This window comes from Halomonas sp. 113 (assembly GCF_904067645.1).
Lineage (GTDB): Bacteria > Pseudomonadota > Gammaproteobacteria > Pseudomonadales > Halomonadaceae > Vreelandella > Vreelandella titanicae.
In genome coordinates this window covers 3,646,750-3,703,391 of record NZ_LR881453.1, presented here as the reverse complement: position 1 = coordinate 3,703,391, position 56,642 = coordinate 3,646,750, and the positions used below count along the sequence as shown (strand labels likewise).

The window sequence follows — 56,642 nt, the reverse complement described above, 5'->3', positions numbered from 1 at the left end:
GAACTGCACCCCAAAAGTTGGACGCTCATCCAACGATTGGGGTGTTTTTCATGACGAAACATAATGAAGCGTTCAAGTTACTAGTAGTGCAACGCTACGCAGAAGGACAGCAGGGTTACAAGAGTCACTATATCCATTACTACAATCACGAGCGGATTAAGACCAAATTAAAAGGCCTGAGTCCGGTGCAGTACCGAAATCAGGCCTTGGCTGCTTAGTTTTTCACTGTCCAAGTTTATGGGGTCAGTTCATTGGGTTGCCCGTTTACTAGCTAAATTTGAACAGTACCAGCAAGCTTTAAACTTATGATTGGTTTAAAACCATGGTCGGTTCAAAGCATCGCTAGACGGCTTTAGGTTCGCTCATCAACCCCTTGATAATGGCATAGCAGGCCACTAGCAGAATGATGGTGAACGGGAAGCCGGTAGAAACAGCCATGGTTTGCAGCGCTGTCAGGCCACCGCCTAGCAGTAGCGCAATGGCAATCGCGCCTTCGATGATCGCCCAGAAAACGCGCTGTGGCGTCGGTGCATCGACCTTACCGCCAGCGGTGATGGAGTCAATCACCAACGAGCCAGAGTCAGACGACGTCACGAAGAACACGATGACTAGCACAATGGCTACGAATGAGGTGATTTGTGATAACGGCAGCTGCTCGAGCATTATGAATAGCTGCAGATCAACGCCTGCATCGCGAACGGCCTCAATGCCTTGGCTGACGTACTGATCAATGGCTGTGCCACCAAACGTGGTCATCCATAGTACTGATACAGTGGACGGCACCAGCATCACCGAGACCAGAAATTCACGCACTGTACGACCGCGGGATACCCGCGCAATAAACATACCGACATACGGAGACCAGGAGATCCACCAGGCCCAGTAGAAGGCTGTCCAGCCCTGGCTGAAGTTGGCATCTTCACGACCAAAAGGATTCGATAACGCAGGTAGATGAACCGCATAGTTCCAAAGGTTTTCAAAGAAGCCCGTGGCAATCATCAGGGTAGGGCCAACAGCAATCACAAAGAAAAGTAGCATTGCCGCAAGAATAATATTGATTTTGGAGAGCAGCTGTACGCCCTTATCAACGCCTGCCACGATTGAGCCGATGGCGATCATCGTAATACCGATGATCAACAGGATCATGGTGATATCACTTTCCGGCGCACCAAACAGGTAAGTGAGGCCTGCTGCTGCTTGGGTTGCCCCTAAACCAAGGGACGTAGCCAAACCAAATAAAGTGGCAAACACTGCCAAAATATCAATCACGTGGCCTGGCCAGCCCCATACGCGCTCACCCAAAAGGGGGTAGAACACTGAACGCATGGATAGCGGTAGGCCCTTATTGAAAGAGAACAGCGCCAGGGAAAGCGCGACCACCGCGTAAATCGCCCAGGGGTGCAGGCCCCAGTGGAAGATGGTTGCGGCCATAGCTAACGCTTCAGCACCGGCAGCATTGCCTTCCGCACCCGCAAGCGGCGCCCAACTGCCACCGTCAAATGAAGTGCCAAAGTGTGTCAGCGGTTCGTTAACACCGAAGAACATTAGGCCAATGCCCATGCCCGCGGCGAACAGCATTGAAAACCAACCCATATAGGTAAAATCAGGCTTGGCATCGGCGCCACCAATGCGGATTTTACCTAGAGGAGAGAAGATCAGACCAATACACAAGATGACGAATATATTCGCCGCTAAAATAAAGAACCACGCAAGGTTGCCGGTCAAAAAACCAAAAATAGCATCATAAATAGGCGCAATCGTATCTTGCAGCGCCAGGGTTAGCACCACAAACAGCAGCACGATGATTGCCGAAATGCTAAACACCTTGCCGTGCAGGTCAAGATTGAGACCCATGGTGTTAGTAGTGATGTTGTCTTGGCCGATGACATAATCGGTATCGATCAGGTTAGCCGGACCGTCTGGGGCGGGTATGCCCTCAGAGGCGGGCTCTTTAGGGGGGCGTTTATCGTCGTGGTTATCCACAGGAACCTCTCTATTTCGATCAAGAAGTGTCGATCAAAAGGGTGAACAGAAACCAAAATGTGGTCATCAACCCACATTGCATGGTGCGCGCTTAGGTGCTCACAGTAGCAAATCTATTATGAGAGTATTCAACGTAATGTGAACCTTGGCGCTTAAACAGTACTTAATAGCAGGGCTTAAAACAGTTCTTAAAACGACAACAGAGGGCCACCCGCCCCCTGCTACCGTAACTGCTTGGCTCGTTTAGCTATCGAGCCACTCTGTGACTACGTCTTGGTTATCTTCAACCCACTGCTTCGCGTTCTCATAGGGATCGCTGCCATCTTCCTGGTTCATCAGCATGACTTCGCCCATCTGCTCTGGCGTCCACTCGAAAGCATCGAGAATGGCATAAGCTTCTGGCATGTCATCTTCCAGGCCTTGGCGAACTGCGGTGTGAATCTGCTCTGCACCGCCATAGACGTTTTCAGGGTCTTCTAGATATTTGAGATCAAAGCGGGCAAACATCCAGTGGGGCGTCCAGCCAGTAACAACGACATCTTCCTCGTTATTAATTGCACTCGACAGTGCCGCTGTCATGGTGGCACCGCTGCCACTACGCAGATTCAGCTCAAGGTCATAGGTATCCACAACCTCTTCGGTGAGGCTCATTAAGCCTGCACCGGGGTCAATACCGATGATCTCGCCGTTAAAGCTGTCGGCGTTATCGTTAAGATCTGCAATCGAGTCGACGTCGGTATACTCTGGAACCACAAGGCCCAGCTTGGTGCCATCCAGGTTGGGGCCAAGGTCTTCAATACTATCGCCCAGGCGTTCCATGTAATCGGCGTGAGTGGTTGGCAGCCAAGCAGCGACAATGGCATCCGCATCGCCAGTGGAGAGCGCCTGGAACATAGCCGCCGCTGAGAGTGAGGTTAGCTCGACGTCATAGCCCGCTTGCTCAAGTACTGCAGCGACCACGTTAGTTGAAGCGACTTCGGAAGACCACTCTACGTAGGCCAGGTTAACCATGCCTTTCTCTTCTTCAGCCTGCGCCGCGCTGCTGACGGTCACACCAGCACCTGCTAGCAGTGCCAGCGAAGCAAGACGGATACGGAGGTTCAATGTGCGATGTTTCATTCACTTTCTCCCTTGTGTATTAAAATATAAATTTACTGGTTATTAACGTGCATGATGCTTAACGAGCACGGTTGCTGCAAAACACAGCATGGTAAGCAAAGAGCGACTTAGCAAGCTAATGGCTCAACGCAGACGCTTCTGCTGTTTTACTCTATCGCGCGTTTTCGCTATTGCCGGGTTTTTCTAAGCGATTGCGTCAGGCGGTCAAGCAGCATGGCCAGGATGACCACCGCGATGCCTGCTTCAAAGCCGTCGCCAGGGCGCAAGCGTTGAATTGCGCGCCATACTTCGCTGCCCAAACCATCTGCACCAATCATGGCGGCGATGACTACCATGGAGAGAGCGAGCATTATCGTTTGGTTGATACCTGCCATTACTGTGGGCAGTGACAGCGGTAGCTGCACTTTGAATAGCTTTTGACCACGGGTAGCGCCGTAGGCATCGGCGGCCTCAATCAGCTCCACCGGTACTTGACGAATACCCAGGGTGGTAAAGCGAATGGCCGGAGGCATCGAGAAGATCACCGTAGCAAAAATCGCCGACACCGAGCCAATACCGAAAAATGGAATAGCCGGGATCAAATAGACGAATGCTGGCATGGTCTGCATAAAGTCGAGAATTGGCATAATGACCCGGTAAAGCCGGTTAGACAGCGCCGCGGCAATACCCACAGGTAACGCGATGACGACTGCCACCATGGTAGCGAACACTACCAGCGTGAGCGTTTCAATCATCGGGTTCCAAAGCCCCAGGTTCCAGATCAGTGCCAAGCCCGCAGCAGCGCCTATGGCTAGGCGAGTGCCCGCCAGCTTCCAGCAGAGCAGGGCGATCAAGCCAAGCAGCGCCCACTCGGGTAACCACATCAAGCCGTCATTTAAAACATCGATACCGGTTTGAGTGAAACGAGAGATGCCGCGGGTAACCAAAGAGTATTCGCTGGTCAACCAAGTCAGGCCGCCTTCAATCCAATCACCTAGCGGGATGCGTGGGATATCCATTATTGCTCTCCTGCTCGTGCCAGTTCGTCGAGTACTGCGCCTTTAACCACCACGCCTAGCAGTTGCTCTTGCTTATCAATAACGGCGATAGGGAAACTCTTTTCACTAAACATGGCAAACAGGTTATGCAGTGGCTCATCCATAGGGACTTTGCGGAAATCCTGGGTTAAGTAGGGAATAATCGAATCGGCACTCTCTTCAATGGCCCGGCTGGCGGCATCGGCCTCGAGTAGCCCGATAAGGCGGCGGTTGCGATCAACCACATAAATGGAGTCGATAGCATGGTCGCGCATGCGGTGTAGCGCCGTGCGTGGGCCATCGCTTTCCCGAGCGGTGGAGCGCAGTGGCCGCATGGCGCTCTCGGCGGTCAAGATACGTGCCCGGTCAACGCCTTCGATAAAGCGACGCACGTAGTCATCCGCAGGCTTGGTCAGAATCTCTTCCGGCGTGCCGATCTGCACCACTTCGCCATCTTTCAGCAACACGATACGGTCGCCAATGTTGAGCGCCTCATCCAGATCGTGGGTGATGAAGACCGTGGTTTTTTGCATTTTGGATTGCAGCTGCAAAAGCTCTTGCTGCATGTCTTTGCGAATTAGCGGGTCAAGTGCTGAGAAAGCTTCATCCATTAACAGTACGGTGGCATCGTTTGCCAGAGCACGGGCGAGGCCAACGCGCTGCTGCATACCGCCGGAAAGTTGATTCGGGTAGGCGTCTTCCCAGCCCTCCAGGCCCACTTGCTTAAGCGCATCATGGGCAATTTTATGGCGCTCTGTTTTCTCTACGCCGCGAATTTCCAAACCGAACTCGGCATTTTGCTGCACAGTGCGGTGGGGAAATAGCGCGAAATTTTGAAATACCATAGAGAAGTGACGGCGGCGGCACTCCAGTAACGCTTTCTCTTTTAGCGTCGGGATGTTTTCGCCGTCGATAATGATCTCACCTTCGGTGGTCTCAATTAGACGGTTAAGACAACGGATCAAGGTCGATTTGCCTGACCCCGAGAGTCCCATGATGACCAGCAGTTCGCCTTCATAGACATCAAACGAAATATTGGATAGCCCCAGCGTCTGGCCGGATTTCTCCAGAATTTCGGGGCGCTTCATTCCTTGATCACGTAGCTCAATGGCTTTTTGTGGGTGCTTACCAAAGACTTTGCTTAATCCGCGCACTTTAATTTTGACGGGTCGTGTCTCGTCCATCGGCGATGCCTTTTTGTTGAGCTGAATGGGCGTGTGTCGTTATTGCGCCATTCATAAAGAAATAAGAGCTTGAGTCGGATAATTTATTAAAAATTATTATACATAGGTGGGGCCTGTGTGTCACAACGGCTCGCTCAACGGGGCAATTAACGCTACATGTGTCATTTTTTACCCACTCGCGCGGGCTGCCTATAAGTACATAATGGCATTGCTAATGTTTTATAAGATATTGATTATTAATTGTTTATATTGGTTTTTTATGTTTTTGGCACGTAAAGTGATTGTAATCTAAGTAGAGTGTTGTGAATAACTTGTATACGTGTACGGAAAGCTGACTGTCGATTTTTCCAGTGAAATGTTTAGAAACAAGCAGCGTAAGTAATGGAGGTGGGTATTATGGATAAGCAACACGACCACATTGAGAGCAAGCAAATTTCCAATCGCCCACGCTGGTTAACGCTGTGCATGATGGCGACAGCGGCAAGTGTAATTGTGTTAGCTGGTTGCGGTGATAACGAAGAAACAGCGCCACCTGCTGAAGAGTCTTCACCATTAGAGCAGGATGCCACCACTCAGCCGGAACCGGGTATGAGTGAAGAGTCAGCGATGGAGCAGGATCCAGGCTTAAGTGAAGAGCCAGCAGCAGAAAACAGCATGACGCAATCTGAAGAAACGATGGCAGAAGATCCTATGCCAGAAGAGTCCATGCCGGATGACACCATGGACGAGCCCGCAGAGGGCACTATGAACCCTGACGACGAGCCTGGCTTTGGTGAAGGAACCGAACCTATGCCTGGCGCTGAGGAAGAGGATGAAAATTCGACCAGTAACTAGTCTTTAGCAAGTGTACCGCTCCCTACGATGGTAAATCGCCTCAGCTGTTTGTTCCCTGCGGCTGCTCCACACGATTTGCCATCCTTTCCGCCCCCGCGCCCGCGGGGGTTTTTTTGTTTGCTTTCTAGCTAGCGCATCCCGCCTTATCAGTATCCTGGTAGTTACTCTTCACTATCTTCCAGGCGGCGATAGAGCGTCCGACGAGCAATGCCCAGCACTTCTGCGGTGCGTCGTTTGTTGCCACCCGTTGCTTCTAATACCTTGTTAATATAGCGCTTTTCAACTTCTTCTAGGCTAGGCCAGCGGATTGGCGTTGCCGAGGGCACCTGGCTCCCTGCCAGCACTTCGCCACTGACGGTAGGCACCAGTGGGGTACCGCTTTCGACCGTTGATTGTTCGCGCAGCCGTTCGGGCAGATCTTTATGGCTGAGCGAGCCATCTTCGCTCAGGGTAACTGCCCGCATGATGGCGTTTTCCAGTTCGCGAACGTTACCGGGATAGGCATAGTTGAGCAGGTTGTTGAGCGCTTCTGGCTCGATTTGTTCGATCTGCTTGCCCTGGGCCTCGGAGTGCTTGTCGATAAGGGCAAAAACAAGGTGCTCAATATCGGTACCGCGCTCGCGTAGCGGGGGAATGCGCAGCGAGAACGTTTCCAAACGGTAGAACAAGTCGCTGCGGAAATTCTCCTGCTCGATTTCCTTCTCCAGGTTGCGGTGAGTCGCAGCGATGATGCGGACATCTACTGGCTCTTCGCGCTCGCCGCCCACTGGGCGCACGGTTTTCTCCTGCAAGGCCCGCAGTAGTTTAGCCTGCAGATTGATGGGCATTTCACCAATCTCATCTAAAAACAGGCTGCCGCCCTGAGCGCTTTGAAAGAGCCCTTTGCGCGCCTCATTAGCCCCGGTAAAGGCGCCTTTTACATGACCAAAGAACTCACTCTCCATCAAATCTGCGGGAATGCTCGCACAGTTAACCGGCACAAAGGGTTGGTCATTGCGAGGGCTTTCCTGGTGAATGGCGCGGGCGAGTAACTCTTTGCCGGTACCGCTTTCCCCTAAGATCAAAATGGGGGCATCGCTTTTGGCAAGGCGGGAGGCATCATGAAACAGTGTCTGCATGACCTGGCTTTTACCCACAATGCCGTGGAAATGGCTGATATCCGTGTCGTGGAAAACCGCCAGGCGTTGGCGTTCCAGCACGCGAAATACGGCATCGCGGATGGCATCAAGGTCTAACGGCTTGGTTAAAAAGTCGTCAGCCCCTAGCTTAAGTGCCTCAACCGCCTGATCGATGGTACCGAAAGCGGTAATCACAATAATACCCAGCTCACTGCCTGCTTGGCGGAGCTGCTGGAGTAGCTGAATGCCGGTCATACCCGGCAGTCGCACGTCGGTAATTACCAGTGAGACGGTGGTGTGGCTTAGTAAGGCAATCGCCTCTTCAGCGCTAGGTACGCCGAGTGTCGTGTAGCCTGCATCCTGCAGTTCTTCTTCTAATAACTCACGTATAGCGGCGTCATCTTCAACCACCAACAAAGGTAAAAGGGGATCCTGTTGGGTCACAAACGTTGTCCTCACGCGGATGCGGTTTCACTAATAGGTAGTGTGATTTCAAATCCAGCGCCGCCAAGGGCGCTGTCAAACACGCCGATCGTACCGCCGTGGTCGTTAATAATGCGATGTACCATAGAGAGTCCCAAACCGCTGCCTTGACCGACCGGTTTGGTGGTGAAAAATGGGTCGAACACTTTGTGATGATGGGCACTGGGTATCCCTGGGCCATCATCTTCCACCCACAGTATTAATTCGTGCTCTTGCTGCTGGGCGCGCACTCGAATTCTGTTCACTTCGGGGGCTTGCGCTGCATTGCGCAGCAAATTGGTCAGCACCTGCACAATTTGTTGGCCGTTGGCGAGTAAGTTGGGTGTCGGCGACGGTAATTCAATGTCTAAACGAATATTGCGTGGTTCCAGCTCGTCTTCAACCAAATCGCTGGCATTCATAATAAGCTGATCAAGCGCCAGTTCGCCTTTCTCTACGTTATGTTGGCGGCCTAATTCCATCAACTGGCGCACAATTTCAACGATGCGCTCGACTTCGCCACGAATACGCCCTAGCCGTGCGCGTTCGTCATCTCCAATCACATCGCGGCGAGCCAAACGCTGGGCCTGGCCATTGATCACCGTTAACGGCGCACCTATCTCATGGGCAACGCCGGCTGCCAATACGCCCAGTTCAGCCAGCTTTTTCGATTTGCGCAGGCGCTTTTCAAGCTCAATTTCGCGCCGTTGGCGATTTTCGATCTCTTGGTCTTTTTCGGCCATCGCATCCAGCATGCCATTCAAACCGGAGGCAAGGTGGCGATATTCGATAGGGCCGTCTTCGGTGGCGCGCTGGCTGCGGTCACCTTTTTCTACCAACTGCATTACGTGCAGCAGCCGGTTAAGCGGGCGCTCGATATGGCGGCGAAACCCCCACCAAATACTAAACACGATTCCGGCGGCGCCAATCACAAACACCAACACGGCCACAATACTGATAAAACCCGTGTAGTTCTCAATACCGGTATTTAGCCGATTAACCTGCAGTACCCCATATACAGTGCCATCTTGTGAGCGCAAGGGTGTCAATGCAGAGTAGTAATTCCACCCATCGTGTTGGCGATAGTTGCTATATAAGTCATCGCGCTCAATGATTTGTTGAATCTCTTCACGGCTGAAAATATCTTTGCCTAGGCCCAGCCCGTAAATATCGCGACCCTGGGTATCGAATACATAGGCACCGTAAATTCGATGGAAGGAGAACGCCGACTGTAGCGCTTCTTCAAGCGGCGTGTTGCTATCTGGCGTAACCGCGTAGCTGAGCGACGAACTCAGCGTACGGGTAATAATCTCAACTTCCGTTTGTAACTTTGAGCGTACGTTATCTTCGAGCGACTTGATTGCCACTAAGCTAAAAACCACCAGGATGACAAATAGCGGCACAATCACGGTCAAAATAATCAAATTGCGTAGTCGCATGGGGCATCCATGGTGGTTTTAATACGTTTTAATATCAGCCAGTGAATGAAGCGCTACTGGTTCGTTGGCGCTAGGCGGTACAAGCCGCCCTGGGGGGCGTCAGTGAGTAAGTAAATGGCATCATCAGGGCCTTGGCGAACATCGCGAATGCGACCCACTTCGCCTTGTAAAATCAGCTCTTCCTCGGTGACACGGCCCTCTTCCAAGCGCAGGCGCAACAGCTTCTCGCTACCTAGCCCACCGGCTAATAAGTTGCCTTGCCACTCACTAAAGGCGTCGCTAGTCACTTCGGCAAGCCCAGCGGGGGCGAAGCGGCCTTCAAATACATACACTGGATCAACCATGCCGGGGAGCGAATCTTCGCCAATCGGCTCGTTGGTTGCATAGTCATTGCCCTGGCTGACCTTTGGCCAGCCGTAATTATTGCCCGCTTCGATATGATTCAGCTCGTCGCCGGTGCGGGGGCCATGCTCTGACGCCCAGGCTTCGCCGTTACTGAGCACGACCATGCCTTGAATATTGCGATTACCCATGGAGTAAATTTCATCCAGGGTGGTGTCATCACCAACGAAAGGGTTGTCATCGGGAACGCCGCCAGTAGCGGTAAGACGCAGGGTAGAGCCCGCGTGGTCATCGCTTGCCTGGGCGCGGGGCGGTTCACTGCCGCGATCCCCAATACTCATTAGCAGGGTACCGTCGGGCAGCCACGCCAACCGCGAGCCGTAATGGCGGCCCGGCCCAGAGGCGCGATCTTGTTCAAACAAGTGTTCGACCTCTCCTAGCTGGCCATTGTGCCATTTTATTCGCGATAATGCTGAACGGCTGTTATTGCCCTCGGGCTTGCTCCAGGTGAAATAGATCCAGTCGTTATCACCCTCGCCATTTCCGCCTTCAAAATCAGGATGTAACGCTACGTCTAGCAAACCGCCCTGGCCCTGAGTACTCACTTCGGGCATGCCTTCCAACGTACTGGCTTCACCGCTCTCGGGGTCGACAAGTTTCAGTTGCCCGCTGCGTTCGCTCACCAAGTAGCGGCCATCGGGTAAAAACGCCACCGCCCAAGGGTGCTCAAAACCATCGGCGATACGCTCAATGGAAAGGTTTAAATGGTCGGTTTCCAGCGATTCCTGGACGATTTCCGCATTTGCCGTGTTAATAGCGCCCGCCAGCACTAGTCCACTGATCCTTGCCCAAGCCCCAGGGGGCAGTGGGCGTTGGGTATGGTTGTTCATGTGAAGCATAGCGTGCCCTCTGGTGACGTTAATCATTGGCATCCTTGCCAGTAGTCTAGCAGTGACCTTTTAGTCACGTGTGGGTTCCACTATTACATGAGCAGGGCGAGTAGCACGGGCAGGTAAAACAGCGCTAACAACGTCGAGCAGAAGACCAAACTGGCTACATAGACGGGTTCGCGCTGGGCGCGCTGAGCAAAGAGATAGTTGAAGACCGCCACTGGCATGCACATCTGCACCACTAAAATGCTTTGGGCCAGTGGCGGAAGGCCCACCCAGCCAGCGATCAACCAGGCGACCACGGCAGCGAGGGGCACGCGCACCAGACTAAATCCGAGCCCTGAACGCAGGTTCTTCACCTGAATGCTGGCTAGCGATACGCCCAGAGTAATGAGCATGAGCGGTACCGTGAACCCCGACATTAAGTCCACCGTATTCGCCAGCCAGGGGGGCAGGGAGGTGCCCGTTAGCAGTAGCGCCATGGAAATCGCAATGGCATACACCGTAGGCGTTTTGGCAAGGGTTTTAAGCGGGTTGCCTTGGCTATTAAGCACAGCGCCTAGGGTGAACTGAAAAAGCGAGACGGTCACCATCACGGTGATGCCGTAGGCAAACCCGGCACTACCAAAGGCGTAAAGCACCACGGGTAAGCCCATGTTGCCGGTGTTGGGGTACATCATGGGCGCAAGCAGTACCCGCCAACTGCGGCGCAGCAGTTTTGCCACGCCAAAGGTCGCCGCCCCCATAGTGAGAATGACAAGCGCGGCGGCTAGCATCGTCTGGCCAAAGGTGGTGGCATCAATATCAGCACCCGCCAGGGAGGCCAATACCAGCGAAGGCGTGCCAATGTTAAACACCAGCCGGGTAATAAAGTCGACCGGGTAGGGATGGCCTAGGCGTACCCACAAGTAGCCGAGCCCTGCACCCGCCAGCACGGGCGCCATGACAGCAAAGAGTTCGGCGAGCATTTACAGTCCTTGGCTAATCGGTAGCCGCCTATTGTCGTTAATAAGCGGGCTAACTGGCAAGGTAAACACTCGAATTAACTTACACCGTTGCGGCTGACGTGCGCCACGGTGCGGGCACTTGGCTACGTAAAAACTCTAACAGCGCGTGGGTACGGCGGGTCTGGTGACCGTAAGCATAAAGCAGTGTGATAGGCAGTGGCACCGGCTCCCAGCCGGACAGGCAGTTAATCAGCTCGCCTGGATGATGCTGTTCGCGTTTTGCGGTTAACCAGTGTGAGAGCAAGCCGATACCCTGGCTGCGCGCAATGGCATCTATATGCAGGGTAGTGAGATCTACCCGCAGCCGTGAACGGGGCGGGTTAAAGGTGTATTCGCCATGCTCTGGATGAGTGAGCAGTAGCCCGTCAGAAGCCGTGCCCAGCAGGTCTATCCAGGCGTGTTGGTTTAGCTCATCGGGATGGTGCGGCGTGCCAGCGGCTGCTAAATAGCGTGGGCTAGCATAAAGCCCGCGGGATAGGTGGCCCAGGCGCTCCTGGTTTAGCCCGCACTCATGAGTCGGCCCAAGCCAGACATGCACGCTATTGCTGTGCATTTTAGTGGGCGGCGTTTCCCGAGTGTGTAGCGTTAGCTCTACCTTAGGGTGGCGATTTAAGAACGCATCAATGGCACTGGCTAACCAGCTGCGGGCCAGGGCACCGTGCACTTCAAGGGTAATTTCGCCGCTAATCTCCTCACGCAGCTCTGCCAGCGCCTCCTGGCTATGAGCCGCCATTGCCAAAAGCTCGGTGCAGTAGTTGTGAAACAGTAACCCCGCCTCGGTAGGAATCAAGCGGTTGGCCTGACGGCGCAGCAGTGGCTGGTTAAGCCGGGTTTCGAGCTGGCTGATACGGCGGCTAAGGGTCGATTTGGCTAATCCGAGCTTTTGAGCGCTGCGAGTCAAACTGCCCGTGGTCATCACATCGGCAAAGGCGGTAAGTTCGTCAAAGTCATACATGGTCAGGCCCACGGAAAAGGGTGAGCGCTAATTGTGCCATTTTTCGGTGCGAATGAAAATAATAGGCATTTGTGTTCCGGTATGCTGAACGTACCGTCTCACCCTAGTGTGCAAAGAGTGTGTAAAAATATTAATGCTAATAATTCGCATTTAATAGAGCGAATGCTTACCCACATTGCTCACACACTATAAAGGACGAAGTTATGTCTCCCTGTTTGCGCCGTACGCTGCTGGCCAGCGCTATCTCTTCGCTTGCCAGTAGTGCTCTTTGGGCACAAGACGCGCCCCGCTTAGACGATATGGTGGTAACTGCGTCAGGTTTTGAACAGCAGATTACCAATGCCCCCGCGTCTATCAGCGTGGTTTCCCGCGAAGAGTTGGAACAAGGCCACTATCAGAGTGTTACCGATGCGCTGCGCGATGTGCCCGGTGTGATTGTCACCGGCGGTGGGAGAGGGGATAACGGCCAGGATATCTCTATTCGCGGCATGCCCTCCCAGTACACCCTGATATTGGTCGATGGGCGCCCGCAGAATTCCCGCGAGTCTCGCCCTAATGGCGATGCAGGTTTTGAGCAAGACTGGCTGCCGCCGTTACAGGCTATTGAGCGTATTGAAGTAGTGCGTGGGCCAATGTCGACGCTCTACGGCTCCGATGCCATCGGCGGGGTCATTAACGTGATTACCCGCAAGGTTGCGCAGGAGTGGCACGGTAATGTGCAACTCGACACCGTGCTTCAGGAAGACAGCGACTCCGGCGATAGCCGCCAAGCCAATTTTTATCTGAGTGGCCCGCTGGTAGGGGAGCGTTTAGGGCTCCAGCTCTATGGCCGTGCCTCTCAGCGCGATGAAGACAATATCCTTAACGGCTACGAAGATAAAAGCCTGCAAAGCCTCACCGCTCGATTTAGTCTTGCCGCATCAAAAAACCACGACTTCACTTTTGAGGCCGGTATCACGGAGCAGGAGCGCGAATCGCTGATGGGCAACTCGGCGCCATCGGAGGGCTGTCGCGGTGGTTGTGAGGATAGCTACAACAACTATACCCATCAGCACGTTGCGTTAACCCACAGTGGCCGCTTCGATTGGGGTACCAGCGAAACTTACCTGCAACGTGAGCGCAGCGAAAATAAATCGCGGGATATTGAAATCACCAACACTACCGCCAAAACCAGCGCGGTCATTCCGCTAGGCATGCATATGGTGACGCTAGGCGCTAACTACGAGGAAGAGTCGCTTGAAGATAGTACAACGAACAGACTGCCTGACTCTGATCGTAGTGAGATTGAGAATAGCCAATGGGCAATTTTTGTTGAAGATGAATGGATGCTTACCGATTCCTGGGCATTGACCGGCGGTTTACGTGTTGATGATGACGACAACTACGGTAGTCATTTAAGCCCGCGTCTTTATAGCGTGTGGAATATGACGCCTGACTGGACGTTGAAAGGCGGCGTTTCAACCGGTTATCGAGCGCCCAACCTGCGCGAGATCACCCCCGACTGGGGGCAGGTCAGTCGTGGTGGCAATATTTACGGTAATCCTGACCTTGAGCCAGAGACCTCGCTCAATAAAGAGCTGGCCCTGCTTTATGCTAACGACTCTGGCCTGAGCGGCAGCGTCACGCTATTCCATAACGACTTTGACGATAAAATTACCCGAATAGCTTGCCCCATCGATATCTGTACGGATGGCGCTAACCAGTTTGGCAGCGACCCGACTTATCGCGTTAACGTTGATGAAGCGGTGACCCAGGGCGTAGAGGCGAGTGTGGCTGCGCCTTTAACCGATACCGTTGAGTTAACGGCCAGCTACACCTATACCGATAGCGAGCAAAAAAGCGGTGAGTATGCAGGCGAGCCGTTAACACAGCTGCCTAAGCACCAGGTATCCGCCTCGTTAGATTGGCAAGTCTCTGCCAAGTTGAGTCAATGGACAAAAGTCACTTACCGCGGCGAAGAGAGCCAACCGACTACTGGCCCTTCGAGCAGTGCCATTGTGGCTCCTTCCTACACCTTTGTAGATGCAGGTATTGGCTACCAGCTAAATGAATCGACTCAACTGAACGCGGGTATCTACAACCTGTTCGACGAAGCGATTGACTACGATGAGTACGGCTATGTGGAAGATGGCCGCCGGGTTTGGTTAGGTCTCAACGTCGCCTTCTAAACGCTAGGTTCCCGTTATAAACGCAGTACAGCAGCGGCTATCCAGCGATAGCCGCTTTTTTGGCTGCTAGGCAAGGAGAGGAGAGTCAGCAAAAAAGCCCCAGCGCATGGCCGGGGCAGAAATCAGCATTGAAACAGTAGCGAGCTGAAATTGATTAGAACTCGTAGCGGGCGGATAGCCACAGACGGCGACCTTCTTCACTATTGGCGTAAACGTTGCCAAAGCTGGAGCCATCGCCGTAGGCGCGGTAGTCGACAAAGTCTTTGTCAAACAGGTTATAGATGGTTGCGCTCAGATTAAGCTGATTGGTGACTGCATAGTTACCGCCTAAGTGAAACAGTGAATAGGCTTTAAAGTCGCCCAGGTCATCAAACGAGGGGGCGCCGCGCACGCTTTCGCGGTTACGGTAGCGTTCGCTGCGGTACTCAGCTGAGAGCCAGGTGTCCAGTTTTGCCGTTGCCTGCCAGCGCAGCGTGGCGTTGATGGCGTGTTCCGGGGTATCTGTCAGCGGCTCGCCCTTGTTATCGCCACTCTTCTGTTCGCTATCGGTGTAGGTGTAATTGGCGTTGACGCGCCAATCGGGAGCGAACTGGTAGCCAGTAGAGAGCTCAACCCCCTGGGTGATCGCCTCGTCGACATTGACCTGTTGACTGTAAGTGCCGTCAGGAATTAGCGGGTCGTTTTCCACCAGGATATCGCTGCCACTGGCAATCTTATCGTCAAACTGGTTGTGGAACAGCGTGGCGCTGGCGGTAAAGCCTTGCTGGTTGTCGTAATGGGCGCCTATCTCGCTGCTGGTGCTGGTTTCAGGCTCAAGATCCGGGTTGCCAATGGTCAGCACGGTGCCTTGGCCGGTAACGCCGTTGATGCCATCGTGCAAATCATTAAGCGTGGGCGTTTTATAGCCGCGGCTCACGCCACCTTTTAATGTCCAGTTGGGCGTCGTGTTCCACACCAAGTAGCCGCGCGGGCTGAACTGGCTGCCAAAGGCGTCGTGGTGATCGTAACGGCCGCCTAGGGTCAGGGCCAAATCGTCCCGCAGCATCCATTCATCTTCAGCAAACAGCGACCAGGTGGTTTGGGCAAAGGTCTCACCGGCCAAGCCGTCGTCCAGCTCGGCATCCCACCACTGCAGGCCCAACGTGGTCATGTGGTTGCCCAGCGGCATGATGAATTTGCTGTCGAGCACGGTATTGGTGGTTTCCAGCTCCCGCGGCGCACCGCCGACAATGCTAGGAAAGCCTTCGTAAGCGACGCCCACATCACCAGGAATCGTGCGTCCTTTGGTTTCGGTGGTATTGCGCATCAGGCTGGATTCCAACGTACCCGAGGCAAAACGTCCAGTGTGGCCAATGGCGATTTGCTCGCGCTCAAAACGGAGTTCATCCGAATAGCCGGTGGCGCTGCCAGGGTCGGGCGCGCAGCTGCGGGTGCGTCCATCCAGGGTGCCTAGCTGGCACTCGTCGTTGTTATAGCGTTGACGATTGACTTCACCATCTAGCCACAGGTCATGGCTATCAGAGGGTGTCCAGGTTAGCTTGCCGCCGATGTTGTAGGTATCGCCTTCCACCGGGCTGGGGCCGCGCTGGCTGACCTCAATAGGATTGCCGTCACCGTCGGTGTAGGTGAGTTCAGAAGCATCGCGCTCATAAACCCGGCCACGCAGTTGAAGGCCAAGGGTATCTTCCACCAAAGGGCCGCTGGTATACAGGTTGATCTCGCGACGATCGCCAAAATCGCGATTTTCGTTAAAGGTGTTTTCGACCCCGATAGAGCCAGTCCACTCGCGGCCAACCCGGCGGGTAATAATGTTGATTACCCCACCCATGGCGTCAGAGCCATATAGTGTCGACATCGGCCCACGGATAACTTCAATTCGTTCAATGCTGGAAATGGGGGGAAAGAAGCTGGTGGAGGTTTCGCCAAACCCATTGGGCGTCACGCTGCCGGCGGTATTCTGGCGGCGGCCGTCAATCAGGATCAGCGTGTAGTCGCTGGGCATGCCACGAATACTAATGTTGCTACCACCGGTTTTGCCCACTGAGCCGCCGATATCCACCCCCTCAACGTTGCGCAGGGCATCAGCAATACTGGTAACCCGTTGACGCGAAAGCTCCTCGCGAGAGATCACCGAAATGCTGGCGGGGGCATCGACCATCGCCTGTTCAAACCCGCTGGCCGAGACAACGATATTGTCCAGCTGTTGATCTTCTTGAGCGGTGGCTGTGCCTGCAGAAACAGCAAACGTGACGGCACTAGCCAGAACAGAGCGAGTAAAGCGTGGCATGTCATTCCCTCTTGGTTACGATAATTATTAGCCAATGATATTAATTATCAAATAAAGGCGGGAGTCTAAAAAGAAAAGTTCCCAAACGCGAGGGAATGATTGAGGAACGTTGCGTTGCGCATACTGAAACAGTGAGAGGGTGGAGGAGTTGCAGGAAATGGAACACGCCATTCGCTGGAATAGTAGTGCAAGCGCTTTTGAGAATCGTTATTATCCTTGCCAAGGTACCGTATTGAGAGAAACTTATGCTGGTTAAAACGACATCAATGGCCGCCATCCTCGCTAAGAGCGGGCGTTTAGGTATGGTCGGCGTATTGCTAAGTATTTTTGTGGCAGGCACTGCGCAAGCGCGCACGCTGGAAACCGCCTTTGGCGACGTAGACGTTGAGGGAACCCCAGAGCGCGTCGTAACACTCTACGAAGGCGCTTTGGACGCTGCCGTAGCGGCAGGCGTGAACCCGCTAGGCGCTGTGACGACGCGTGGTGGCGACAACGTGGCAAGCTATATTGAAGCGCACCTTGGCGAGAACACGCCTGCCATTATGGGCGTGGTGCGCGAGATCAATATCGAAGCCGTGCTAGCGCAGCAGCCGGATCTGATTTTGGCGCCCGCCCAGCTTTCTGATGAGCAGTATCAACTGCTGTCACGTATTGCGCCTACGGTGGTGCCACCCACTCAGCCACTTGCGCCGGATAACTGGAAAGACGAAGCCCGCCTTTACGGCGAAGCGCTTAATCGCCAAGCCGCCATCGCAGAAGCGATTGAGGCCGTTGAGCAACGCGCCGCCGAGGTCGCCGAGGCAGTGGAAGAGGCCGGTGTCGGTGGTAGCGCCTTCTTGGTGCGCTGGATGCCCGGTGGCCCTATGGTGATGTCGGAAAACCTTTTCGCTGCAGGTTTGTTAGCCCAAGCGGGGCTGGATGTTCAGGACGCTGGCCTAGTGGGCGAGCGCGGCGTGCATAGCGATGTGCTGAGCCTGGAAAACCTTTCCCAAGTGGACGGCGACTGGCTGTTCCTGGCAACGCTCAACGAAGATGGCCAAGCGGCGGTGGACGCAGCCAAGCAGAGCAGTGCCTTTACGCGCCTAAACGTGGTGCAGCAAGACCACGTAGTGCCGGTAGATGGCCAGCTATGGACAAGTGCCAATGGCCCGCTGGCTGCCCAGGCGATTCTTGACGATATAGAGGCAGCGCTGTTGCCGTGACGGTTCCACGTTTTGCAACGCCTAACGTTAGGCGTGCTACTCCCCGAACGCTAATGCTGCTGCTACTCACCGCCCTTGTGGCGGTGAGTCTCGTTAGTTTATTAATCGGCGCAGGTAGCGTTGGCCCCGGCAGGGCCCTGGCGCTACTCAGCGGCGCCCAGGACGATGAAGCACGCTTCATCGTCTGGGAACTGCGCGCACCGCGCACTTTAATTGGTATTGTCGTGGGCATGGCACTAGGCGTTGCTGGAGCCTTGTTGCAAGCGGTGGCACGCAACCCGCTGGCTGAACCGGGGCTTTTAGGGGTTAGCGCGGGGGCGGCGTTTGCCGTGGCGCTGGCCTTGGTTCTGGGTGCCAGCGCCGCCACGTTACGCATTTCAGTTGCGCAGTTAGGTGCGCTGGTGGGCTGCGTGTGCGTATTGAGCGTGGCGCGCTTTCGCGGTGTGGGTAACGACCCCATCCGGCTCGTGCTTGCCGGAGCCGCATTTTCTGGTCTGCTGGCGTCTTTAACCTCATTGATACTGCTTTATGACCAGCGTGCTGCTGATGAAATTCGTTTCTGGGTGATTGGCAGCTTGGCAGGCCGCCGCTTGGACGACCTGCTTGCCGTGCTGCCCAGTATGCTGGTCGCGTCAGTGATGGTTGCGCTGATTGCTCGGCCGTTAGCTGCCCTGGCACTAGGCGAACGAGTGGCCTCTGGTTTGGGCCACCACCCCAACCTCATTCGTTGGTTGGTCATCGCCTGCGTGGCGCTGTTGGTGGGGGCTGCCACCGCCATCGCCGGGCCCATTGCCTTTGTTGGGTTGGTGGTGCCGTTTGTCGCACGGGCCTTTGCCGGGCCTGATATTCGTCGCACGCTATGGTTTTGTCTGCCCATCGGGCCGCTGATCGTCCTCGCGGCCGATATCATCTCTCGAGTGGTGGTCGCTCCATCGGAACTACCGTTGGGCGTACTCACGGCGCTGTGCGGCGCCCCCGTACTGATAGCGGTTGTACGTGCGCGCCGCCTACCAATGCTATGAATTCGCTAATGAAAACCACGCAGATAAAAAGCTCGTCTATGCCTTTCTCTTCGGAAGACCAGTTCCGCGCGGACGGCAATAACAACGTACCGCCACCGCAAGGTTACTGGCGATTCGCTTGGCGAAGCGGGAACGGTGCGAACAGTCTGTTATTTGAGCAGCGAGCGGTAGCCGTTAACCTGGGCCTGTTTGGCGCGTTACTGCTTGCCAGCGTTTTTTATCTAAGCCTGGGCAGCGTTAAGGTCGCGCCAACGGCGGTGCTGCAGGCACTGTTTGGCAACGCAGATATAATGGCGAGCTTTGTAGTGCAGGAGCTACGCTTGCCGCGTTTGGCCGCAGCCGTTAGTACCGGGGCGGCCTTCGCGTTAGCCGGCATACTGATGCAAACCCTGGCCCGCAATCGCTTGGCGACGCCGGGTATTATTGGTATTGATAACGGCGCGACGGCATTTGCAGTGGCCTCCATCGTAGGCCTTGGTGTTTCTATCGCGCCGCCTGCCATGGCGTTAGCAGGGGCAACCACCGCAGCGGTACTCACCTTCGGACTCGCCGCGGGCAACGGCACCCAAGGGTATCGCTTTATCGTGGCGGGGATTGGCGTGGGCGCGGTGTTTGGCGCGATAACGCAATTGATGCTGGCGCGCGTCGCCATTGATACCGCCAATGCCGCCTACCCATGGACAGTGGGGTCGCTCAATGCCCGCCCCAGCGGCGCACTGCAGTTACTCATGCTCGGGTTGGCGTTAGGGCTGGCCGCTGCCATGGCATTAGCCCGTTCGCTAACGCTACTGCGTTTCAAGGATGCTACCGCTAGCGGGTTAGGCGTAAACGTCAAGCGACGCCGGTTGGAAGTGCTGCTGCTATCTGTCGCCTTGACGGGGTTAGCGGTCGCTGTTGCCGGGCCGGTGGGCATGGTGGGACTGATTGGCCCGGAGATTGCCCGGTCAATGTCGAGTTCTCGTAGCGTGCCGGTTTTGGCGGCAACGCTGGCGGGGGCGCTGGTCATGGTACTCGCCGACTTGGCCGGGCGTACGCTGCTGGCGCCGATCGAGATTCCCGTCGGTATCGTTACCGCCGTGGTCGGCGGGCCCTGGTTACTTTGGATATTAATGCGCCCGCAACGGAGCTTCACATGAGCCAATCTCCAACACCCACTATGCCATCTCTTGCCACGCAGTCGCTCGGCATGAGTTATGGCACCCGGCAGGTGATCGATGGCTTGGATATCACCCTGCCCAGCGGCAAAGTCACCGCCATTGTGGGCCCCAACGGCTGCGGAAAATCGACGTTGTTGGCCGGGCTTGCTCGTTTACACAAACCCGATAGCGGTGCTGTATTGCTCGATGGCGCCGATATTCAGCGCTTGCCCACGCGCCAATTGGCCACTCAGCTGGCGCTACTGCCCCAGGAGGCCGTCGCACCGGAGGGGCTAACCGTGACCGAACTGATTCGTTTTGGTCGCCAGCCCCACCAAGGCTGGCTGCGCCAGTGGTCAGCAGAAGACCAGCGCGTGGTGCAGCACGCGCTAGCGGCGGCAGGGCTTGAACAACTCGCTGACAGGCCAATTGATGCGCTTTCCGGTGGACAGCGCCAACGCGCCTGGATCGCCATGACCATCGCCCAGCAAACCCCGCTGCTGCTGCTGGATGAACCCACCTCCGCGCTGGATCTTGGCCACCAGATTGAAGTGTTCGAGCTGGTGAAACATCTTGCCCACCACGGCCGCACCGTGGTGATGGTGCTGCACGATCTCGCCAGCGCCTGCCGCTACGCTGACCATCTCATCGCCATGCGCGAAGGTCAGATTATCGCGGCAGGGGCTCCGGCTACGGTGGTTACGCCTGACCTGGTGCGAACGCTCTATCAAGTGGAGTGCACGTTACTCACCGACCCTGATACCGGCAGCCCCTTGCTGGCCAATGTGCACCGCTCCCCGGCACCTGCTTACTAGGCAGTCTCCAGCCTTTCGCCGCATTGCTAAAGATGCATTAAGTTGATGCCCTGCTAGAGATAGCGGGGCGATTTCATTACTCTATCGCTTCTAAACCTATTTCAGCTATAACAACCTCAGTAAGGAACACTCGTGTCCTCTCCTGCACACAGTTTTCAAGCGTTGCTGCGGCTACTGCGCTACGCCAAAGGCTATCGTCGGCGCATCATTGCCGCCACCGCCTGTTCGATTATCAACAAGCTGTTTGATATTGCCCCAGAGATTCTGATTGGTGTCGCCATTGATGTGGTGGTCAATCAGGAGCAGAGTTTTGTGGCCAGCCTCGGGTTCGAGACGCCTCAACAGCAGATCACCATGCTGGCGGTGCTGACGTTTGTTATTTGGGCGGGGGAGTCGCTATTTGAGTATCTGTTTCAAATCCTATGGCGCAACTTAGCCCAACGCTTACAAGCGGATATGCGCCAGGATACCTATGAGCACGCCCAGCGGTTGGATATGGCGTTCTTTGAATCAAGAAGCTCCGGCCAGCTAGTGGCCACCATGAACGACGACGTTAATCAGCTTGAGCGCTTTCTGGACGGTGGCGCCAACGCGATGGTTCAGGTAGTGGTGACGGTGGTGGTGATTGGCGCGGTATTCTTTGTGCTTTCGCCGCTGATTGCGCTGCTCGCTTTCACACCTATTCCGCTGATCATTTGGGGGGCATTTTTCTTCCAGCGCAAAGCCGGGCCGCTCTACAGCGACGTGCGTGAAAAAGTCGGTGATTTAGCCAGCCGTTTATCCAACAATCTAAGCGGCATCGCGACGATTAAAAGCTTTACCAGCGAAGACCGCGAAGCCGAGCGACTGCGCGAGGCCAGCGAAGCCTATGTAGACGCCAACAGAAGGGCGATCAAGGTTAGCTCCGCGTTTATTCCTGTGATCCGCATGGCGATTTTGGCGGGCTTTCTGGCCACCTTTACTGTGGGCGGCATGATGGCGCTCAACGGTTCACTCAATGTGGGTGCTTACGGTGTGTTGGTATTCCTGACCCAGCGTCTGCTCTGGCCGCTCACCGGCCTGGCTCAGGTGATCGACCTGTTCGAACGCGCCATGGCCAGCACGCGACGGATTCTTGATCTGCTTGAAGTGCCGATTACCGTTAAAGACGATAGCACCACTCCGCTCGCTCAGCCGGTGCGCGGCGAAGTGACCATCGACAATGTGAGCTTTCACTATGCCACCAGTGGCGTTGGCGTGGAAAACATTCACTTACACGCACCGGCAGGCAACACTCTGGCATTAGTAGGCGCGACCGGCTCGGGAAAATCGACCCTCATCAAGCTGCTGCTGCGCTTCTACGACCCGGAAAACGGGCGGGTACTCATCGATGGCCAGCCGATTACCGACATCAGCATGAACTCGCTGCGTCAGTCGATTGGCCTGGTCAGCCAGGATGTTTACCTGTTTGAAGGCAGCATTCGCGACAACATCGCCTACGGTAAACCCGATGCCGACGAAGCCGCGATTATCGACGCGGCAAAAACCGCCGAGGCGTGGAGCTTTATTGAAACGCTGCCCCAAGGGTTGGATACGCCGGTAGGGGAGCGGGGCGTGCGGCTTTCCGGTGGTCAGCGCCAACGGCTTTCACTAGCCAGGGCGCTGCTTAAAGACCCGCCTATTCTGGTGCTGGATGAGGCCACCAGCGCAGTGGACAACGAAACCGAAGCGGCTATTCAGCGTTCGCTCAAGCGTATTGCCCATGGCCGCACGGTGATTATGATTGCTCACCGGCTTTCTACCATCGTGCATGCCGATGAGATCGTAGTGATCGAGAAGGGCCAAGTGGCCGAGCGAGGCACCCATTCAAGCCTATTGGCAGCTAACGGCCACTACGCCGCCCAGTGGCGGGTACAAACCGGCGAAGCCCAGGCGGGGGATGTGAAAGCAGTTAGTAGCCTTTAACGACTACCGATTAACTATTACCTATTAACCAGGAGCGCATTGAGGGTGACGGGCACATGCTCGTCAATCTCCTGGTAGCCCAGTAACGACATCACGGTGCGCACCGTGGTGTTGGCCATCAGCGCTCGGCCATCCATCGCCATGGGCTCCGCGTGGGTAACGCGTATCTCATTCAGGCCTTCGCGGGTAAACCGCAGCGGCACGGATTCCTGTTGGTTTACCATGTCTGATTGAACGCTAAAGGTCAGCGTCTCAACCAGGGATTCGCCAATATCCAAACCGTCCAACCGCTCTGGCGGCATTTGCGCCTCTAGCGTCACCAGGGTGGTGTTCGCCAGCAAGCCTACCCATGGCGGCAGCTCACCAAAGCGTTCCAGCACATCCGTTTGGCTGAGCTTTAACGGCAAGCGCAGGGTGCCATCGCTGGAGATATCACCCTGCAGATCGCGCACCTGATGGTGATGAGTTTGCGGTGCTTCGCCGTTTAACTGCGTAATCGACGCCTGCACCCGCGACTGGCCAGGATCAAGCTGCCAGTCAGCGTGCACGGGCAGCGCCAACAATAAGGGAAATAGAGCAATCAATGCTTTCACAGCGCGTCTCCGCATAAAGAACTACTCACCAGACTGCCCAATCCACATAAAGTGCCGTAATGACATCAAGATAGCGCAAAGGGGCTAGCCTCACCCGGCCACATTCGCTATGATATGCACGCTTTTCGGGCCTATAGCTCAGTTGGTTAGAGCAGGGGACTCATAATCCCTTGGTCGTAGGTTCAAGTCCTACTGGGCCCACCAATGAAATCAAGTGGTTACAGAGATTAGAGCTTGTTTCTGTCAGTGCTTGGTTGCCATTTGGTTGCTAATGCGCGGCAATCTGGCAACCACACTATCCCATCTTGTTGGATCGGCATGAGCATATCTGCTTGTTACAGTCAGCGATGAATGCCCCAGCAAATCCCTGATGCTCGTTAGTGACTCTCCTTTGCTAGCTAGCAATGAAGCATAGCAATGTCGCATATCGTGAAAACGGATATCTGGTCGACCGATTGCTTCCCTAGCCCTTTCAAATGCTCCCCTGACTCTATCCCCCGTTGTATCAAACGGTAAGCTTTCTAGCAGCGGTATCGCTTCTTCGGAAAGCGGGATGACCCTCGGTTTGCCGTTTTTCGTTTGGTGTGGTTTGAGGACAATCCGGCCGTTGTAAACATTCCTCGGTTCCAGTGCCATCAGCTCACCGCGCCGCATGCCTGTTAGCATGGCTAACAAAATTACTTTTCGTTCGACCTGATACCGCTCGGGTACGGCTTCCAGCAGTTCAGCAAGTTCCAATTCAGAGAGATAAACGTGGCGCTCGTTTTTAGGCGAGGGCTTACGTAGCTTTCCGTCGAGTGGCAAGTCGATCCAATCCCATTCGCGATACGATAGCGAGAGCACTCGCTTGACAGCCTGTATGCGGTTGTTGATGGTCGACTGTGCCAATCCCTTTTCTTTCAGAGCCTTCTGCATCCTACGAGCCGCGTCTAGCAGTTCCTGGCCGATGATGACGCCTGGAGCATGCTCATCCATCCACCTAGCGACCAATAGGATGTGCTGCTTCTGAGAGCGAACGTCATATTCGCTGACCATCCGTTGCAGCCCCTCTGAGAAGGTGTATTTGGGCTTGCGGCCCATAACACCATTAAACTCATCTTCTTGGCGCTGGGCTTCTGCCTTTAACGCGTACTGCCTCGCTTCTCCTTCTGTGCGAAAAGTTCTTTGAGTGCGCTGGCCGTTGATGGTGCCGCGGACAACCCATGTGCCGCGGTCTTTCCTGTTCGAGACTGTGTATCCCATTTTCGATCCTCCTTACGCTGAGGACCTCGCCTGCAGTTCCTAGCGTACTCCTCAACCTCTTGCTGATCAAAGCGCACAGCGCTCCCAAATTGAACGAATCCGATGTCTTGCTTGTGCTCGTATACCCAGCTCAGGCTCATACCAAACTGCTCTGCTACCTGCTCTGGTTTTATTAGCGATCTGGCCATAAGCATCCTCGCCACTGAAGAAGTTGACGAAAATATGATTGCGAAAAGTCTTGGCTTTTTCATACTGTCTGCTAAGCGACAGTTTTTTAGATAAGCAGTGATATTGACTTTTTTAGTGAGTCATGAGCCGTGAGTCACTTGAGGAGCTGCTCTGAATTGATTGGGTGGATGCGTCTAAGGCTGAATAAAGAGTTTTCTAGTTCGCATTGATTTTTGGTCTGCTTGAACTTTGGTAATGATTAGGTGGTGTTTTATGAGTGGGGATGGAATAGAGCTAAATATTACGGGTGATTTATCGCGGGAACTAACGGGTGATGGGGCGTCTGGGGACGAGAACTGGCCCCCTAAGCGTCCAGATGCTGTCTGGTTTATGTATAGTGCCTGCCAGGAGTTGGAGCGTCATGCTCATGAAGTTATAGATCAGACTTTTAGGCATTTAAATATATTGGATCATAAGGGGCGAACTGAATACTTGGCTCAGCTTGAGAAAAGTATCGTTGATATCCGTTTAAAAGATCGGCAGCTATATCAGTCTGTAGAGTTTGAACAATATAAATTTGAAGGCGATAACTTTAAAAAGCACTGTGCTGATCAAACTATACGATATGCTGTTGCCGCGCTTGAAGAGTTCAATAAGAATATGAGAACTTCGTTAGTGTATCCTGATGGATTTTTTTTGGAACAATCAGGAAAGTCCTTTATTCTCATGATTAACTGGATAGTAGAGGCTCGGCGCCACTTGGCCGTATTAGGGAAGCTCTGAAAAAGTCACTGCCATCAGTGATAATACGGCTATCGTCAACTGCATAGGATTCAGTGCTGCCATGGATCAAATCACCTTCTCCGAAGCCGAGTACCAGAACAAGAAGAGAAAGACTCGCCGCGAACTCTTTCTGGAGCGGATGGACAAGCTGATCCCCTGGACGCAGCTGGAGAAGAAGATAGCCCGTTATTACCCCAAGGGCGAGAGCGGGCGGCCTCCGTATCCGTTGTCTGCCATGCTCCGCGTCCATTGCATGCAGTTGTTTTACAACCTGAGCGATCCGGCCATGGAAGACGCCCTCTACGAGATCGAGTCCATGCGCCAATTCGCCGGTTTGAAACTAGACCGATTGCCGGACGAAACCACGATTCTCAAGTTTCGCCATTTTCTGGAACACCACGGCCTTGGCAAGGTGCTGTTCCAGGAAGTGAACAACCACCTAGAGAAAAATGGCCTGATGCTGCGCGAAGGGAGCATTGTCGATGCCACTATCATCTCTGCGCCTAGTTCCACCAAAAACAAAAAAGGCGAGCGCGATCCGGAAATGCACCAGACTAAAAAAGGTAGCTCTTGGCACTTTGGCATGAAAATGCATATAGGTGTCGACGATAAGCTTGGGTTGATTCACAGCATCGAGACCACGGCTGCCAATGTCCATGACATTGTGCCTGCCGATAAGCTCCTTCACGGTGAAGAGCAACGCGTCTTCGGTGATGCCGGTTACCTGGGTATTCAAAAACGCGACGAGCACAAGCACCGCAACGATATCTCTTGGTATATTGCCAAACGGCTTGGCACCCGCAAGAAGCTAGATGCCAGGCGACAGAAAGTCGAAAACATCAAAGCCAGTATCCGTGCCAAGGTGGAGCACCCTTTTCGGTACATCAAACAAGTTTTTGGTTATGGCAAGGCTCGCTATCGTGGACTGGCCAAAAACACTCAGCGCCTGCACTTGCTGGCGGCGTTCAGCAACCTGCTGATCAGTGAGAAATACCTATGGGAATAGGGCGATTGCGCCCCTTTCCCGCTCAATGAGCGGGAAAGGGGCAAAAATACACAAAGAAAGGGAGAAGAGTGTCTGAATTTTCGATTTTTTGTCGGCTCAAGTAAGCGTTGATGAATATCGGCAGTTATTCAGACCTTCCCTAGATACTTCCGAAGCTACTAATTGCTGGCCGATACGCTTATCTGGCTGGCTGCGCCACTGGCGCTATTCGTTGGCACCGTGTGACAGGTTCTGTCTTTAAAGCGATATACCTCGATAAACGTGAGCTCAAGTGCGCCTGTGTCGGCAACAGTAATACCCATTAAGCTTTGTATCGCTCACCGAAAACCTAATGATGATGGGAATGAGGCTATGGATACCGCTTGGGTAATTATCGCCTACTTTTTGCGAGGCGCTTGATCAGGATCATATTTCCCTCCGATGCTGTTCAGGTTGCGTTCAGACAAATCATCCATGATGTTATTGGGGTTATTTATTTGATTTTTCCCAAACCAACGGCCTTAACTGCTGTTGGCTCTTTGGGCGAGTTACTGAGGTGATTATGAGTAACAGTACAAGTAGTCGTTTGCTGATGTTGTGGGTGCCACTTGCTGGGTTTGTCATTTGGGCGGGATACCTGATTGGAAGCGAGCACCGTCTCCACCTATTTCAGTTCTTACCTTTCCTCTTTTTGGCAGCATGCCCACTGATGCATATTTTCATGCATAAACACCACGGCGGTCATAAGGACAAAATAGACAAGGACTGAACCACTCTATATATACATGTACGCGCCTGGGAGAAAGACCATGAAAACGACACAACAAGAGCACCGCTTGGGTGTTTCCAAAAACACACTGGTGACTCGGAATTTAAAAATCAAGCCTAGTAAATCCAAACGCATTGAAGAAGCGCTGTCAGATATCGACCGACTCTATGGAATGGATAAGGTGGTCTACAACGAGAAAAACCGAAATATCAGCCTTGCTTACGATGCGCTGAGGCTCTGCATCGATGACGTTGAAAAAATTCTCAAGCTCCATGACATACAGGTCAGCGCTGATCGGTGGAACCGCTTTAAGAAGGAGTATTACCGTTTCGTCGATCAGAACGTTAAAGACAACGCTAAACAGGAACCTTGGAGCTGTCATTAATAGTCATAACGGCTACATGACACAACCAGGAGGAAGACTAGCTAGTTTAGGGTAAGAGCTGCTTGCCTGTGGCCTCGCAAAATCAGACCTTCCGTTAGTCATTTGCCATGTGGCTGCACATAGGTTCTATATTTAATTTATATAGCATCAAAAAACACCGCACAGGAGTCCTCGGCAGTTATTGCTGCTGTGGTTGCCGTTAATACAAGGAGTCGCTTTCATGGTTGGGCAGGATAGAACGCCACAATATAAAGAAAACAGTCTTTCGTTGGTCGGTGCCGTTGCATTAGGCACCGGCGTGATGATTGGGGCCGGTATTTTTGCGCTAACCGGCCAAATGGCCGAAATGACTGGTCGGCTATTTCCTCTAGCCTTTCTGGCCGCTGCCGTCATTGTCTCTTTCAGCGCTTATTCTTACGTTAAAATGTCCAATACCTTCCCATCAGCAGGTGGGATTGGCATGTATTTACAGAAAGCGTATGGCCCGACGCTTCCCACCGCCTTTCATGCCCTCCTGATGTATTTTTCCATGGTGATCGCACAGAGTTTTTTGGCGAGAACGTTTGGTTCCTACACGCTTGAGTTGTTTGACCTGGGGGATCGTTCACTATTTGTGCCCCTACTCGGGGTTGGTTTACTGCTAATAGCCTTTTTGATCAATTTATCCGCCAACCGCTTGATCGAGACCGTCGCCTCGGTGCTCGGATTTATCAAAATAGGTGGCATTATAGTGTTTGGTATTGTCGGCGTGTTTATTGCCGACTCCATCGAAATGGGTGCTGGCAACGATGCACCTACGCCTACGATAACGGGCTTTTTAGGTGCTACGGCGCTCGGCATACTGGCATTTAAAGGCTTCACGACGATTACCAATAGTGGTTCGGAGCTTAAAGATCCTAAGCGGAATCTTGGCAAAGCTATCACGATCTCGATTGCGCTATGCGTGGTGATCTATGCCCTTGTCGGTTTTGCCGTTGCCAGCAACCTATCTTTGCCTGAAATTATCGAAACCCAAGACTACTCCCTGGCCGCCGCTGCCCGTCCCGCACTGGGTGAAGCGGCAGTTGCGTTTACCGTCATTCTCGCCATGTTGGCAACGGCGGGCGGTATCATCGCCAGCGTCTTTGCCGTTTCACGCATGCTCGCCATGCTGACAGAAATGAAGCTGGTTCCTCACCGCCATTTCCACATGCCCGGCAGTGTACAAAAGCATACACTGGTGTACACCATCGTATTTGGCTTAGTGCTCACCGCTTTTTTTGACCTGAGCCGCATCGCAGCATTAGGCATCATTTTCTACCTGATCATGGATATGGCCATCCACTGGGGTGTGCTTCGTCATCTCAAGGACAGAGTGGGGGCTAATCCTGTTATTCCTAGCATTGCCATACTACTAGATGCTGTCGTGTTAATCGGCTTTTTATGGGTAAAAGCCATCTCGGACCCCATGGTGCTCATCGTTGCTGGCGTAGTAATGGCTACTCTTTTACTCGGCGAATGGATTTTCCTATCCAAACGCGACGCTTCAAACGATAGCGAGCACTCTCACACTCATTAACGTTAATAGCGTTATAGGAGGTACCAAATGGACGTTAGAACCTTTGGTGAATTGATCGATTGGACCCGTCAGTTACACGAGCATCTTGCAGCTTGCCTTGCTCATTGCGCCGATATACACGAAGAAGAGCGCGCTCGCATGTTGCTCAATTACTTAGCTGCACAGGAAGCGGAAATGCAGCGCGTTGTGGCGCGCTTTGAACAGACTGCTGACGCGAAAGCATTAAAAACCTACGTTTATGACTATTTGGAGCATAAACCTATCCGTACGCATCGTACCTGCGATGCGCCCTATTCCACGCTAAGTGTTGACGACATTTGCCGAGAGGTTTTTGATTTCCATGAACAAACGATAAACCTTTATCGAACCCTCGTTGGCAAAGCGGAAATTCCTGAGGCTAAAGAGCTCTTAGATTCCCTTTTAGCACTTGAAGAGCACGAAGCCATGCGCCTTGTTCGCCAAACGGGGAGAATGAACGATGTCTGAAGACCATAACGAGACAAAGGTGAAAGACCCTGTTTGTGGCATGGACGTTGATCCCCATACCTCCCGCCACCGTGCCGATCACGCGGGTAAGACTTGGTACTTCTGCTCAGAAAAGTGTCAGGAAAAGTTTATTGCCAAGCCTGATGCGTATCTTGAGCCAAGCAAACAGTCACAAGCGTCAGTACCCTCGGGGTCTATTTATACTTGCCCGATGCACCCAGAAGTTCGACGAGAAGGCCCAGGCGACTGTCCAATCTGTGGCATGGCGCTGGAACCTGAGACCGTCTCTGCTGACACCGGCCCTTCGGACGAACTCAAGGACATGACCAGGCGTTTCTGGATCGGCCTAGTACTGACCCTCCCCGTGTTTGCCCTAGAAATGGGTGGCCACGTGTTTGGCCTTATGCATTTTATTTCCCAGCAAACCTCTAACTGGATTCAACTGCTGCTGGCAACGCCGGTAGTCGTCTGGGCAGGTTGGCCATTCTTTGTACGCGGATGGCGTTCGCTAGTGCATCGCAGCCTTAATATGTTCACGCTAATCGCGATCGGTACCGGCACCGCGTTGCTCTACAGTTTGCTGGCCACCCTCACACCGGGCATCTTTCCCGACGCCTTCCGTCAAGCCGATGGTTCGGTGGCCGTTTATTTCGAAGCAGCGGCAGTGATTGTCGTTTTAGTTTTACTGGGACAAGTATTAGAGCTACGCGCTCGTGAAAAAACCTCTGGCGCTATTCGTGCTCTGCTCGACTTGGCGCCTGCTACCGCTCGACGCCTTGATGATCAGGGCAATGAGGAAGATATCTCTCTTGACCAGGTTCAGGTAGGGGATCGTCTCCGGGTGCGCCCCGGCGATAAGGTGCCATTAGATGGCGAAGTGATGGAAGGTCGCTCCAACGTTGACGAATCCATGGTTACCGGTGAACCACTAGCGGTGAAAAAGGAAGTCGGCGATGGCGTCATTGGCGGCAGCATCAATGGTCAAGGATCCTTTGTCATGCGCGCTGACAAGGTGGGCCAGGACACGATGCTGTCGCAGATTGTGCAAATGGTCGCCAGCGCCCAGCGCAGCCGCGCACCCATTCAAGGGCTTGCCGACAAAGTCGCCAGCATCTTTGTACCCGTCGTTATTCTCATTGCTGTTGTGGCTTTCATCGCCTGGTCATTGTGGGGCCCTACCCCGCCGATGGCGTTTGGCCTTATTGCGGCGGTTAGTGTTCTGATCATTGCCTGCCCGTGCGCGCTAGGTCTTGCTACCCCCATGTCAATTATGGTCGGTGTAGGGCGCGGTGCCCAGTTAGGCGTGTTGATTCGCGATGCCGAAGCTCTTGAACGTCTAGAGAAGGTCGACACCGTCGTCGTCGACAAAACCGGCACGCTTACCGAAGGCAAACCACGAGTGACCGAGTTGATTCTCACTGAAGGCATTGCTGAATCGGAGCTTTTGCGCTTGGCAGCTAGTCTTGAGCGAGGCAGCGAGCACCCCTTGGCCCATGCAATAGTCGAAAAGGCTAAAGAGGCAGAGGTAAAATTAACAGAAGCGTTGGACTTCGAGGCTCCCAATGGCATGGGCGTTATAGGCCAGATAGATGGCAAGCGTATTGCCCTGGGCAACCGGCTATTGATGGAAAGCGAGGGCGTTAACACCCAGTCTCAAGACACACATGCCGATCAATTGCGCAGCGACGGTGCTACTGTCATCTTTGCGAGCATCGACGGGAATTTAGCTGGGCTGCTCGCCATTGCCGATCCGGTCAAGGAAACCACCGAAGAAGCCATTCGTTCACTCCAGGCTGACGGCATTCGAGTGGTGATGCTGACAGGCGATAATCGCACCTCCGCCAACGCTGTGGCACGTCGGCTAGGCATTGATGAGGTCGAAGCTGAAGTGCTTCCAGAGGATAAAGGCCGAGTGATTCAGCGTCTCCGTGATGAAGGGCGCATTGTTGTCATGGCCGGCGACGGCGTGAACGATGCACCTGCGCTGGCTACAGCGGATGTCGGCATTGCCATGGGAACCGGCACCGATGTGGCGATAGAAAGCGCTGGGGTTACTCTACTGCGAGGAGATCTTACCGGTATTGCCACGGCGCATAAGCTCTCAAAAGCCACCATGCGTAATATTCGCCAAAATCTCTTTTTTGCCTTTGCTTACAACGCGGCAGGCATCCCCATTGCCGCAGGGATTTTGTACCCCTTCACAGGTATGCTGTTATCACCGATTATCGCGGCGGCGGCGATGTCACTCTCTTCAGTGAGCGTGATTGGCAATGCTTTACGACTTAGGATGATTGCTATTAAGTAACAATATCTGGTTCTTCGTCACTTCACGTGGATTTGGCCTGATCGAATAGGCGGCCCACCGGGCTGCCAATCAGGTAGATCATGGCGATAAAGTTGGCCTCGTTCCGGTAGCCACGTGCTCGTGACCGAGCCGCTTGGAACAGACCATTCATTCCTTCCAGTCTTGCGTTCGTCAGTCCCGAGAGCCAGCGTCTGACCACCGCGTCGGCGTGCCGCTCAAGCGTCGCCAGGGCTTTCCCCATCGGCTTCAGCAGTGGCTTTTCAGACACCGCCGCCTGCATGACCTTGAGGTAGTTCGTGATGCGCCACCGAGCCGCTCTGGGCGTTGGAGCCTTCTGGATCCAGCGTAGCTTCTCCTTGATCACCCAGGCATCGGCCGTGGCGCTCTGATCGGCCACCAACTCCTGGAGCGCCGAAAGCTGTTTGGGTGTCAGGTTCTTGTTATCCAGGTTCTTCAGCAGGGCCCAGCGCAGCGACTTGGGGTGCCCCTGCTCCCGGCGCTCTTTCTTGCGTACCTCGTCCAGCCGCTTGGTGAAGGTCTGTACGATATGGAACCAGTCGACCGTTACCTCGGCCTTGGGAAGGTGCTCGGTCACGCCGCTAAGGAAGGCTGGCGACATATCGCAGACGACCTCGACCACATTATTCGGGTCGCCGCCATGGGCCGCCAGGAAGGCGCTGAAAGCCTGGATGGCATCCTTGCCGCAGCCTGGGACGGCAAAGATAACCGGTTCCCGCTTGCGCTGCATGTCGAGGAACACCGGAATGCTTCCGCTAAGTTTCAGAAAGCGGGGATGCGGGACGATTGTGAGAAAGTGGTCGGTTACTCGTTACCGGAAACCCGGACTTGGCCCTGGTTGTTGGCACTCGGCAGCCGAAATCGAACCCGCCATGGAGGACAACAGGTATGCACGTTGTGCTTGGCAGAGGACTCAACCCCCTACTTGCGCCGGCACTGGCGATTCGCTTGGCACACTGGGTGCCGCTTTCATGGGGTGCAGCTGGTAGATGAGTGCCCAGCATGCAAGGCCCCTATAGAGCCCCATCGCCTGACAGCGGAAGATCAACATTTAGCTCAATGCAGTCGGTGTCATGAGGATTTTAGAAAAGCAGTATGCACGTCCCCTTTACCTGAAGCGCTCAGTTTCCAAGTGATGGCTGATCGTGTTTTAGAACAGAATAAGGTGGCGTTTAGGCAGGCCTCTATCACACCCGCCGATTGGTTTTCTATGGTGACTTTCTTTATTGGCGTTGTACGGCGTGCAAGTCGGCGGCCTGCCTCACCCCTCGGCGATGCGCTTCTGTCATTGGGCGTTTCGGTTACGAATAGCCAGATGCCTTTGTCTGGGTTAGCGTTTGAGCTTTTGCCTGTCAGCGAGCGTCGTGCTTTATTGGCGGCGGTTGAGCGGTTAATGAGCATAGGGGTTGAGGAAACGTTCAGTGCGTTGGTCGCGTTCAAAGTGAAAACGAGCACGCTTCATGATCCCCGAAAGTCACCCCCCATTGTGTTGTTACCACTGTTATCGCGGTTGTCTCACCACCCTCATGGGCCGCATCGCCGCCGCGTTTCACTAGCTCATCGCCCCATGTCGGAGCGCGCAGTTAGAGCCTCATGGGCGCGTTTAAAACGGAGAATGAAAGCGGAGCCAACCTCTTGAAGCAACATCAAACGGTAGACTGCGATGAGTGTGGTCGAGATGTCTCCAAATTGTGGCGACGCCATAAGGGTCATGGTTACTGCTCAACTTGCTATGCTCGTGTGTTTAAGCGGCGGATGTGCCCACGATGTGGCGAGTTAGCCCGTCTGCCTAAAAATGACCCAGACGCCGTCTGTCGTCAGTGCGATGTTGACAAACCGTGTGCACGATGTGGAAAAGCCAGTTCAGACTACAACATCGGCAAGGTCACTCCCTACGGCCCTGTCTGTAGCGCCTGCGCTCCCTATTTCAAAGAACCAGAACCCTGCGAGGCATGTGGGAAAGCATCTCAACGTCTTACCCGAGTGACACGTATGGGGCATGATCATCGGTTATGTCCAAGCTGTGCGACGGCAGATCACGGTACCTGCTCTGCGTGTCGTCGGCATCGCTTATTGGTCATGACATCCAGCGGTGACGCATTGTGTAAAGCCTGTTATGAGCAAGGTGAGATCGCCTGTCCATCGTGTGGCCATCCTATGCCAGCCGGTCGAGGCGATGTCTGTGAGCCCTGCTACTGGACACGAACATGCCGCAAGCGGATTTCCATTGGCCAAGCCGGTCTCACCACCAAAGCGTTACGTGAGGCATTTGGGAAATTTGGTGAATGGCTGATTCGTACCACAGGGCCGCATAAGGCTGCCCTCAAGATCAATCATTTCTTCTCGTTCTTCCTTGAGATTGACCAGGCATGGTCACGGATACCGAGCTATTCGGAGCTGCTCCATCACTTTGGGGCAGAGGGGTTGCGGCGTGTTAGGCTTCCCATGCGATGGTTGCATGAAGAGCAAGGGGTAGAGCCGGATCACCAAGCAAAGAAGATCGACTCTGAGAAAAGACGTATTCAAGCGTGTCTCAGTTCTATGCCGTCCGCTTCGCTATCAGACCAAGTGCTGCAAGCCTATTGGCTGCAATTGGAAACCCGTATAGAGGCGGGCAAAACGTCCCACACCTCCGCACGACTTGCACTAAGAGCAGCAGCCGCATTGCTACTCGCTACTGACCGGGAGGGGCAGCGGCTACCTCAACAGGGTGATGTGGACAACTATTTGCAGGCGGTGCCCGGACAAGCAGCCTCGGTGACGGGGTTTACCAATTTTTTAAATCGCCAACATGCCACCACACTAGCCCCTAGAGTGGATGAGAAGCGAGTAAGAAAACGGCGGAAAGAAAAGTTGGCTCGCTCCATGATGAAAATGGCGAAGTGTGCTGATCAAGGAGAGGGCTGGAGGGAGCAATGGATCGTCACAGCCATGGAATATTTTCATGACAAGAAATTGTCCAAAAAAGCACTACGTCGTCAGACCATAGAGCTTTCAGGAGACGGGGTACAGGTGACCATGAACGGTGTGAGCTACTGGCTGCCTGCTTTATAAAACCATCATCGACTCCCACTAGCCGTCTTAAGTGGCTTTTAGTGTCAAATACATGAGGAGCTTAGCCAGCACCTCATGCAGGACAAGGGAGCCTAGTAATGACATCAAAAAATCTACTACAGAGTCATAAACGAATCGTCTTTGTGGTCAGTGAACATATAGATTTCGTAAGGCTCACCCTGAGGCCCTGGCATGCCTGGTGTACCAATGGGCATCCCTGCTAGGCCGATCCCACCTATGTCAGGTTGTTCTTCAAATAATGCCTCGACCGCTTCCATCGGCACGTGCCCTTCAATCCAGTAGTCACCTATTTCGATGGTGTGGCACGACCCCAAACCATAAGGGACGCCAGCCTTCTGTTTGATATCGCCGAGCTCAACGTTATCGACAATGGTTACATCGACTCCCAGCATTTCCAAGTGGCGAGCATATTCATCACAGCATCCGCACTGAGGATTTTTGTACAGTGTAGCTTCGTCCGGCAGTGCAGCCTGAGCCGATGTAGCCCCGAGAGCCAAAGCAATTGATAGAATAGTAGCGTTAAGATGTTTCATGAACGGCCTGCCCTCGTTGTGTGGCTAAACAAGTATTTTGCGAGCGACGCGATACCTAAGCCTACGAGCAGAAGAAAAAACAGCGGCATCAGCCAGCCGTACCAGCCCATTGAGCTCATAAAAGCTAAGCAATCGGCATTCATCATGGTAAGCCTCCGATCAAGTCAGTTAGAAATTACGTCCTAAGTTTACGACTCTAGGGCTACCTCAAGGTCAAGCCTTGTAACCTTGTGAACAATGAAAAGTTGCTATGGATCATATTCTGCCCGCTGGGTTCAGGCTCGTTTCAGGTTAACACCGTATAAATAAGCAGTGACAACAACCCTTTTGAGGTAAATGACCATGCGCAACACCATTTTAACAACTCCTTTGCTTGCTCTTTCACTAAGCCTAGTAACAAGCGCGGCATGGGCTGCGCCCGGCCATGGCGGCGGTGACAGTGGCCTGACCGACGCTGACGTTGACCGCACGATCACTCTTGATGCTGGCGATATGTGGTTCGACCCTGAAACGCTAGAAATGGCGGCGGGTGAAATTGTTAAATTTGAAATCACCAACACCGGCAATTTAGAACATGAGTTTGTGATTGGTAGCAAAGAAGCCCAAGAAGAACATCGTCAAATGATGCTAAACATGGCCAACGGCGGAGGCCACGATATGTCGAATATGTCACACGGCGGCGGTCACGATATGGCCAGCATGGACATGGCAGGTGTCACCATTGCGCCTGGTGAAACCGGGACTTTATTATGGAGTGTCCCTGACAATGTTAACGAGCTAGAGTATGCCTGTAACATTCCTGGTCATTATGAATCCGGCATGTACGGTAATTTTTCTCTCTAATCTGACGCAGACCCATGAAACTGTTGCTACTCGAAGATGATGATTTGTTAGCAGAAAGCTTGGCAGAGAGTCTCAAGGACAACGGTTACCTGGTTGATTTGGCCGCTTCATTGAAAGCGGCCAAGTCGCTGATGGCAACCGAGGATTATGAGCTGGCTATTTTAGATGTCGGTTTGCCCGATGGGTCGGGGTTAGATCTTCTCGCTCATTGGCGCAAGCAGAAGCGCAGTACGCCTATTTTGATTTTGACGGCGCGCGATACCTGGGAAGATAAAGTTATCGGACTTGAAACCGGAGCCGATGACTATCTCACCAAGCCTTTCCACGAAGCCGAACTTATGGCTCGCCTGAAGGCCTTGTTGCGTAGGCAGTCTGGTCAGTTATCTCATGTGATTACGCTTAACGGTGTCTCGTTGGATGAGGCGGGTCAACGCGTGTGCTTAGAAGGAGAAACGTGGCGTTCGCTAACAGCAACGGAGTTTCGATTACTGCGCTACTTAATGCTTCATCCAGACCGTATTCACTCGAAAGATCAGCTACTAGAGCAGCTCTACGCCTTGGATCAGGACGCTGCCGCACCTAACTTGGTGGAAGTCTACATCGCTCGTCTGCGCCGTTATCTCGGTAAATCAGTCATTCAAACGCGCCGTGGTCAGGGGTATTTCTTTGCTTCACATTGATAGACGCAGTTTACGCATTCGGCTACTCGCATGGTTAGGCGGCGTCGCGCTACTGGTGGTGGTCACCACGTGGCTATTGCACGGGATCTTTTTACAGAGCCTGGCAAGGGATTTTTTAGGTGAACGCTTACAACGTGAAGCAAACCACGCGGTCGCGCAGCTAGAGCAAGACCAAACGGCTGTACCGACTGCGCTCGACTCGGTTAGCCAAGGCTATCAAGTCTTTCATCATCTCTACGTACTCCGTTTCAATGGCTCGGTCAGCGCTTCTGACCCGCAATGGCAGCAACAGCTGGCTCCGTTGCTAGATGAGAGCGGCGATGCCCTAATAGATGTGAATCGCGGAACACAGCACATGCTCGTCTATCGCCGCCATTTTGAGTGGCAGGGCACGCAGGGTGTGCTATTGGTGGGCGAGGATTTTTCCCAAGTAGAATCAGGGCTTGCAACTTTACACTGGTGGGTCGGTGGGATCGCCGCCGTGCTTTTAGGGATGCTCATCATACTCAACATGCTAGCGGTTAACCGTGGACTCATACCACTCTGGCAACTGCGCCAACAACTTGAAGCATTGCGATCAGGCAAACGTGATCGCTTGTCATTAGTAGCCCCTTCGGAGCTAGATGAATTAGTCGACCAGTTGAACTGGTTCATGGACGACATTGATCTTCGTCTGAAGCGCTCGCGAGAATCGGTCGCCAACCTATCACACGCATTAAAAACACCGCTGGCAGCCGTTACTCAAGTACTGCGTGGCAACCGGCCTATTGATGACAACCGGCGCCATAAACTACTCAGCCGTATTGAAGACATTAACGCCCAGTTGGATGCGGAGCTGCGTCGTTCACGTATTGCAGGCCCTAATGTGGGACGAATGGCCAACGTTACTCGTGATAGCTTACGGCTGATTGAGATGTTCCGTAGCCTCTATCCTGAGCGTATGTTCGACCTGACTCACTCAGCACGTGAGGAAGAACAAGTTCCCATTGAATCTCACGATTTTTCAGAAATATTAGGCATCGTGCTTGATAACGCAGGAAAATGGTCGAGCAGGCGCGTTCTTTGCGATATTGCAGTCACTGTAACTGCACTTACGCTAACTATTGATGATGATGGTCAGGGCGTTGCAGAAGAGGAACTTTCACGCCTGGGAGAGCGTGGTACACGACTGGATGAGCGCCGTCCTGGCTACGGCTTAGGCCTTTCGATTCTTGCACAGTTAATCGTCCGCTACTCAGGTCACTCTCAGTTTGAACGAAGCCCACTGGGTGGTTTACGAGTGACGATTGCTTTGCCCTTGACGGCTGAAGTGGTCAATTAATCATCATTCAGCTTTGATTCAGCTTCTTCCATCAAGATGGTGCTATTCACCATTGATGGGAGTTACACATGGCACGCTCAAGTATCATTTCTCACCCTCTTTCTCGTCGGCAAGTGTTAAAAGGAGGCGCTGCCTTAGGCTTAGGTTCTGCTGCGGCAATGGGGTTAACTCCCGCCTGGGCAAACCCCTGGGGCCGTACCAACGTCTATGCTCAGGGCGTTGAAGAAGGGCCCGAGGTATCGCTGGCGATCCGCCGTGAATCGTTGCCTATTGACGGACAAGAAGCCCAACCAATTACCATTAACGGTACCAGTCCTGGCCCGCTGATTCGTTTGAAAGAAGGTCAAGACGCAGTACTGCGTGTCACCAACCTGCTGGACGAGCCCACCTCCATCCACTGGCATGGTCTCATTCTACCGCCGGAAATGGATGGTGTGCCTGGCGTTAGCTTTGCAGGTATCGCCCCTGGTGAAACCTTTACCTACCGTTTTCCCGTCCGTCAGAACGGTACCTACTGGTACCACAGTCATTCCGGTATGCAGGAGCAGCTTGGCCATGCAGGGCCATTAATTATCGACGCTGCCGAGCGTGAGCCTATCCGTTACGACCGTGAGCATGTGTTACTGCTCACCGACTGGACTTTTGAAGACCCGATGTCGGTGTTCCGTAATCTGAAAACCATGGAAGGCTATTACAACTTCCAAGAGCGCACGATTGCTGACTTCTTTGCCGATGTTCGTAACAACGGTTTTGCTCAGACCGCTGAAATGCGCGGTATGTGGGCTCAAATGCGCATGAGTTCGCGGGATATCGCCGATGTCACCGGTAGTACTTATACTTATCTTCTCAACGGCTATTCTCCTCAAGAAAACTGGAATGCCTTGTTCAAAGCTGGTGAGCGGATACGACTACGCGTGATTAACGGCTCAGCCATGTCTTTTTTCGATGTTCGTATACCTGGCCTGAAGATGACCGTGGTGGCCGCTGATGGACAACCGGTGCAACCCGTTCCTGTTGATGAGTTCCGTATTGGCGTGGCTGAAACCTACGATGTGCTGGTTTCACCTGAAGACGACCGGGCATACACCATCTTCGCCGAAGCCATGGATCGGAGCGGCTATGCACGCGCCACGCTAGCTCCACGTGAAGGCATGCAGGCGGAGATTCCTGAACGCCGTCAAATTGCAGACCGCGGTATGGAAGCCATGGGTGCCCACGGTATGGGCGGTATGGATCACTCCAACATGGCGGGGATGGATCACTCTGGCATGTCCAACATGTCGGGGATGGATCATTCCAGCATGGCTGGGATGGATCACTCCGGTATGTCCAACATGCAAGGCATGGATCACTCTACTATGGGGGGGATGGCAGCCGAGCAGGCCAAAATAGGCGCAAATGGTTTGCTTCTCGCCGGTGAAGCTCAGCCGGGCTCTCGCTATAACCAGGCGGGAATCGGCATTGATCCTGACGAACGACGCGTATTGGTTTACCGGGATCTCAAAGCGTTCACACCATGGCCTGATCGCCGTGAGCCAGGCCGTGAGCTTGAGCTGCACCTGACCGGCAATATGGAGCGTTATATGTGGTCGTTCGACGGTAAGAAGTTTAGCGAAGTGACCGGCCCTATTCATTTTGAGAAAGATGAGCGGCTGCGCCTAATTCTGATTAACGACACCATGATGGAGCATCCTATTCACCTCCACGGTATGTGGATGGAGCTAGAAAACGGCCAAGGGGAATTGATACCACGCAAACACACCCTAAATGTGAAGCCCGGTGAGCGCGTATCTGCGTTGATCACCGCAGATGCAGAGGGCAGTTGGGCGTTCCACTGCCACCTTCTCTATCACATGGATGCTGGCATGTTCCGCGTTGTTCAAGTTTCTTAAGGAGGCAGTATGAAAATTAAGCGCTACTTAACCCTCGCCAGCGCCGCCCTTGGCATGGCCGCCGCCACGACCGCTCAAGCCGAAGATGGCTATGCGGCACCAGACAGTTGGCCAGCGCCCACTGAGGAACATAATATGGGTATGGCACTGTTTGATCGGCTCGAATATAGCGTGCCTGATAAAGGCCCAGAAGCCGTGGTATGGGACTTTCAAGGCTGGTACGGCGGCGATATCAACCGCATTTACCTAAAGTCAGAAGGCGAAAATGTCCAGGGCGACGGCGAAGATGCTGAGTTTGAGTCTTTGGAACTACTCTATAGTCGTTTAGTGGCTGATTTTTGGGAGTTACAGGGGGGGATCGGTTATCAAGGCGGTGTTTTCTCCGATGATCACGCTGAACGCACCTATGGGGTTGTCGGCCTGCAAGGCGTAATGCCCTACGGCATTGAAACCGACGTGGCATTACAAGTGAGTGAAGATGGCGACGTGGCCGCCAGTTTTGAAGGCGAATACGATCTGCGCCTGACTCAGCGGCTCTACCTACAGCCGCGCACCGAAATTGCCGTGGCCGCCAGTGAAGTTGAAGAATTTGGCGTGGGCGAAGGCCTTAACTCGGTTCGTGCTGGCCTACGGCTAGGCTACGAAGTGACCCGACGCTTCGCCCCCTACATCGGTGCCTATTGGGAGAAAGAATACGGCGACACTGCAGATCTCTCCCGAGCCAGTGGCGACAACACTGAAGATACTGGAGTTGTTGCCGGTGTTAAACTAATGTTCTAACGACTCTGGCAGTGTGTAACTTTTAACGTCACCAAATGGTGGCGTTTTTTATTATTTTTATTTTTATATTCAGCTTCATTTCAAAAACCCCAGCTAATATAACCATGTAACCAACCACTGGAGTAGTTATCATGAAAGTTAAATCAATTCTCTTTGGAGCGCTTGTAGCTAGCATTCTTTCAACGCCTGCATTGGCTAACTATGGGACGATCATCCAAGATCTGCCACTACTTGAAAGAGGCGTCTCTTCTACACAATTGCTGGCCCAAGGCCAATCAAAGCGTTTCAATATTAACATTCAACAAGCGACTACGCTGAAGATAGCAAGTGAGCACTTCCCAGGCGCAACCAGCACTGGTAACCGTATCTCTGCTGTGCTTTACAATGCAGCTGGACAGCAGGTGGCAGAAGCATCCAGCCCCCGTGGCCATTTTGAAATGGTTCGCCAATTGCAGCCAGGTAATTATCAGCTTGAAGTAACAGGTAATGCATTGGGAGGTACTAAAGAAAAGGACAATAACCGCTATGAGTTACATGTTGACTATTAATATATAGTCAATGATTTAAAATATAGGGCCAGCCTTCATGCTGGCCCTTTTATTTAATCTGTAAGGCGAATATCAAATCTAAGAGCCTTTGATATACATTAAGGGCCTAAGTTGGACGAAAGTAACTAAGTGTCAGCTTGGTAAAGTGATTTTCGGCTAGCCATCGGCATCTCCTTCAACCTTATTACGTCCACTTTTCTTTGCCCGATAGCTGGCCGTATCGGCACGACTAAGAATGTCGTCGATTGTCTTGTCACCTTGATGGAAATGACTGACCCCTATACTAGCGGTCACTTGCCATTGGCGTCCTTGCGCCTCAATCGAGCTATCCGCGATGCTTGCACGCAGAGACTCGGCAATGGTGAGTGCACGTGCTGGAGTACAGCCCGGTAGCAATACGGCAAATTCATCTCCCCCTTGTCGAGCGGCATAATCGCTACTGCGAATTTCGCTCTGTACGATACGCGCAATCTGTTGAAGCATTTGGTCGCCTAGAGCGTGCCCCCCTTGATCGTTGACTGGCTTAAAGTGATCTAAATCGAAAAGCATGACCGCGGTTGGTTTTTCCGAGCCTTGCCACTGAATAAGCAACTCTTCGAGGTGCCTCGTCAGACCGCGACGATTGAGCAAACCGGTTAGAGAGTCATGCTCTGCTTCCCAGCGTTTTTGAGCATAGTCTTGTTGGTGCTGAGTGATATCGAGCACTGTGCCGACAGTCCCGATAAAATGCCCTTCAACACGTACAGCCGCGGTACTCACATCTAGCCAGAGCACGCCTTCATTGGCGCTTATAAAGCGAAATTGACGCGCAAAATTCGTTTGTTTTACAAGGCTGCGCAACCACGCTGTTCTGACATCTCGGCGGTCATCACGGTGAATCCGGCGGCTCCAGGCTTGCATGCTTCGAGGAGTATCATCGCCTAGAAGCTGAAGTAACGCATCGTTGATAAACGTCAATCGGCCACGCTGATCCGTTACAAACATGCCTTGTGGAGACGCAGACAACGTACCTCTCAATAAAGCTTCACGTTCGGCTAAGTCACGTAAGACCCCCTGGCGAGCAAGTTCCGTCACGTTAATCACATCAACGACACGGCGAAGTTCTTTCATCGTGGTCGGAATATCCAATACAGGGCGGAAACCACTTCGTAGCTCCAGTATCTGCCGAGCAAGATGCGTTAGAGGTCGCAACGCCATCCAAATCAATATCCAGATAAGAGGCAAAATAAAGATGAGTATGCCCCATACGTAGGTGGTAATTTTCTTCATACCCGCAATAAGAGGTGCTTCAGCTTGCACTTGTGGCAGATGCACACCGACAATCCAATTCGCAGGCCAAATTTGTCGATAGGCAACCAGTTGATCTTCTCCGGATAGTGAGCGCTCATGACTCTCACCTTCCCAGCCATCCAGCGCCTGTGCTAAGACAGGTGAAATGGTGCTAGGTAATGTCACGATGGCGTCTGTTTGGTAAGGGTCGTAGATGCGTTGACCAGACGCTGTCGTAATCGTCACATAGCCACCTGCACCTAATCGAAGTAGGTCAAAGTTTCTAAATAGCTGGCTTTGCTTGAGGTTAACTAACCCACCTAAGAAACCTGTGTAGTGTCCCTCATCGTCACGAAGAGGAACTAGCATGAGCACCAACGGCGTGTTAGTGATGCGACCCATGAGAGGTTCACTGACATAAGGCGTTTTAAAAGCGCTCATGAATCGAGCATATTCCCGGTCGGCGAAATTGTTGCCACGGCGTCCTCCGTCGATAGGCCATTCATCAACGACTTGGCTACTCGTATCAAAGAGTATTAGCGCTTCGAAGAGAGGTTCCAACTTGTGACCATGCTGTTCAAATAGAGCCCCTTCTCTAGGCAGCGGAACCCTCTCGGCCAAGCGTTCAAGTTCTCTGAGCCGCTCATTCACCTGAAGGGTGATCGAGTTACTGATGAGCTCTGTCTCATAACGCAGATGCTGGTGATTAGTCTCATTAACCAGGTACTTACCTGCCTGCCAACCGAACGTTAAGATGACAAGACAAAGCAAGCTCCACAGCACTACGGCACCAACGACCAAGCGCCCACGCAAAGTAGCAAAGGGAAACATGATCAAGCGTATGAACGAGTGTTGGGGGCGATGCTTGGAAGAAGCATTTTTATTAGATATCAATGTCATGAACTGTACCTGGTGGGCGAGGTATCAACGCTGTTGCGCCTCACCTACCTTTCGGAAAAAGTGTAGTCATCATAACAGTTGCAAAAGTGCTGAATGAAATATACGTAACAAAAGAGGAACGGAGCCGCTACGCGCTGGGCAGTGGCTCCGTCCGGCAACCAGCATACACAATTTGTCACTAGCCCAGCAGTTAAGCTGCTCTATGGCCTCGGGTGCTTAAAGACCAACCCCATCCATCCGTATCGCTACGAGCGTTTTATTGGCTCACTGGTTTATCATGATGAGCCCGCTACATGGAATGAAGCTTTACAAACAGTGAACGAATTGGCTCAACGTCTGCTGACGGAAGGTAGGGCTGAGCGCAGAAGCCTGCTTTTCCAATGGTGCGCTTATCAGGTTGTTCCCTGATTCACTGTCTAAGCCGCTTTATGCAGCCTGCTATGTAGTCACCCTCGTCTTGCTGCAGCGGTGGTAATTTGGTTGTCAATTGGTTGCCGCCTGGTTGTCATTTGGCTGCTAACAGGGTGAAAACCATGTGGGTAATGTAAACCATGGAAAACTTAACTCATTGAAAAACCTTTGTTTCCGCATTGCAGGCGCGATCCCAAAGTTTGTTTGGTTGCACTCATAATCCCTTGGTCGTAGGTTCAAGTCCTACTGGGCCCACCATTTCTATATTTACCTATTTCAAAAGCAGGGAGTAATTAGTCCCTGGAGCTGCTGTATATCTGATTCTAGTTACGCCCTGCGCACGTCTAAAACTTTCAAGTCCCCCAATATTACCCAACCCACCAGCGCCAACCCGCAGCGCAAAGCATACCCATGGCAATCGATACCAGCGGGCTTCTCAATACTACCGCCACCGTGCCAGCGGCAATGGCCGCGAGCCGAACGCCGCCGTCACCATGCACGATGATAGGCGTAATAACGGCAATCAGGACTGAGCTAGACATGGCATCGACGAATCGCCGCACGCGTGGACTTAGCGGCACACGCGACATGATTAGCAGCCCCAGCACTCTGGAGCCATAAGCAATTACCACCATTAGCATGATAGCTATCAACGGCTGCCACACGGGTGATGAGCTCATGAGGCGCTTTCCCTTAACCAGCGCCCGGGTAATAATACGGCCACCACGCCACCAGTAATGGCACCCACCATCACATGTAGGTAAGGCGGCAACCACCAGTACGCCATTAATGCACTCGCCGCTGCTGCCAGCCAGGGTAGGGCCATTGCCGCTCTTGGGTTTCCACCTACAACGATCATCAACAGAAAGCACAGCATGATCACATCAAGGCCGAAGCGTTCAGGTTCGGTAATGCCTCCACCGAAGGCTAGCCCTATCGCAGTGCCCCCGACCCAGGCGCCCCACAGCGCGATCCCGCCACCTAGAAGAATGCCCAGGTTTCGCTCACCGCGTTGATACTCTCCCAGCGCCATTGCCCAGTTGGAGTCGGTTAGCAGAATCACCATAGCGAATTGCTGGCGTTGAGGTAACGCCTTGAGCCAGGGATAGAGCGCCGCACTCATTAGCATATGCCGGGTATGAATCGCGAGTGTGACCGCTGCCAGAGCAAGCAGTGGCAGAGGCGAATGCCACATCTCTAGGGCAGCAAATTGCGATGGAGCCGCGAAGACAAACAGGCTCATTAGCATCGCTTCCCAGCCGGCCAACCCTTGGTGCACGGCGGCTACGCCAAACGCCAATCCAAACGCGATGGTAAAAACCGCCAAAGGCAGCATCATGCGGATCCCTCGCCAGGTGCCCGTGATATCCAGCCGAGTAGGATTTTCTTTTATTTTCATTGCTTAACCGTTCTAAGTGAAACAGGTCATATCAAAAACAAACAGACCTGCTTGTTTTTTTATTATTTGAAGTCTAGATTGAATTATGAACACGCGCCACAGCTGGTGACGTGCCAACAAGATGAAACAATACAACAGATAAAACAGCCGATTAAATCGGCCCGGGAAACTATATGAACTTCACTCGTAATACGCTGACACTCGCCGTTGGAGCGCTGGTCTTGCCTGTCGTTGCTTCTTCAGCCTATGCCGCAACATCCTTTATTGCCAATTCGTTCTACGACCAACAACACCCCCATTCCCGCTACGGTTACATAGAGTGGGCCGAAATGGTCAAGGAGCTCTCGAACGGTGAACTGCAACCCGAGGTTTATACCGGCACCGTACTGCTGGCACCACGGGCTAACCTGCAGGGTATCCAGGATAACGTGGTTCAGGTTGCTCACCATGCGGCTATCTACACGCCTTCTGAAATGCCGGTCGCGAATGCCGTGCAGGAGTTGGGGTTTAACTATGATGACCCGCTGATTGGCATACTGGCGGTGACAGACTTCAGCCTTAATAATCCCACTCAGCTAGCCGAGTGGGAGGAGCTGGATATTGTCTACCTGGGCGCCTATAACACGCCTTCCTATGTGCTGTTCTGCCGCGAACCAGTCCGCAATCTGGAAGAGCTACGCGGTAAGCGTATTCGAACGGCTGGCTCGACTGTTTCTGCCTGGGTCGAGCAAGCCGGGGGAACGCCCGTCAATGTGCCTTCCAGTGAGATGTATAGCGGCCTCGATCGTGGCTCGTTGGACTGCGCCTCTAATGCGGCTAACGACTTGATTGACCGGTCATTGTGGGAGGTTGCCGAGCACACCACGTTGCTGCCTACCGGCATGTATTGGTCTGGCCCTCAGTGGGGCTTCAATTCGGGCTTCTGGGCTAGCCTCAACGATGAGGAACGTGATGTCTTCAAAGAAGCGACTGCCAAGGCAATGACCCGCATGATTGTCCAGTATCTGGGCGCTTCTGAAGCCGCACTGGAAGAAGCCGCCTCCCACGGCAACAATATCTACGAGCCCGAAGATGATCTGATGGCTTCCGTGGAGGCTTTCCGCGATGAGGCCTTGGCCAATGTCTACGATAAGGCTCGTGATGAGTACGGCGTTGAAGACCCAGAGGCGCTGATTGATGATTTTATCGCGACCTACGAAAAGTGGGATGCCTTAATCAGCGAGGTTGATCGCGAAGACGAAGAGGCTCTGGCCGAACTGGCCATGGAAGAGATCTACAACAAGCTTCCTGCTGACTACGGAATCTATTAACGCTGCAACACTGAGGCCGCCGCATTGAGGCGGCCTAGGCCAAATAAGGGTTCGCTATGACGAAGCGACAGAATCAAGAAGAACGCTCACGCCAAACCCAGGCTCGGGTGACGCAAGCGACTATCGAGTGCATTCTCGAGAAGGGCATTCGTGCCACTTCAACTGTGGATGTCGCACGTCTGGCGGGCGTTTCCCGTGGCGCTTTAGTTCACCACTATCCTTCTAAGACATTATTGATGCAGGCGGCGCTTGAGGACTTGCTGAGTCGCGAAGTCGAAAGCGTAAGAGAGATGGCCGTGAAGGTTAAAGCAGGCGAGCTTAACTTTGACAACTTACTGAAAGCATTGCATGAGCACTTCAAGGGTGACCTTTATATGGTGACCCTCGAATACCTCACTAACGCGCGTACCGACCCCGACATAATGAAAGTGTTAGTGCCGCTGGCAGCCAATTTCAATGACTCTTTGGAGCAGATTTGGGAGCAACTGGTTGCCAGCGCCAAGCACACGTCACATCAGAATCGCGTCGCCCTGAATGCCACCTTGTGCATGATGCGGGGTATGGGGGCACAAAGCATCTGGCGAGATGACCCAGAACTCTACCGCGACATGCTGCTGTTCTGGAAAGAGACCCTGTTAGAACTGGGCTTTTCTGCCCCGGATGCGCAGAGGAGTGAGCCCGCATGATGGCCAAACACGTCGAATCACTGAGCCAGTGGGTCGCCAAAAGTGCCATGGTGCTGGCGGCCCTCTTTCTGGTGCTTATGGCACTGCATGTCTCACTCGATGTTGGGCTGCGCTACTTATTCGGAAAGTCATTTACCGGCACCCTGGAGTTTGTGTCTTTTTACTACATGGTCGCCGTCGTCTTTCTGCCCCTCGCCTATGTGGAGCTTCAGCGGGAACACATCAGCGTGGATGTGCTGGTGGGAAGGCTTCCGCCTATTGCCCAACTAACGCTTTATCTATTTGCCAGCACCCTTGGGCTCCTCTATTTCGGCATGCTCTGCTACCAGAGCTATCTAGATGCCGTACGCGCTACGGTTCGAATGGAAACGGCCATGGCTAATTTTACCTTCTATTTATGGCCCAGCCGCTGGGCGTTACCGGTTGGCTTTGCAGCTATGTGCCTGGCCATCCTCGCCAACATGATTAAGGCGCTGCAACAACGCCAAGCCCTGTAGGAGCTTCCTAATGAGTAATATCGAGATAGGCGTGGCAGGCATTGCCATCGCCTTGGCCCTGATCGCCCTGCGCGTACCAATCGGCGTTGCGCTGGGGTTGGTTTCGATCATTGGCATTGGTGAAATGACCAGCATGCGTGTGGCCTGGGGCATGATTTCGGCCACTCCGTTTGACTTTGCAGGTACCTGGGAACTGACTGCGGCACCTATGTTCCTGTTTATGGGCTATTTGTGTACCAGCACCAATATGACCCAAGGTCTGTTTCATGCCATGCGCCTTTATCTGGCGCGCTTGCCAGGCGGCCTGGCCGTTTCCAGTGTTATGGCCTCTGCTTTCTTTGCTGCGGCCTCCGGTTCTAGCGTCGCAACATCGGCGGCCATGTCGCGGATTGCCGTGCCCGAAATGCTCAAGCATAACTACGACAAGGGGTTGGCCACCGGTACCGTCGCCGCCTCTGGAACACTCGGCTCGCTGATTCCCCCAAGCGTGTTGCTGGTGCTCTATGGTGTTTATGCCCAGGTGTCAGTGGGTCAACTGTTTATGGCGGGATTCATTCCCGGTGTGCTTTCAGCACTACTTTATATCGCCATGATTATGGTGCGAACCAAGCTTAACCCCAGCTTGGCGGGCAACACCGATGTACGCTCTAGCTGGGACGAGAAGTGGGACGCCTTTAAGCATATCTGGCCGTTGCCGCTGCTGATCGGCTCAGTTCTTGGCGGGATTTTTCTGGGTGTTTTCTCACCTACCGAAGCGGGGGCGGTGGGTACCTCCATTGCCGCTCTGATTGCCTTGGCACGTCGCACGCTAACCTTTTCAGCCATTCGGGAAGCACTGATCCGCACGGCGGTGAGCACGGCAAGCATCTTTATTATTCTCATCGGGTCGCTGTTTTTCACCCGCTTTCTAGCCATGAGTGGCGTGCCCGCTGCTTTCTCCGAAATAATCCTCGGCGTCAGTACCGAGACCTGGTGGATCATTCTCGCGGTGGCAGTGATCTATCTTGTGCTGGGTATGTTTATCGACTCCATAGGCTTACTGCTCCTCACTCTGCCGTTAATTCTGCCCTTAGTGGAAGGCGCAGACCTCAACTTGATCTGGTTCGGCATCATCGTCGTAAAGCTGCTTGAAGTGGGGTTGGTCACTCCGCCTATCGGGCTCAATGTGTATGTCATCAAAGGTGCCTTGGGCAATAGCGTCACACTGTCTGAAGTCTTTAAGGGCGTCGCCTGGTTCATCGTTATGGATATTGTTGCCCTATTGCTAATCGTGCTGATTCCAGCGCTTTCGCTTTACCTTCCGCAAAAGATGTTTTAACGCCACTCTCACAAGAACTCTCACAAGAACACTCACAAGGAATACTCATGACAACGACACGCTTTATAAATGCCAACGTTATCGACACGCGCAACGGAAAAGTACTCGCCAACCAGCAGGTGCGTATTCAGGATGGCCGTATCGTCGATGTGAGCGATTCGCCGCTAGAGGGCAGTGATGATCACGTCATCGATATTCAAGGCCACTTCCTGATGCCCGGTCTGGTTGATTCGCATGTACACGTCACGGCAATTACACCCAATTTTGCTCTGCTTGAGACGCTTTCGCCTTTCTATGTCGGTGCCAAATCAAGCGAGCTGCTGGAAGCTATGTTGATGCGCGGATTCACGACCGTGCGCGATGCTGGCGGTGCAGATTACGGGCTCGCCAAGGCTGTCGATGAAGGCGCTCTGGTCGGCCCGCGCATCATGTACGCAGGGAATGCACTCTCTCAGACAGGTGGCCATGCCGATATGCGTGGCCCAGGTCAGCAAACCTTTGAAGGCTGCTTCTGCTGCGCGGGTCTAGGTCGTGTTTGTGACGGTGTTAGTGAAGTACGCCGGGCCGCCCGGGATGAGATCAGAAAGGGGGCCACCCAGATTAAGATTATGGCGTCTGGCGGCGTCTCTTCACCGACCGACCGTATCGACAGCACTCAGTTTTCGCTTGAGGAAATTGACGCCATTGTGGAAGAAGCCACTGCCGCCAATATTCACACCATGGCACATGCCTATACGGCGCGCGCTATCAACCGGCTTATCCCCAGAGGCGTCAAGACCATTGAGCATGGCAACCTTATGGACGAGGAGAGCTGTCGGCTATTCCTTGAGTACGACGCTTACCTAACGCCAACTCTCTGCACTTACGATGCCTTAGCGAAGGAGGGCGTTGAAGCGGGCATGGCCGAGCACCTACAACGCAAGGTTTATGATGTCTTGGATGCTGGTGGTAAGGCATTAGAAATGGCCCAACGTTTCGGCGTTAAGATGTTATACGGTTCCGATTTGCTGGGCCGGATGCAGCGCCACCAGCTTAATGAGTTTAATTTGCGTAAAGACGTTGTGCCCACCGATGAACTGATTCGGGCAGCGACTAGCCACGCTGCCGATGCCTATGGCCACACAGGTGATTTTGGCGAGATTATCCCAGGCGCAAGGGGAGACGTAATCGTGCTTAAAGACAATCCTTTGGACGATATTAATGTTCTTACTCAGCCCGATGAGCAGCTCATGCTAATTATGAAAGGGGGAGTAGCTTACAAAAATGTTCTGTAGTCAGGCTTAATGCTGCTTAATAAAACGCTGCGTAATGAAGAGGCCAGCCAATGGCCTCTTTACCTAGCCCGTTGGCGTTACAGAGGAAGGGGGCTTATTAAATGCTTGATCAAGCGTTACGCTTCCTTTCTTTATATCACCGGTAACATTTTGGCGTATAACGCGCAATCATCGTTATAGCACTCGCAGGAGTGCCTCGATTTAGATGCAACTGATCAGTTCCAGCGCGATCCTGAGTCATCAGCAGCCATCGCGATTTCCAGCCGCTTGCAGTATCGATGACGACAATCAGTGACATGAAGCTATCGATGGGAAAGTAGATGTGGGTAAACGCCTCTGTGGGCTGTAGCAGTACTTCGCCAAAGCCAAGCTCTAATGGTATCGCAGGCAGCCCTAAAGGCATTTCGCTCGACTTCCGGCAGCCCAACAAGCAGTTAATTGGCAGCGGGAACGAGCAGAGTACGTATGTTGGTATCGCCCTCAGTCAGCGTTGAAAATCCCCGCATTAGGCCATTGAAAGCAACTATTCAAAAGCGCTATCATGAATGCTAATAACAACGATTATCATGATTCTTATTTCTCTGCTTCCTCTTTGCTCCTAATTCCAACTGAGACTCTATCATGCCTCGTCTGCCGTTTGCCCGTCATCCTTTGGCGCGCTCAATTTCCGCACTGATCCCCGTCACTGCGGCGCTCTTTTGTGCATCTGCCTATGCTCAGGAAGAAACCACTTCCAACGATACTGTGGTGGTTACCGCCACGGCGCTGAAAGTCGATACCCCGCTAGTAGAGACGCCACGTCCGGTCTCAAGCGTTGACCGTGAAGAACTGGAAGCCCGTAACGTCCAACAGCTAGATGAAACGTTCCGCTATCGTGCGGGCGTGTTGTCGGGCCATTACGGTAGCGATAACAATACCGATTGGCTCAAGGTGCGCGGTTTTGATCAATCGACTTACCAAGATGGTCTGCGAATCTACCGCGAAGGGTTTTATCAGTGGCTACCCGAGCCTTATGGGTTGGAGCGTATCGAGGTATTTAAAGGGCCTTCATCGATTCTATACGGTGAGGCACCTCCTGGGGGCTTGATCAATGCGGTCAGTAAGCGTCCGACTGAGACTCCTCAAGGGGAGGTTAATTTACAGCTCGGCAACCGCAACCACCGCCAAGTCGGCATCGATACCAGCGGGCCGCTGGGAGAATCAGAGGATGTGCGCTATCGCTTGGTGGGATTATACAAAGAGCGCGACGGCGATTTAAACGCCACGGATAACGAACGCTACTATTTTGCGCCGAGCCTGGCGGTTGATCTTAGTGAAGATACTACCGTTACCTTTTTAGCCAGCGTGCAAAAAGATGATGGCGTTCCCGTTAATGGCTTTAAGCTGCCCTATGGCACTGTGGAAAACACCCCCTTTGGCCGCATAGACCCACAGACCAACTTGAGCGAACCTGGATACGATCAGGATAAACGCACTCAGTGGGGGCTTGGTTATGAGCTTCGCCACGCTATTAACGATACCTGGTCGTTTGAGCAAGACCTGCGCTACAGCGAACTGGACTTAGAGCTGCGCAGCACCTACGCACTTTCCATGGTAGATGATCGACGCGCATCCCGTGGATTGGTTTATCGCGATGGTTCCATTGATAGCTGGACGGTTGATAACCGCATGGTGGGTACTTGGTACGGTGATCGCACCGAGAATACGCTGCTGCTGGGTGTTGATTATCAAAACTTGAGCCTTAGTGGCCAGGAAGGGGATGACTATGCGTTCGGCGAGCCGATTGATATCTTTAACCCAACCTACGGCAACTTTACGCCGATTGCAGAAGAAGATCTGCTAACTCGGGAAATCGATAAAGAGCAGACCGGTCTGTATGCCCAAAACCAGCTGCGTATTGATGACCGCTGGGTGCTGCTGGGCGGCGTACGCTACGACCAAGCGGAAACTGATAACCGTAATCAAACCGCAGGAACCACTCAGCGCTCAGATGACGATCAAGTGTCTTGGTCAGGTGGCGCGATGTACCTGGGTGATAACGGCGTTAATCCTTACGTTAGCTACACCGAGTCATTTGATCCAGTGGGCCGAGTTGACGATGCGGGCGACCTGTATGATCCCCGTGAAGGTCGTCAGTGGGAAATAGGCGCTAAGTTGGCGCCGTTCGACTGGGATGGCTATGTAACGGCGGCGGTTTTTGATTTGGAAGAGACCAATACTCTAGTGACCTCTCCAGCAGGCTTCCAGGTACAAGAGGGTAAGCGTACCTCTCAAGGCTTTGAGCTGGAAGGTGTTGGTTATATTACCGATGCGTTAAAAGTCACCGCGGCTTACACCTACACCGACGCTCGCCTAGAAGGCGATGAGCGTGCGCCGTTAATCCCGCGCCACCAGGCTTCTACATGGTTGGATTACGCCTTCACCGGCGGCGCGTTAAATGGTGTGACGCTAGGTGGCGGTGTACGTTATGTGGGCAGCACCGTTGATACTAGCGTCGCCGACAACACAGCCGTGGATAGCTACACTCTGGTTGATGCCATGGTGGGCTATGAGTTTGCTGACGGCTGGCAGGCCCAGGTCAACGTCAACAACCTCACCGATAAAGAGTACGTGGCCAGCTGTGAATACTGGTGCTACTACGGTGAATCCCGCAGTGTGATTGGCAGCGTGAAATATAGTTGGTAAGGCCCAGTGCAAACCACAACGCCCGGTCATATAGGTCGGGCGTTTGCGCATCTGGGTTATGTCTTAGGGGCTTGAGGTATATCTAGGTACGGTATCGTGTGTTTCTAGCTATACTGAGGACGCTGACTGCTCTTCTTCTATGCAGAACAGCTAACTCAGGAGTCAGTTATGCCACGTTTAATCCGTCGATTTAACAGTGTTTTTCCGCTTGCGCTGCACGCGATACTAGTTGGTTGGGCTTCCTCCGCCGTCGCGCATACACATGACAGTGGCATGTTAAGCGCCGAGGAGTCAGACCCCAACCGTTTGGGTTGGATGCAGGGATTTCCGCCTGTTTCTGAACGGGTAATTGGCCAACCTGACTCCAATTACTTTAGCTTTCCTAAAATGCGCTGGACGGTGTGCCACTTCCGCGAATTGCTGCCCACTAAACAGGTAAGCCGTGGGTTGGGATCACCTTCGCCGCTTACCTACGCGCTGGATGACGCTATCAATGATGTGATGTTTACCCCGCTTGACGGCAGTGAACCCATGTCATGGCAGGCATCCTTGAACGAGAATTACACCGATGGCTTGCTGATTCTGCATCAGGGGCAAGTGGTGTATGAGTACTATGCAGGCTGTTTAGATGAGGCGGGCCAGCATGGGGCAATGTCGGTGACTAAGTCGATGACCGGCCTGTTGGGGGAAATACTGGTAGCGGAAGGAGCGTTGGATGAAGAGGCGCTCGTCGGCGATATATTGCCAGAGCTGGCCAATAGCGCTTTTGGCAATGCCACCGTGCAGCAGCTGTTAGAAATGACTACAGGCCTTGCCTATAGCGAAGATTACAGCGACCCCAGTGCGGAAATATGGGCGTACAACGCAGCGGCAAGCCCACTTCCTAAGCCAGAAGGCTACTCTGGGCCACGCACTTACTATGAGTATTTAGCCACCGTGCAGCCGGAAGGTGAGCATGGTCAGGTGTTTGGCTACAAAACAATCAATACCGATGCGCTCGGTTGGGTAATTGCGCGCACCACGGGCGAGTCGGTGACGTCGTTACTGTCGTCGCGAATTTGGCAACGTATAGGCGCCGAGCAGGATGGCTACTTTACCGTTGACTCCATCGGAACACCCTTTGCTGGTGGTGGCTTAAGTGCAGGCCTAAGAGATATGGCTAGAGTAGGGCAGTTGGTGCTGAATGAAGGCGTTATAAATGGCGAACGGCTCTTTCCCGCTGCCGCGGTAAAGCGCATTCGTCAAGGGGGCAACAGGCAAGCGTTTTCCGCTGCAGGCTACCGCACTTTACCCGGCGGCAGCTACCGTGGCATGTGGTGGTCACTACATAATGATCATGGTGCTTTCGCTGCCCGCGGCGTGCATGGGCAAACGATATATATCGACCCCACCGCGGAGATGGTAATAGTGCGCTTTGCCTCTCACCCGGTGGCAGGCAATGCTGCTAACGACCCCTCCTCGCTCCCAGCTTATCAAGCAGTGGCTGAGTATTTGTTGGAGAATGCACCGTAGGCTAGAGTTGCCAGTTTTTCTTTGTGGGGTAATTAAATGATGGTGACTATTACGGTGCATAATTTAGAGGGTGACCTCAAAGCGCAGCTCCGCATTCAGGCGGCGAGCCAGGGGCTCTCTATGGAAGAAGATATTCTTCGCAATACGCTAGTAAAGCCGCAAAAGGGTGGGTTGGGAAGTCGTATTCATCAGCGTTTTGCCACTGAGGGCGGGCTGGATTAGCGTTGCCAAAACGTGTCAACTAGCTATCGCCTCCTCCTGCGTAAGGTGGCTTATACTTTTATGATCCGCAGCGTTATTGCACAACTGTTTCCGTTTTCGCAATGGATTGGCTGCGTTTCCGCAGCACGCAAATCGGGCTGCCGCTTTCAGGGTCGTTGAGCACATGGGCATCAAGGTCAAAGACGCGCTTGAGATTGGTCGTGGTAAAGACCTCGCTAGGCGCGCCGCTGGTGACGATACGTCCATCGCACATCATTACTAAATGATCAGCGTAGGCGGCGGCCAGGTTTAGATCGTGGAGCACCAGTAGCAGGGTGCGGCCTTTTTCATGGGCCAGGCGTGAAAGTAGCTCCAGCAAATCCACCTGTACCTTTAGATCCAGAAAGGTCGTAGGTTCATCAAGCAGGATCAGGTCGGTTTGCTGGGCCAGCACCATGGCAATCCAGCAGCGCTGGCGCTGGCCGCCGGAAAGCGCATCGACATTGCGTTCGGCAAACTCTGTCACGTGGGTATAAGCCATGGCTTCACGAATAGCAGCGGCGTCTTGCTGAGCATTTTTTTGCCACAACCCCTGATGTGGAAAACGGCCCATCCCCACTAACTGCTTTACGCTCAGCCCCTCAGGCGCTACCGGGCCTTGGGGCAGAATCCCCAGGCGCTTGGCGACCTCCCGCGTCTTGCTGCGATGAATATCCTTGCCATCTAAATACACATGCCCGCCACTCGGTGTGAGCGTGCGGGCAAGCGTTTTCAGCAGCGTCGACTTGCCACTGCCGTTGGGGCCCAACAGCACCGTGAGCTTGCCTTCCGCAATGGCGATATCCACACCATCCAACACGCGTCGAGTGTCGTAGCCTGCGTGCAGGCCTTCGCCTGTCAAACGAGGAAGCTGGTGAGAAGGGTGTGTCATGGCAGAGCTCATTGAGGTTGTTAACGCAGGCAGAACCGTAAGCCAAAATATTCTCATTTTCAATATCTGCCACGGGTAAGTAAATCATTACTTGCCGCATAACTGTGGCCTTCACGGAGGAAAGGAGAAATGAATGAGTGGGCTAGTCGTGTCGTAATAGTGAACGAGGCGTTCCAGTTGAGTAGATCTTTGAGTATCATACGCATAAATTAATTATTATCATTTAGATGTAGATTTGTTTTTAGAGCAAGGGTTCACTCAAAAGCAAGGGGATAAAAAATAGATGTATATTAAGAAACACTGGGTATTTTGGCCTACGGTAACGCTCGCCGGTTTGGTGGCTGCCAGCCACGCTTATGGGC

At 53.3% G+C, this 56,642-nt stretch carries 50 protein-coding genes, 1 tRNA gene and 2 pseudogenes (1 of these 53 running past the window's edge); 33 read left to right on the top strand and 20 right to left on the bottom strand.

The features are described 5' to 3' along the window. Positions 1 to 125: 125 nt before the first annotated feature. Positions 126 to 218, top strand: a pseudogene (locus tag YERSI8AC_RS17490) (IS3 family transposase); the annotation flags it as partial. 124 nt (positions 219 to 342) lie between these two features. Here the strand turns inward: YERSI8AC_RS17490 and YERSI8AC_RS17485 are convergent. The 4 genes from YERSI8AC_RS17485 to YERSI8AC_RS17470 form a co-directional block, all read right to left on the bottom strand. Then, entirely contained in the window at positions 343 to 1,983 is a 1,641-nt protein-coding gene (locus YERSI8AC_RS17485) for a BCCT family transporter (RefSeq protein ID WP_089691366.1), read from the bottom strand. Positions 1,984 to 2,226: 243 nt separating this feature from the next. Continuing rightward, complete coding sequence (locus YERSI8AC_RS17480; protein WP_022522395.1) at positions 2,227 to 3,102, bottom strand: glycine betaine ABC transporter substrate-binding protein; 876 nt, start codon at positions 3,100 to 3,102, stop codon at positions 2,227 to 2,229. Between the two features lie 167 nt (positions 3,103 to 3,269). Next, positions 3,270 to 4,100: an ABC transporter permease gene (locus YERSI8AC_RS17475; RefSeq protein ID WP_009288360.1), complete on the bottom strand. Its 831-nt coding sequence runs from the start codon at positions 4,098 to 4,100 to the stop codon at positions 3,270 to 3,272. Then, the gene (locus YERSI8AC_RS17470) at positions 4,100 to 5,302 is read right to left on the bottom strand and encodes a quaternary amine ABC transporter ATP-binding protein (protein WP_022522396.1); all 1,203 of its coding nucleotides are present in this window, start codon (positions 5,300 to 5,302) and stop codon (positions 4,100 to 4,102) included. The genes YERSI8AC_RS17475 and YERSI8AC_RS17470 overlap by 1 nt, the downstream gene beginning before the upstream one ends. A 396-nt stretch (positions 5,303 to 5,698) precedes the next feature. Between YERSI8AC_RS17470 and YERSI8AC_RS17465 the strand changes: the two genes are divergently transcribed. After that, positions 5,699 to 6,136, top strand: coding sequence for a hypothetical protein (locus tag YERSI8AC_RS17465; RefSeq protein ID WP_022522397.1), 438 nt, complete (start codon positions 5,699 to 5,701; stop codon positions 6,134 to 6,136). Positions 6,137 to 6,297: 161 nt separating this feature from the next. Here the strand turns inward: YERSI8AC_RS17465 and YERSI8AC_RS17460 are convergent, their stop codons facing one another. The 5 genes from YERSI8AC_RS17460 to YERSI8AC_RS17440 all read right to left on the bottom strand — a co-directional run bounded on the left by YERSI8AC_RS17460 (position 6,298) and on the right by YERSI8AC_RS17440 (position 12,349). Next, a complete protein-coding gene (locus YERSI8AC_RS17460; protein ID WP_027958616.1) occupies positions 6,298 to 7,698 on the bottom strand; it encodes a sigma-54-dependent transcriptional regulator in 1,401 nt (466 codons plus the stop codon). An 11-nt stretch (positions 7,699 to 7,709) separates the two neighbouring features. Next, complete coding sequence (locus YERSI8AC_RS17455; protein ID WP_022522398.1) at positions 7,710 to 9,155, bottom strand: ATP-binding protein; 1,446 nt, start codon at positions 9,153 to 9,155, stop codon at positions 7,710 to 7,712. A 53-nt stretch (positions 9,156 to 9,208) separates the two neighbouring features. Then, positions 9,209 to 10,423, bottom strand: coding sequence for a PQQ-dependent sugar dehydrogenase (locus YERSI8AC_RS17450; RefSeq protein WP_022522399.1), 1,215 nt, complete (start codon positions 10,421 to 10,423; stop codon positions 9,209 to 9,211). A 56-nt stretch (positions 10,424 to 10,479) separates the two neighbouring features. Beyond that, complete coding sequence (locus tag YERSI8AC_RS17445; protein WP_022522400.1) at positions 10,480 to 11,355, bottom strand: AEC family transporter; 876 nt, start codon at positions 11,353 to 11,355, stop codon at positions 10,480 to 10,482. A 79-nt stretch (positions 11,356 to 11,434) separates the two neighbouring features. Then, entirely contained in the window at positions 11,435 to 12,349 is a 915-nt protein-coding gene (locus YERSI8AC_RS17440) for a LysR family transcriptional regulator (RefSeq protein WP_159177230.1), read from the bottom strand. 203 nt (positions 12,350 to 12,552) lie between these two features. On the opposite strand from YERSI8AC_RS17440, the gene YERSI8AC_RS17435 reads away from it, so the two are divergent. Continuing rightward, positions 12,553 to 14,517 carry a ligand-gated channel protein gene (locus YERSI8AC_RS17435; protein WP_022522402.1) on the top strand — a complete coding sequence of 655 codons (1,965 nt, stop codon included), beginning with the start codon at positions 12,553 to 12,555 and terminating at the stop codon, positions 14,515 to 14,517. Between the two features lie 154 nt (positions 14,518 to 14,671). On the opposite strand, the gene YERSI8AC_RS17430 is transcribed toward YERSI8AC_RS17435, so the two are convergent. Continuing rightward, complete coding sequence (locus tag YERSI8AC_RS17430) at positions 14,672 to 16,804, bottom strand: TonB-dependent receptor domain-containing protein (RefSeq protein WP_159177228.1); 2,133 nt, start codon at positions 16,802 to 16,804, stop codon at positions 14,672 to 14,674. Between the two features lie 302 nt (positions 16,805 to 17,106). On the opposite strand from YERSI8AC_RS17430, the gene YERSI8AC_RS17425 reads away from it, so the two are divergent. From YERSI8AC_RS17425 to YERSI8AC_RS17405, 5 genes are all read left to right on the top strand, one after another. Next, positions 17,107 to 18,006 carry an ABC transporter substrate-binding protein gene (locus tag YERSI8AC_RS17425; RefSeq protein WP_370657680.1) on the top strand — a complete coding sequence of 300 codons (900 nt, stop codon included), beginning with the start codon at positions 17,107 to 17,109 and terminating at the stop codon, positions 18,004 to 18,006. Positions 18,007 to 18,059: 53 nt separating this feature from the next. Beyond that, positions 18,060 to 19,028 (top strand): FecCD family ABC transporter permease, encoded by a 969-nt coding sequence (locus YERSI8AC_RS17420; protein ID WP_159177955.1) that lies wholly within the window; start codon positions 18,060 to 18,062, stop codon positions 19,026 to 19,028. Positions 19,029 to 19,066: 38 nt separating this feature from the next. Continuing rightward, positions 19,067 to 20,164, top strand: a complete 1,098-nt coding sequence (locus YERSI8AC_RS17415) for a FecCD family ABC transporter permease (RefSeq protein WP_414122923.1) — start codon at positions 19,067 to 19,069, stop codon at positions 20,162 to 20,164. Further along, positions 20,161 to 20,979 carry an ABC transporter ATP-binding protein gene (locus YERSI8AC_RS17410; RefSeq protein ID WP_089691369.1) on the top strand — a complete coding sequence of 273 codons (819 nt, stop codon included), beginning with the start codon at positions 20,161 to 20,163 and terminating at the stop codon, positions 20,977 to 20,979. Before YERSI8AC_RS17415 ends, YERSI8AC_RS17410 begins: the two co-directional genes overlap by 4 nt. Before the next feature lie 132 nt (positions 20,980 to 21,111). Continuing rightward, positions 21,112 to 22,923, top strand: coding sequence for an ABC transporter ATP-binding protein (locus tag YERSI8AC_RS17405; protein ID WP_159177224.1), 1,812 nt, complete (start codon positions 21,112 to 21,114; stop codon positions 22,921 to 22,923). Between the two features lie 17 nt (positions 22,924 to 22,940). Here YERSI8AC_RS17405 and YERSI8AC_RS17400 read toward each other — a convergent pair whose 3' ends face one another. Beyond that, a complete protein-coding gene (locus tag YERSI8AC_RS17400; protein ID WP_159177222.1) occupies positions 22,941 to 23,531 on the bottom strand; it encodes a hypothetical protein in 591 nt (196 codons plus the stop codon). 112 nt (positions 23,532 to 23,643) lie between these two features. Between YERSI8AC_RS17400 and YERSI8AC_RS17395 the strand changes: the two genes are divergently transcribed. Continuing rightward, positions 23,644 to 23,720, top strand: a tRNA-Ile gene (locus YERSI8AC_RS17395). A 39-nt stretch (positions 23,721 to 23,759) separates the two neighbouring features. Here the strand turns inward: YERSI8AC_RS17395 and YERSI8AC_RS17390 are convergent. After that, complete coding sequence (locus YERSI8AC_RS17390; protein ID WP_159177220.1) at positions 23,760 to 24,758, bottom strand: tyrosine-type recombinase/integrase; 999 nt, start codon at positions 24,756 to 24,758, stop codon at positions 23,760 to 23,762. Positions 24,759 to 25,199: 441 nt separating this feature from the next. Between YERSI8AC_RS17390 and YERSI8AC_RS17385 the strand changes: the two genes are divergently transcribed. From YERSI8AC_RS17385 to YERSI8AC_RS17355, 7 genes are all read left to right on the top strand, one after another. Further along, entirely contained in the window at positions 25,200 to 25,709 is a 510-nt protein-coding gene (locus YERSI8AC_RS17385) for a hypothetical protein (RefSeq protein ID WP_159177218.1), read from the top strand. Positions 25,710 to 25,770: 61 nt separating this feature from the next. After that, positions 25,771 to 26,715, top strand: a complete 945-nt coding sequence (locus YERSI8AC_RS17380) for an IS5 family transposase (protein WP_159176486.1) — start codon at positions 25,771 to 25,773, stop codon at positions 26,713 to 26,715. A gap of 541 nt (positions 26,716 to 27,256) precedes the next feature. Then, the gene (locus YERSI8AC_RS17375) at positions 27,257 to 27,463 is read left to right on the top strand and encodes a DUF2933 domain-containing protein (RefSeq protein ID WP_159177216.1); all 207 of its coding nucleotides are present in this window, start codon (positions 27,257 to 27,259) and stop codon (positions 27,461 to 27,463) included. Between the two features lie 40 nt (positions 27,464 to 27,503). Continuing rightward, positions 27,504 to 27,848 (top strand): hypothetical protein, encoded by a 345-nt coding sequence (locus tag YERSI8AC_RS17370; RefSeq protein WP_022522184.1) that lies wholly within the window; start codon positions 27,504 to 27,506, stop codon positions 27,846 to 27,848. 220 nt (positions 27,849 to 28,068) lie between these two features. After that, positions 28,069 to 29,406, top strand: a complete 1,338-nt coding sequence (locus tag YERSI8AC_RS17365) for an APC family permease (protein ID WP_008958468.1) — start codon at positions 28,069 to 28,071, stop codon at positions 29,404 to 29,406. 27 nt (positions 29,407 to 29,433) lie between these two features. After that, on the top strand, positions 29,434 to 29,892 hold the full coding sequence (locus tag YERSI8AC_RS17360) for a hypothetical protein (protein WP_008958467.1): 459 nt from the start codon (positions 29,434 to 29,436) through the stop codon (positions 29,890 to 29,892). Continuing rightward, the gene (locus tag YERSI8AC_RS17355; protein ID WP_008958466.1) at positions 29,885 to 32,197 is read left to right on the top strand and encodes a heavy metal translocating P-type ATPase; all 2,313 of its coding nucleotides are present in this window, start codon (positions 29,885 to 29,887) and stop codon (positions 32,195 to 32,197) included. The genes YERSI8AC_RS17360 and YERSI8AC_RS17355 overlap by 8 nt, the downstream gene beginning before the upstream one ends. A 22-nt stretch (positions 32,198 to 32,219) precedes the next feature. On the opposite strand, the pseudogene YERSI8AC_RS17350 reads toward YERSI8AC_RS17355, so the two are convergent. Further along, positions 32,220 to 32,963: pseudogene (locus YERSI8AC_RS17350) on the bottom strand (ISL3 family transposase); the annotation flags it as partial. Between YERSI8AC_RS17350 and YERSI8AC_RS17345 the strand changes: the two are divergent. Both YERSI8AC_RS17345 and YERSI8AC_RS17340 read left to right on the top strand, forming a co-directional pair. Beyond that, on the top strand, positions 32,856 to 33,854 hold the full coding sequence (locus YERSI8AC_RS17345; RefSeq protein WP_422822670.1) for a TniQ family protein: 999 nt from the start codon (positions 32,856 to 32,858) through the stop codon (positions 33,852 to 33,854). The pseudogene YERSI8AC_RS17350 and the gene YERSI8AC_RS17345 overlap by 108 nt on opposite strands. A gap of 518 nt (positions 33,855 to 34,372) precedes the next feature. Further along, positions 34,373 to 35,269, top strand: a complete 897-nt coding sequence (locus YERSI8AC_RS17340) for a hypothetical protein (RefSeq protein WP_159177212.1) — start codon at positions 34,373 to 34,375, stop codon at positions 35,267 to 35,269. A gap of 116 nt (positions 35,270 to 35,385) precedes the next feature. On the opposite strand, the gene YERSI8AC_RS17335 is transcribed toward YERSI8AC_RS17340, so the two are convergent. Both YERSI8AC_RS17335 and YERSI8AC_RS17330 read right to left on the bottom strand, forming a co-directional pair. Next, the gene (locus YERSI8AC_RS17335) at positions 35,386 to 35,823 is read right to left on the bottom strand and encodes a DUF411 domain-containing protein (protein WP_016915528.1); all 438 of its coding nucleotides are present in this window, start codon (positions 35,821 to 35,823) and stop codon (positions 35,386 to 35,388) included. Continuing rightward, positions 35,820 to 35,969: a hypothetical protein gene (locus YERSI8AC_RS17330; protein ID WP_167385703.1), complete on the bottom strand. Its 150-nt coding sequence runs from the start codon at positions 35,967 to 35,969 to the stop codon at positions 35,820 to 35,822. Before YERSI8AC_RS17330 ends, YERSI8AC_RS17335 begins: the two co-directional genes overlap by 4 nt. A 196-nt stretch (positions 35,970 to 36,165) precedes the next feature. Here YERSI8AC_RS17330 and YERSI8AC_RS17325 point away from each other — a divergent pair, with 196 nt between their 5' ends. From YERSI8AC_RS17325 to YERSI8AC_RS17300, 6 genes are all read left to right on the top strand, one after another. Further along, the gene (locus YERSI8AC_RS17325; RefSeq protein WP_016915529.1) at positions 36,166 to 36,666 is read left to right on the top strand and encodes a cupredoxin domain-containing protein; all 501 of its coding nucleotides are present in this window, start codon (positions 36,166 to 36,168) and stop codon (positions 36,664 to 36,666) included. A 14-nt stretch (positions 36,667 to 36,680) separates the two neighbouring features. Continuing rightward, positions 36,681 to 37,346: a response regulator transcription factor gene (locus YERSI8AC_RS17320; RefSeq protein ID WP_009288249.1), complete on the top strand. Its 666-nt coding sequence runs from the start codon at positions 36,681 to 36,683 to the stop codon at positions 37,344 to 37,346. Next, on the top strand, positions 37,333 to 38,667 hold the full coding sequence (locus tag YERSI8AC_RS17315; protein WP_236557337.1) for a sensor histidine kinase: 1,335 nt from the start codon (positions 37,333 to 37,335) through the stop codon (positions 38,665 to 38,667). The genes YERSI8AC_RS17320 and YERSI8AC_RS17315 overlap by 14 nt, the downstream gene beginning before the upstream one ends. A 68-nt stretch (positions 38,668 to 38,735) precedes the next feature. Continuing rightward, the gene (locus tag YERSI8AC_RS17310) at positions 38,736 to 40,559 is read left to right on the top strand and encodes a copper resistance system multicopper oxidase (RefSeq protein ID WP_026001905.1); all 1,824 of its coding nucleotides are present in this window, start codon (positions 38,736 to 38,738) and stop codon (positions 40,557 to 40,559) included. A 9-nt stretch (positions 40,560 to 40,568) separates the two neighbouring features. Then, a complete protein-coding gene (locus YERSI8AC_RS17305; RefSeq protein WP_050713463.1) occupies positions 40,569 to 41,339 on the top strand; it encodes a copper resistance protein B in 771 nt (256 codons plus the stop codon). 131 nt (positions 41,340 to 41,470) lie between these two features. Beyond that, a complete protein-coding gene (locus YERSI8AC_RS17300) occupies positions 41,471 to 41,887 on the top strand; it encodes a hypothetical protein (RefSeq protein WP_159177208.1) in 417 nt (138 codons plus the stop codon). A gap of 156 nt (positions 41,888 to 42,043) precedes the next feature. Here the strand turns inward: YERSI8AC_RS17300 and YERSI8AC_RS17295 are convergent, their stop codons facing one another. From YERSI8AC_RS17295 to YERSI8AC_RS17285, 3 genes are all read right to left on the bottom strand, one after another. After that, entirely contained in the window at positions 42,044 to 44,056 is a 2,013-nt protein-coding gene (locus YERSI8AC_RS17295) for a sensor domain-containing diguanylate cyclase (protein ID WP_159177206.1), read from the bottom strand. 779 nt (positions 44,057 to 44,835) lie between these two features. Next, on the bottom strand, positions 44,836 to 45,147 hold the full coding sequence (locus YERSI8AC_RS17290) for an AzlD family protein (protein WP_022522410.1): 312 nt from the start codon (positions 45,145 to 45,147) through the stop codon (positions 44,836 to 44,838). Continuing rightward, complete coding sequence (locus tag YERSI8AC_RS17285) at positions 45,144 to 45,866, bottom strand: AzlC family ABC transporter permease (protein WP_053857004.1); 723 nt, start codon at positions 45,864 to 45,866, stop codon at positions 45,144 to 45,146. The genes YERSI8AC_RS17290 and YERSI8AC_RS17285 overlap by 4 nt, the downstream gene beginning before the upstream one ends. A 173-nt stretch (positions 45,867 to 46,039) precedes the next feature. On the opposite strand from YERSI8AC_RS17285, the gene YERSI8AC_RS17280 reads away from it, so the two are divergent. The 5 genes from YERSI8AC_RS17280 to YERSI8AC_RS17260 are packed head-to-tail and all read left to right on the top strand — an operon-like array spanning position 46,040 to position 50,951. Further along, positions 46,040 to 47,176, top strand: coding sequence for a C4-dicarboxylate TRAP transporter substrate-binding protein (locus YERSI8AC_RS17280; protein WP_022522412.1), 1,137 nt, complete (start codon positions 46,040 to 46,042; stop codon positions 47,174 to 47,176). 56 nt (positions 47,177 to 47,232) lie between these two features. After that, the gene (locus YERSI8AC_RS17275; RefSeq protein ID WP_022522413.1) at positions 47,233 to 47,862 is read left to right on the top strand and encodes a TetR/AcrR family transcriptional regulator; all 630 of its coding nucleotides are present in this window, start codon (positions 47,233 to 47,235) and stop codon (positions 47,860 to 47,862) included. After that, positions 47,859 to 48,359, top strand: coding sequence for a TRAP transporter small permease (locus tag YERSI8AC_RS17270; protein WP_022522414.1), 501 nt, complete (start codon positions 47,859 to 47,861; stop codon positions 48,357 to 48,359). Before YERSI8AC_RS17275 ends, YERSI8AC_RS17270 begins: the two co-directional genes overlap by 4 nt. A 10-nt stretch (positions 48,360 to 48,369) precedes the next feature. Continuing rightward, the gene (locus tag YERSI8AC_RS17265; RefSeq protein WP_022522415.1) at positions 48,370 to 49,677 is read left to right on the top strand and encodes a TRAP transporter large permease; all 1,308 of its coding nucleotides are present in this window, start codon (positions 48,370 to 48,372) and stop codon (positions 49,675 to 49,677) included. Between the two features lie 47 nt (positions 49,678 to 49,724). Beyond that, positions 49,725 to 50,951, top strand: a complete 1,227-nt coding sequence (locus YERSI8AC_RS17260) for a metal-dependent hydrolase family protein (protein WP_022522416.1) — start codon at positions 49,725 to 49,727, stop codon at positions 50,949 to 50,951. 136 nt (positions 50,952 to 51,087) lie between these two features. Here YERSI8AC_RS17260 and YERSI8AC_RS17255 read toward each other — a convergent pair whose 3' ends face one another. After that, on the bottom strand, positions 51,088 to 51,354 hold the full coding sequence (locus tag YERSI8AC_RS17255) for a hypothetical protein (RefSeq protein ID WP_236557335.1): 267 nt from the start codon (positions 51,352 to 51,354) through the stop codon (positions 51,088 to 51,090). Between the two features lie 218 nt (positions 51,355 to 51,572). Between YERSI8AC_RS17255 and YERSI8AC_RS17250 the strand changes: the two genes are divergently transcribed. The 3 genes from YERSI8AC_RS17250 to YERSI8AC_RS17240 all read left to right on the top strand — a co-directional run bounded on the left by YERSI8AC_RS17250 (position 51,573) and on the right by YERSI8AC_RS17240 (position 55,370). Further along, positions 51,573 to 53,636 carry a TonB-dependent siderophore receptor gene (locus tag YERSI8AC_RS17250; RefSeq protein WP_159177204.1) on the top strand — a complete coding sequence of 688 codons (2,064 nt, stop codon included), beginning with the start codon at positions 51,573 to 51,575 and terminating at the stop codon, positions 53,634 to 53,636. Between the two features lie 168 nt (positions 53,637 to 53,804). Further along, entirely contained in the window at positions 53,805 to 55,148 is a 1,344-nt protein-coding gene (locus tag YERSI8AC_RS17245; RefSeq protein WP_159177202.1) for a serine hydrolase domain-containing protein, read from the top strand. A gap of 36 nt (positions 55,149 to 55,184) precedes the next feature. Continuing rightward, positions 55,185 to 55,370, top strand: coding sequence for a FitA-like ribbon-helix-helix domain-containing protein (locus tag YERSI8AC_RS17240; RefSeq protein ID WP_236557334.1), 186 nt, complete (start codon positions 55,185 to 55,187; stop codon positions 55,368 to 55,370). A gap of 73 nt (positions 55,371 to 55,443) precedes the next feature. Here YERSI8AC_RS17240 and YERSI8AC_RS17235 read toward each other — a convergent pair whose 3' ends face one another. Beyond that, positions 55,444 to 56,280, bottom strand: coding sequence for an ABC transporter ATP-binding protein (locus YERSI8AC_RS17235; RefSeq protein WP_159177200.1), 837 nt, complete (start codon positions 56,278 to 56,280; stop codon positions 55,444 to 55,446). 283 nt (positions 56,281 to 56,563) lie between these two features. Here YERSI8AC_RS17235 and YERSI8AC_RS17230 point away from each other — a divergent pair, with 283 nt between their 5' ends. Next, a protein-coding gene (locus YERSI8AC_RS17230; RefSeq protein WP_159177198.1) for a TonB-dependent receptor crosses the window boundary here: on the top strand, positions 56,564 to 56,642 show its 5' end (the start). 2,060 nt of this gene lie beyond the right edge of the window; 79 of the gene's 2,139 nt are visible here — the first part of the coding sequence; its start codon is at positions 56,564 to 56,566; its stop codon lies beyond the right edge, outside the window.

Excerpts from the sequence above, each read along its gene's own strand:
- YERSI8AC_RS17275 (WP_022522413.1), top strand. The coding sequence starts at position 47,233 with ATGACGAAGCGACAGAATCAAGAAGAACGCTCACGCCAAACCCAGGCT.
- YERSI8AC_RS17335 (WP_016915528.1), bottom strand. The coding sequence starts at position 35,823 with ATGAAACATCTTAACGCTACTATTCTATCAATTGCTTTGGCTCTCGGG.
- YERSI8AC_RS17320 (WP_009288249.1), top strand. The coding sequence starts at position 36,681 with ATGAAACTGTTGCTACTCGAAGATGATGATTTGTTAGCAGAAAGCTTG.
- YERSI8AC_RS17430 (WP_159177228.1), bottom strand. The coding sequence starts at position 16,804 with ATGCCACGCTTTACTCGCTCTGTTCTGGCTAGTGCCGTCACGTTTGCT.
- YERSI8AC_RS17410 (WP_089691369.1), top strand. The coding sequence starts at position 20,161 with ATGAGCCAATCTCCAACACCCACTATGCCATCTCTTGCCACGCAGTCG.
- YERSI8AC_RS17310 (WP_026001905.1), top strand. The coding sequence starts at position 38,736 with ATGGCACGCTCAAGTATCATTTCTCACCCTCTTTCTCGTCGGCAAGTG.
- YERSI8AC_RS17330 (WP_167385703.1), bottom strand. The coding sequence starts at position 35,969 with ATGATGAATGCCGATTGCTTAGCTTTTATGAGCTCAATGGGCTGGTAC.
- YERSI8AC_RS17305 (WP_050713463.1), top strand. The coding sequence starts at position 40,569 with ATGAAAATTAAGCGCTACTTAACCCTCGCCAGCGCCGCCCTTGGCATG.
- YERSI8AC_RS17300 (WP_159177208.1), top strand. The coding sequence starts at position 41,471 with ATGAAAGTTAAATCAATTCTCTTTGGAGCGCTTGTAGCTAGCATTCTT.
- YERSI8AC_RS17260 (WP_022522416.1), top strand. The coding sequence starts at position 49,725 with ATGACAACGACACGCTTTATAAATGCCAACGTTATCGACACGCGCAAC.
- YERSI8AC_RS17295 (WP_159177206.1), bottom strand. The coding sequence starts at position 44,056 with ATGACATTGATATCTAATAAAAATGCTTCTTCCAAGCATCGCCCCCAA.
- YERSI8AC_RS17420 (WP_159177955.1), top strand. The coding sequence starts at position 18,060 with ATGCTGCTGCTACTCACCGCCCTTGTGGCGGTGAGTCTCGTTAGTTTA.
- YERSI8AC_RS17380 (WP_159176486.1), top strand. The coding sequence starts at position 25,771 with ATGGATCAAATCACCTTCTCCGAAGCCGAGTACCAGAACAAGAAGAGA.
- YERSI8AC_RS17400 (WP_159177222.1), bottom strand. The coding sequence starts at position 23,531 with ATGCGGAGACGCGCTGTGAAAGCATTGATTGCTCTATTTCCCTTATTG.
- YERSI8AC_RS17440 (WP_159177230.1), bottom strand. The coding sequence starts at position 12,349 with ATGTATGACTTTGACGAACTTACCGCCTTTGCCGATGTGATGACCACG.
- YERSI8AC_RS17470 (WP_022522396.1), bottom strand. The coding sequence starts at position 5,302 with ATGGACGAGACACGACCCGTCAAAATTAAAGTGCGCGGATTAAGCAAA.
- YERSI8AC_RS17435 (WP_022522402.1), top strand. The coding sequence starts at position 12,553 with ATGTCTCCCTGTTTGCGCCGTACGCTGCTGGCCAGCGCTATCTCTTCG.
- YERSI8AC_RS17340 (WP_159177212.1), top strand. The coding sequence starts at position 34,373 with ATGCCAGCCGGTCGAGGCGATGTCTGTGAGCCCTGCTACTGGACACGA.
- YERSI8AC_RS17235 (WP_159177200.1), bottom strand. The coding sequence starts at position 56,280 with ATGACACACCCTTCTCACCAGCTTCCTCGTTTGACAGGCGAAGGCCTG.
- YERSI8AC_RS17255 (WP_236557335.1), bottom strand. The coding sequence starts at position 51,354 with ATGCCTTTAGGGCTGCCTGCGATACCATTAGAGCTTGGCTTTGGCGAA.
- YERSI8AC_RS17280 (WP_022522412.1), top strand. The coding sequence starts at position 46,040 with ATGAACTTCACTCGTAATACGCTGACACTCGCCGTTGGAGCGCTGGTC.
- YERSI8AC_RS17450 (WP_022522399.1), bottom strand. The coding sequence starts at position 10,423 with ATGATTAACGTCACCAGAGGGCACGCTATGCTTCACATGAACAACCAT.
- YERSI8AC_RS17285 (WP_053857004.1), bottom strand. The coding sequence starts at position 45,866 with ATGAAAATAAAAGAAAATCCTACTCGGCTGGATATCACGGGCACCTGG.
- YERSI8AC_RS17250 (WP_159177204.1), top strand. The coding sequence starts at position 51,573 with ATGCCTCGTCTGCCGTTTGCCCGTCATCCTTTGGCGCGCTCAATTTCC.
- YERSI8AC_RS17370 (WP_022522184.1), top strand. The coding sequence starts at position 27,504 with ATGAAAACGACACAACAAGAGCACCGCTTGGGTGTTTCCAAAAACACA.
- YERSI8AC_RS17345 (WP_422822670.1), top strand. The coding sequence starts at position 32,856 with ATGGGCCGCCAGGAAGGCGCTGAAAGCCTGGATGGCATCCTTGCCGCA.
- YERSI8AC_RS17385 (WP_159177218.1), top strand. The coding sequence starts at position 25,200 with ATGAGTGGGGATGGAATAGAGCTAAATATTACGGGTGATTTATCGCGG.
- YERSI8AC_RS17270 (WP_022522414.1), top strand. The coding sequence starts at position 47,859 with ATGATGGCCAAACACGTCGAATCACTGAGCCAGTGGGTCGCCAAAAGT.
- YERSI8AC_RS17245 (WP_159177202.1), top strand. The coding sequence starts at position 53,805 with ATGCCACGTTTAATCCGTCGATTTAACAGTGTTTTTCCGCTTGCGCTG.
- YERSI8AC_RS17265 (WP_022522415.1), top strand. The coding sequence starts at position 48,370 with ATGAGTAATATCGAGATAGGCGTGGCAGGCATTGCCATCGCCTTGGCC.
- YERSI8AC_RS17415 (WP_414122923.1), top strand. The coding sequence starts at position 19,067 with ATGCCTTTCTCTTCGGAAGACCAGTTCCGCGCGGACGGCAATAACAAC.
- YERSI8AC_RS17455 (WP_022522398.1), bottom strand. The coding sequence starts at position 9,155 with ATGCGACTACGCAATTTGATTATTTTGACCGTGATTGTGCCGCTATTT.
- YERSI8AC_RS17445 (WP_022522400.1), bottom strand. The coding sequence starts at position 11,355 with ATGCTCGCCGAACTCTTTGCTGTCATGGCGCCCGTGCTGGCGGGTGCA.
- YERSI8AC_RS17325 (WP_016915529.1), top strand. The coding sequence starts at position 36,166 with ATGCGCAACACCATTTTAACAACTCCTTTGCTTGCTCTTTCACTAAGC.
- YERSI8AC_RS17475 (WP_009288360.1), bottom strand. The coding sequence starts at position 4,100 with ATGGATATCCCACGCATCCCGCTAGGTGATTGGATTGAAGGCGGCCTG.
- YERSI8AC_RS17365 (WP_008958468.1), top strand. The coding sequence starts at position 28,069 with ATGGTTGGGCAGGATAGAACGCCACAATATAAAGAAAACAGTCTTTCG.
- YERSI8AC_RS17480 (WP_022522395.1), bottom strand. The coding sequence starts at position 3,102 with ATGAAACATCGCACATTGAACCTCCGTATCCGTCTTGCTTCGCTGGCA.
- YERSI8AC_RS17290 (WP_022522410.1), bottom strand. The coding sequence starts at position 45,147 with ATGAGCTCATCACCCGTGTGGCAGCCGTTGATAGCTATCATGCTAATG.
- YERSI8AC_RS17360 (WP_008958467.1), top strand. The coding sequence starts at position 29,434 with ATGGACGTTAGAACCTTTGGTGAATTGATCGATTGGACCCGTCAGTTA.
- YERSI8AC_RS17390 (WP_159177220.1), bottom strand. The coding sequence starts at position 24,758 with ATGGGATACACAGTCTCGAACAGGAAAGACCGCGGCACATGGGTTGTC.
- YERSI8AC_RS17425 (WP_370657680.1), top strand. The coding sequence starts at position 17,107 with ATGGTCGGCGTATTGCTAAGTATTTTTGTGGCAGGCACTGCGCAAGCG.
- YERSI8AC_RS17375 (WP_159177216.1), top strand. The coding sequence starts at position 27,257 with ATGAGTAACAGTACAAGTAGTCGTTTGCTGATGTTGTGGGTGCCACTT.
- YERSI8AC_RS17240 (WP_236557334.1), top strand. The coding sequence starts at position 55,185 with ATGATGGTGACTATTACGGTGCATAATTTAGAGGGTGACCTCAAAGCG.
- YERSI8AC_RS17465 (WP_022522397.1), top strand. The coding sequence starts at position 5,699 with ATGGATAAGCAACACGACCACATTGAGAGCAAGCAAATTTCCAATCGC.
- YERSI8AC_RS17355 (WP_008958466.1), top strand. The coding sequence starts at position 29,885 with ATGTCTGAAGACCATAACGAGACAAAGGTGAAAGACCCTGTTTGTGGC.